This is a genomic window from Pseudomonas sp. RV120224-01b, from assembly GCF_003208145.1.
GTDB classification, from domain to species: domain Bacteria; phylum Pseudomonadota; class Gammaproteobacteria; order Pseudomonadales; family Pseudomonadaceae; genus Aquipseudomonas; species Aquipseudomonas monteilii.
Window position 1 is genome coordinate 113383 of record NZ_QKMQ01000014.1, and the last position, 40480, is coordinate 153862.

Annotated in this window: 40 protein-coding genes and 1 pseudogene (1 of these 41 cut by a window edge); 26 read left to right on the forward strand and 15 right to left on the reverse strand. The window is 63.0% G+C overall.

What is annotated here, in order from left to right; all coding sequences use genetic code 11:
- Positions 1–927: the 5' portion of a D-amino acid dehydrogenase gene (dadA, locus tag N436_RS20480; protein WP_016712682.1), read on the reverse strand. Its footprint begins 378 nt before the window's first position; only the first 927 of its 1305 coding nucleotides appear in the window; its start codon is at positions 925–927; the stop codon falls past the left edge of the window.
- Positions 928–1083: 156 nt separating this feature from the next.
- Here dadA and dadR point away from each other — a divergent pair, with 156 nt between their 5' ends.
- On the forward strand, positions 1084–1572 hold the full coding sequence (gene dadR / locus N436_RS20485) for a transcriptional regulator DadR (protein ID WP_003258963.1): 489 nt from the start codon (positions 1084–1086) through the stop codon (positions 1570–1572).
- A 2-nt stretch (positions 1573–1574) separates the two neighbouring features.
- Here the strand turns inward: dadR and N436_RS20490 are convergent, their stop codons facing one another.
- On the reverse strand, positions 1575–1928 hold the full coding sequence (locus N436_RS20490) for a YkgJ family cysteine cluster protein (RefSeq protein WP_003253518.1): 354 nt from the start codon (positions 1926–1928) through the stop codon (positions 1575–1577).
- A 141-nt stretch (positions 1929–2069) separates the two neighbouring features.
- Between N436_RS20490 and N436_RS20495 the strand changes: the two genes are divergently transcribed.
- On the forward strand, positions 2070–3056 hold the full coding sequence (locus tag N436_RS20495) for an RHS repeat-associated core domain-containing protein (RefSeq protein WP_110741822.1): 987 nt from the start codon (positions 2070–2072) through the stop codon (positions 3054–3056).
- 75 nt (positions 3057–3131) lie between these two features.
- On the forward strand, positions 3132–4424 hold the full coding sequence (locus N436_RS20500; RefSeq protein ID WP_110741823.1) for an FAD-binding oxidoreductase: 1293 nt from the start codon (positions 3132–3134) through the stop codon (positions 4422–4424).
- Between the two features lie 4 nt (positions 4425–4428).
- Here the strand turns inward: N436_RS20500 and N436_RS20505 are convergent, their stop codons facing one another.
- Positions 4429–4659, reverse strand: coding sequence for a DUF1127 domain-containing protein (locus N436_RS20505; protein ID WP_105947168.1), 231 nt, complete (start codon positions 4657–4659; stop codon positions 4429–4431).
- 178 nt (positions 4660–4837) lie between these two features.
- Between N436_RS20505 and N436_RS20510 the strand changes: the two genes are divergently transcribed.
- On the forward strand, positions 4838–6268 hold the full coding sequence (locus tag N436_RS20510; protein WP_161775521.1) for a PLP-dependent aminotransferase family protein: 1431 nt from the start codon (positions 4838–4840) through the stop codon (positions 6266–6268).
- 61 nt (positions 6269–6329) lie between these two features.
- Positions 6330–7886 carry a phospholipase D family protein gene (locus tag N436_RS20515; protein ID WP_105947167.1) on the forward strand — a complete coding sequence of 519 codons (1557 nt, stop codon included), beginning with the start codon at positions 6330–6332 and terminating at the stop codon, positions 7884–7886.
- Between the two features lie 119 nt (positions 7887–8005).
- On the opposite strand, the gene N436_RS20520 is transcribed toward N436_RS20515, so the two are convergent.
- Together N436_RS20520 and N436_RS20525 are read right to left on the reverse strand one after the other, a co-directional pair.
- Positions 8006–9145, reverse strand: coding sequence for an MFS transporter (locus N436_RS20520; protein ID WP_110741824.1), 1140 nt, complete (start codon positions 9143–9145; stop codon positions 8006–8008).
- Between the two features lie 201 nt (positions 9146–9346).
- The gene (locus N436_RS20525; protein WP_105947165.1) at positions 9347–10840 is read right to left on the reverse strand and encodes an aldehyde dehydrogenase; all 1494 of its coding nucleotides are present in this window, start codon (positions 10838–10840) and stop codon (positions 9347–9349) included.
- Between the two features lie 196 nt (positions 10841–11036).
- Between N436_RS20525 and N436_RS20530 the strand changes: the two genes are divergently transcribed.
- Together N436_RS20530 and N436_RS20535 are read left to right on the forward strand one after the other, a co-directional pair.
- Positions 11037–11396, forward strand: coding sequence for a cupin domain-containing protein (locus N436_RS20530; RefSeq protein WP_012274818.1), 360 nt, complete (start codon positions 11037–11039; stop codon positions 11394–11396).
- An 83-nt stretch (positions 11397–11479) separates the two neighbouring features.
- Positions 11480–11683, forward strand: a complete 204-nt coding sequence (locus N436_RS20535) for a hypothetical protein (protein WP_105947163.1) — start codon at positions 11480–11482, stop codon at positions 11681–11683.
- Positions 11684–11749: 66 nt separating this feature from the next.
- On the opposite strand, the gene rpmG is transcribed toward N436_RS20535, so the two are convergent.
- Entirely contained in the window at positions 11750–11905 is a 156-nt protein-coding gene (gene rpmG, locus N436_RS20540; protein WP_003253507.1) for a 50S ribosomal protein L33, read from the reverse strand.
- Positions 11906–11916: 11 nt separating this feature from the next.
- Positions 11917–12153 carry a 50S ribosomal protein L28 gene (gene rpmB, locus N436_RS20545; protein WP_003253504.1) on the reverse strand — a complete coding sequence of 79 codons (237 nt, stop codon included), beginning with the start codon at positions 12151–12153 and terminating at the stop codon, positions 11917–11919.
- Positions 12154–12514: 361 nt separating this feature from the next.
- Here rpmB and N436_RS20550 point away from each other — a divergent pair, with 361 nt between their 5' ends.
- Complete coding sequence (locus N436_RS20550; RefSeq protein ID WP_110741825.1) at positions 12515–14122, forward strand: ABC transporter substrate-binding protein; 1608 nt, start codon at positions 12515–12517, stop codon at positions 14120–14122.
- 123 nt (positions 14123–14245) lie between these two features.
- Here the strand turns inward: N436_RS20550 and radC are convergent, their stop codons facing one another.
- Entirely contained in the window at positions 14246–14926 is a 681-nt protein-coding gene (gene radC / locus N436_RS20560; protein WP_110741826.1) for a DNA repair protein RadC, read from the reverse strand.
- Positions 14927–15054: 128 nt separating this feature from the next.
- On the opposite strand from radC, the gene coaBC reads away from it, so the two are divergent.
- The 4 genes and pseudogenes from coaBC (at position 15055) to argB (ending at position 19175) form a co-directional block, all read left to right on the forward strand.
- Positions 15055–16266 carry a bifunctional phosphopantothenoylcysteine decarboxylase/phosphopantothenate--cysteine ligase CoaBC gene (gene coaBC / locus N436_RS20565; RefSeq protein WP_016712699.1) on the forward strand — a complete coding sequence of 404 codons (1212 nt, stop codon included), beginning with the start codon at positions 15055–15057 and terminating at the stop codon, positions 16264–16266.
- A 5-nt stretch (positions 16267–16271) separates the two neighbouring features.
- The gene (gene dut / locus N436_RS20570) at positions 16272–16727 is read left to right on the forward strand and encodes a dUTP diphosphatase (RefSeq protein WP_060499666.1); all 456 of its coding nucleotides are present in this window, start codon (positions 16272–16274) and stop codon (positions 16725–16727) included.
- Positions 16728–16871: 144 nt separating this feature from the next.
- Positions 16872–18239, forward strand: a pseudogene (locus N436_RS20575) (phosphomannomutase/phosphoglucomutase); the annotation flags it as partial.
- Between the two features lie 30 nt (positions 18240–18269).
- Positions 18270–19175 carry an acetylglutamate kinase gene (gene argB / locus N436_RS20580; RefSeq protein ID WP_060499668.1) on the forward strand — a complete coding sequence of 302 codons (906 nt, stop codon included), beginning with the start codon at positions 18270–18272 and terminating at the stop codon, positions 19173–19175.
- A gap of 69 nt (positions 19176–19244) precedes the next feature.
- Here the strand turns inward: argB and pyrE are convergent, their stop codons facing one another.
- Positions 19245–19886, reverse strand: a complete 642-nt coding sequence (pyrE, locus tag N436_RS20585; RefSeq protein ID WP_016712702.1) for an orotate phosphoribosyltransferase — start codon at positions 19884–19886, stop codon at positions 19245–19247.
- 80 nt (positions 19887–19966) lie between these two features.
- Between pyrE and N436_RS20590 the strand changes: the two genes are divergently transcribed.
- The gene (locus N436_RS20590; protein WP_003253401.1) at positions 19967–20746 is read left to right on the forward strand and encodes an exodeoxyribonuclease III; all 780 of its coding nucleotides are present in this window, start codon (positions 19967–19969) and stop codon (positions 20744–20746) included.
- Between the two features lie 61 nt (positions 20747–20807).
- Here the strand turns inward: N436_RS20590 and rph are convergent, their stop codons facing one another.
- Positions 20808–21530, reverse strand: coding sequence for a ribonuclease PH (rph, locus tag N436_RS20595; protein ID WP_051096411.1), 723 nt, complete (start codon positions 21528–21530; stop codon positions 20808–20810).
- Between the two features lie 228 nt (positions 21531–21758).
- Here rph and N436_RS20600 point away from each other — a divergent pair, with 228 nt between their 5' ends.
- Together N436_RS20600 and gmk are read left to right on the forward strand one after the other, a co-directional pair.
- The gene (locus N436_RS20600; protein WP_028699257.1) at positions 21759–22622 is read left to right on the forward strand and encodes a YicC/YloC family endoribonuclease; all 864 of its coding nucleotides are present in this window, start codon (positions 21759–21761) and stop codon (positions 22620–22622) included.
- A gap of 13 nt (positions 22623–22635) precedes the next feature.
- Positions 22636–23256 carry a guanylate kinase gene (gene gmk, locus N436_RS20605; protein ID WP_110741827.1) on the forward strand — a complete coding sequence of 207 codons (621 nt, stop codon included), beginning with the start codon at positions 22636–22638 and terminating at the stop codon, positions 23254–23256.
- 125 nt (positions 23257–23381) lie between these two features.
- Here gmk and N436_RS20610 read toward each other — a convergent pair whose 3' ends face one another.
- The 3 genes from N436_RS20610 to N436_RS20620 all read right to left on the reverse strand — a co-directional run bounded on the left by N436_RS20610 (position 23382) and on the right by N436_RS20620 (position 27197).
- Complete coding sequence (locus N436_RS20610) at positions 23382–24923, reverse strand: APC family permease (protein ID WP_110741828.1); 1542 nt, start codon at positions 24921–24923, stop codon at positions 23382–23384.
- 119 nt (positions 24924–25042) lie between these two features.
- Positions 25043–25810 (reverse strand): gamma-glutamyl-gamma-aminobutyrate hydrolase family protein, encoded by a 768-nt coding sequence (locus N436_RS20615; protein WP_110741829.1) that lies wholly within the window; start codon positions 25808–25810, stop codon positions 25043–25045.
- 4 nt (positions 25811–25814) lie between these two features.
- A complete protein-coding gene (locus N436_RS20620; protein ID WP_003253387.1) occupies positions 25815–27197 on the reverse strand; it encodes a glutamine synthetase family protein in 1383 nt (460 codons plus the stop codon).
- 204 nt (positions 27198–27401) lie between these two features.
- Between N436_RS20620 and N436_RS20625 the strand changes: the two genes are divergently transcribed.
- The 5 genes from N436_RS20625 to N436_RS20645 all read left to right on the forward strand — a co-directional run bounded on the left by N436_RS20625 (position 27402) and on the right by N436_RS20645 (position 32152).
- The gene (locus N436_RS20625; RefSeq protein WP_105947258.1) at positions 27402–28274 is read left to right on the forward strand and encodes a LysR family transcriptional regulator; all 873 of its coding nucleotides are present in this window, start codon (positions 27402–27404) and stop codon (positions 28272–28274) included.
- Positions 28275–28524: 250 nt separating this feature from the next.
- Entirely contained in the window at positions 28525–28788 is a 264-nt protein-coding gene (rpoZ, locus tag N436_RS20630) for a DNA-directed RNA polymerase subunit omega (protein WP_003253383.1), read from the forward strand.
- 59 nt (positions 28789–28847) lie between these two features.
- Positions 28848–30956 carry a bifunctional GTP diphosphokinase/guanosine-3',5'-bis pyrophosphate 3'-pyrophosphohydrolase gene (spoT, locus tag N436_RS20635; RefSeq protein WP_016712710.1) on the forward strand — a complete coding sequence of 703 codons (2109 nt, stop codon included), beginning with the start codon at positions 28848–28850 and terminating at the stop codon, positions 30954–30956.
- Between the two features lie 23 nt (positions 30957–30979).
- Positions 30980–31360 (forward strand): RidA family protein, encoded by a 381-nt coding sequence (locus N436_RS20640; RefSeq protein WP_003253379.1) that lies wholly within the window; start codon positions 30980–30982, stop codon positions 31358–31360.
- Positions 31361–31420: 60 nt separating this feature from the next.
- Positions 31421–32152: a hypothetical protein gene (locus N436_RS20645; RefSeq protein ID WP_105947156.1), complete on the forward strand. Its 732-nt coding sequence runs from the start codon at positions 31421–31423 to the stop codon at positions 32150–32152.
- Between the two features lie 146 nt (positions 32153–32298).
- On the opposite strand, the gene N436_RS20650 is transcribed toward N436_RS20645, so the two are convergent.
- Positions 32299–33162 (reverse strand): SDR family oxidoreductase, encoded by an 864-nt coding sequence (locus N436_RS20650; protein WP_105947155.1) that lies wholly within the window; start codon positions 33160–33162, stop codon positions 32299–32301.
- 189 nt (positions 33163–33351) lie between these two features.
- Here N436_RS20650 and exbB point away from each other — a divergent pair, with 189 nt between their 5' ends.
- From exbB to N436_RS20680, 6 genes are all read left to right on the forward strand, one after another.
- Positions 33352–34350 (forward strand): tonB-system energizer ExbB, encoded by a 999-nt coding sequence (gene exbB, locus N436_RS20655; RefSeq protein ID WP_105947154.1) that lies wholly within the window; start codon positions 33352–33354, stop codon positions 34348–34350.
- A 3-nt stretch (positions 34351–34353) separates the two neighbouring features.
- Positions 34354–34782 carry a TonB system transport protein ExbD gene (gene exbD / locus N436_RS20660; protein WP_003253367.1) on the forward strand — a complete coding sequence of 143 codons (429 nt, stop codon included), beginning with the start codon at positions 34354–34356 and terminating at the stop codon, positions 34780–34782.
- Entirely contained in the window at positions 34779–35510 is a 732-nt protein-coding gene (locus N436_RS20665; RefSeq protein WP_105947153.1) for an energy transducer TonB, read from the forward strand. The genes exbD and N436_RS20665 overlap by 4 nt, the downstream gene beginning before the upstream one ends.
- 94 nt (positions 35511–35604) lie before the next feature.
- A complete protein-coding gene (locus N436_RS20670; RefSeq protein WP_016712714.1) occupies positions 35605–36531 on the forward strand; it encodes a hydrogen peroxide-inducible genes activator in 927 nt (308 codons plus the stop codon).
- Positions 36532–36534: 3 nt separating this feature from the next.
- Entirely contained in the window at positions 36535–38613 is a 2079-nt protein-coding gene (gene recG, locus N436_RS20675; RefSeq protein ID WP_110741830.1) for an ATP-dependent DNA helicase RecG, read from the forward strand.
- A gap of 78 nt (positions 38614–38691) precedes the next feature.
- On the forward strand, positions 38692–40095 hold the full coding sequence (locus N436_RS20680; RefSeq protein ID WP_105947152.1) for an aminoacyl-tRNA deacylase and HDOD domain-containing protein: 1404 nt from the start codon (positions 38692–38694) through the stop codon (positions 40093–40095).
- An 82-nt stretch (positions 40096–40177) separates the two neighbouring features.
- On the opposite strand, the gene N436_RS20685 is transcribed toward N436_RS20680, so the two are convergent.
- The coding region (locus N436_RS20685; RefSeq protein ID WP_146232681.1) for an IS3 family transposase at positions 40178–40480 on the reverse strand (303 nt) is incomplete at its 5' end.

Below are 40480 nucleotides of genomic sequence, written 5' to 3' on the forward strand. Positions count from 1 at the left end.
GATGCGGTTGTCGAAACGGGTGATCGCAACCTTGTAGGTTTCGTCGAGAATGGTCGAGGTCGGGGCCATGTCACCGTTGGTGATCGGCACGGTCAGCGAGTAGCCTTTCAGCGGATAAACCGGGGCTTTGATGCCCAGCGGCTTGAGCATCTGCGGCGAGTAGCTGCCCAGCGCCAGCACGTAGCGGTCGGCGGTTTCCAGCTTGCCGTCGATCCACACACCGTTGATGCGGTCGCCAGCGAAGTCCAGGCGCTGGATGTCCTGGCCGAAGCGGAACTCCACGCCCAGCTTCAGCGCCATGTCGGCGAGCTTGGTGGTGAACAGCTGGCAGTCACCCGTCTGGTCGTTAGGCAGGCGCAGGGCGCCGGCCAGGATGTCTTTCACACCCGCCAGGGCAGGTTCCACGCGGGCAATGCCGTCGCGGTCGAGCAATTCGTAAGGTACGCCAGACTGTTCGAGCACGGCAATGTCCTTGGCCGCAGCATCTACCTGGGCCTGGGTACGGAACAGCTGGGTAGTGCCCAGGCTGCGGTTTTCGTAATTGATGCCGGTTTCAGCGCGCAGCTCGTCGAGGCAGTCACGGCTGTACTCGGACAGACGCACCATGCGCTCTTTGTTCACCGCGTAACGGCTGGCGGTGCAGTTGCGCAGCATCTGTGCCATCCACAGGTACTGGTCGACATCGCCGGTGAGCTTGATGGCCAGGGGGGCGTGGCGCTCCAGCAGCCACTTGATGGCCTTCAGCGGCACGCCAGGTGCGGCCCAGGGCGAGGCATAGCCGGGCGAGATCTGACCGGCGTTGGCAAAACTGGTTTCCATGGCCACCGCCGGCTGGCGGTCGACCACCGTCACTTCGAAACCTTGCCGGGCCAGGTAGTAGGCACTGGCGGTTCCGATTACGCCGCTACCAAGTACCAGAACTCGCATCGTTATATCCCTCACACGCGGCACGCCGCAGACTTTTATTGAAATGGCATGAATGGGCGCAGTATAGGAATTTGAGACCAGTGCAATTCACTATATAAAAGCCTATTATTGGCGAGAATTCTCGGCAAAATCGCCTTTCACGGAGGGGCATCCCCTATGAGAACCCAGCACCAGAGCAAGCGTGAACTGGACAAGATCGACCGTAACATCCTGCGCATCCTGCAGAATGACGGGCGTATTTCCTTCACCGAACTGGGCGAGAAAGTTGGGCTTTCCACCACCCCTTGCACCGAGCGGGTTCGCCGCCTGGAGCGCGAGGGCATCATCATGGGCTACAACGCCCGCCTGAACCCGCAGCACCTAAAGGGCAGCCTGCTGGTATTCGTGGAGATCAGCCTGGACTACAAGTCGGGCGACACCTTCGAGGAGTTCCGCCGCGCGGTGTTAAAGCTGCCCCATGTATTGGAGTGCCACCTGGTGTCGGGTGACTTCGACTACCTGGTGAAAGCGCGTATTTCGGAGATGGCGTCGTACCGCAAGCTGCTTGGCGACATCCTGCTGAAACTGCCGCATGTGCGCGAATCGAAGAGCTACATCGTGATGGAAGAGGTGAAGGAGAGCCTCTGCCTGCCGATTCCGGACTGAGGCTAGACCAGCACCTGGCGGGTGGTGGCAATGAACTGGTGGACCAGTTGCTCGGCGGCAGGGTCGATCATCGGTTCAGGGCCACGGCCACGCGGGCAGGCCATGCGCGGCGTGGTGCCGAACAGGCGGCAGATCATGGGCCGTTCTTCATACACCGTGCAGCCGTTGGGGCCGAGGTGCACACAATCCAGGCGCTCCAGGGCGGCGTCCTGTTCAGCCTGGGACTTGCGCGGGAGGCGTGCCATTTCTTCTGCCGAAGTGGTGACCGGGCCGCAGCAGTCATGGCAGCCGGGTTCGCACTCGAATGAGGGGATGAGTTCGCGCAGGAAGTGGATCTTGTGGCGGTTGCAGGACATGGCGAAGATGGCTGTTTTATCCGGATAGCGCTTGTGCTCGGTAAAGGTAGCGGACCTGGTAGTTCTGACAGTTGTGGGTAAACCTACTTGCTACACACACTGACGAGACAGCGACCCAGTCCAGCTAATCGAGCCTAGCGAATGAAGAACCACATTCTACTCTTTTACAGCCGAAAGAAGCTTGCTGTGCTGAAAGGCACCCAGGATACGCTTCGCATCGTTCAGGCACTGGACCTCCCTCTCGCCGAAAGGAAAACCGCGGGTGTTGCCTTGGTCGCTCTAGATCAAAGACAAACGCCCGTAATGATCGGATCGAGTAAAACTCACCACTCTTTTGCATTTACTCCTTTTGGCCATATGCCCACTGCAATCTCAGTGAGCATTGGATTCGTCGGGGAGCGGTTGGATCTTGCCAGTGGTTGCTACCTACTCGGGGCGGGTCATCGCAGCTACAGTCCTGAATTGATGCGTTTCCATAGCCCCGACTCACAAAGCCCGTTCCTCAGAGGCGGGATCAATACTCATGCTTACTGCTCGAACGATCCGGTCAACTACTCGGACCCGTCGGGGCGAGTCAGGTTGAGTGACCTCCGGGAAGCTTCGCAAAGACGTATTCGTTCATTTTTCCTAGGCAACCGTAACCAGCCTCCGGCACAGCCTACGCTGCCTCCCTATTCACCAGCCGCCCCCGGAGCAGTAGTCACAGGTGAAAGCCCAACCCCACCAACGTACTTTGGTTGGGGCGAGCCACCGCCGCCGTTCAATCCAAATGAGCCGCTGATATCCAACGGCAATCAGACAAAGCCGTATCGCGTAACTCCAATGAATGGGGAGCAAGTTCTGGAAATGCACAATGGCAAAACAAGGGTGGTCAACTCACTTGTTGAGCTTACGCGGGCAAACGCTCAAGCCGAGAACAGAGCACTCCCGGCGGCTGCGTCTTTGAAGGCAACCACCACTCAGTTACGGATGAGTAAAAACAAGCTGCCCACACAAACCGACAACGGGATTCTTGCTGCGGTAGCTACAGCTCACCAGCTTTACGACATCCGTGGCGCCGGTACTATGGATGCGCCCGACCCAGCGCAATCTCTACCGTTGACGGTTGGGATAACAAGACAAACCTGAATAGCCGCTTGGTTGCCCCCCTCTTGGTCCCGAGCTTATCCTCCATGCTTTGTCGATAACCTCAGGACCAGCCCAATGATCCACAGCGCGCAGCATGCCGCCTCCTACTACGCCGCCAGCAGCGCGCCTCACCCTGACCACTCCTTCCTGCAAGGCGACCACAGCGCCGATGTCTGCATCGTCGGCGGCGGCTATTCGGGCCTGAACACTGCCATCGAGCTGGTCGAGCGTGGCTTCTCGGTCATCCTGCTAGAGGCGCGCAAACTGGGCTGGGGTGCCAGTGGGCGCAATGGCGGGCAGTTGATCCGCGGGGTTGGTCATGGCCTGGAACAGTTCCTGCCGGTAATTGGCGAGGACGGCGTGCGCAGCATGAAGCTGATGGGCCTGGAAGCCGTGCAAATCGTGCGCGAGCGGGTGGAAAAGCATGCCATCGCCTGTGACCTGACCTGGGGCTACTGCGACCTGGCCAACAAACCCGCCGAATTGCTGGGTTTTGCCGAGGACGCCGAAGAACTGCGCAGCCTGGGCTACGCGCATGAACTGCGGCTGGTCGGCAAGGACGATATCCACAGCGTGGTCGGTGCCGACTGCTATGTGGGCGGGCTGGTCGACATGGGCTCCGGACACCTGCACCCGCTGAACCTGGCCCTGGGCGAAGCGGCCGTGGCCAGCCGCCTGGGCGTGAAGCTGTTCGAACAGTCCGAGGTTACCCACATCGACTACGGCCCCGAAGTGCAGGTGCATACCGCCCAGGGCCGGGTGCGCGCCAAGACCTTGGTGCTGTGCTGCAATGCCTATCACAACGACCTCAACCGCGAATTGGGCGGCAAGGTACTGCCTGCGGGCAGCTACATCATCGCTACCGAGCCGCTGGGCGAAGAACGCGCACGCACGCTGCTGCCACAGAACATGGCGGTGTGTGACCAGCGCGTGGCCCTGGACTACTACCGCCTGTCCGCCGACAACCGCTTGTTGTTTGGCGGTGCCTGTCACTATTCAGGCCGGGACCCGAAGGACATCGCCGCCTACATGCGACCCAAGATGCTCAAGGTGTTCCCGCAACTGGCTGACGTGCGCATCGACTACCAGTGGGGTGGCATGATCGGCATCGGCGCCAACCGCCTGCCACAAGTTGGCCGCCTGGCCAGCCAGCCGAACGTGTATTACGCCCAGGCCTATTCAGGCCATGGGCTCAACGCCACCCACCTGGCCGCACGCCTGCTGGGCGAGGCCATCAGCGGCCAGGAGAGCGGGCGTTTCGACCTGTTTGCCAAGGTGCCACACATCACCTTCCCTGGCGGCAAGCACCTGCGCTCGCCGCTGCTGGCGTTGGGGATGCTGTGGCACCGGCTTAAAGAACTGGTCTAGGGCCTCAATCTTTCCAGAAGGGCTTACGCCCTTCTGTCCGCGCCTGCTCCCAGCTCAGCCCGACATCGCGCAGCTCTTCATCCGTCAACTGCAGCAGCGCCCTGCGGGTGTGCCAGCGATGCAGCATCAGCCCCCAACGCCCCAAACCCTCCGGCGCGTTGAATACCTTGGCCTGCTGCCCGACTTCCAGCTCCTTGGCCAACAGTTGCAAGCGCACATCGCTCATGCCACCCATCGCTGCATTCTCCCGTTCAGTTGATACCGTGGAGAAAGCATGCACGTCGGCAGCACCGGCAATACAGATCCAATACAGCCTTATTATTCCCATACAGAATTGGCTGAAGATCGACTGAATGCTGTATTTTCAACCCAACTGTACCGGTCGCTATGCCAATGCAGCGCAGGAGTATGCCGTGACCCTCTACCTGAACCTCGCCGAACTGCTCGGCGCCCGCATCGAACAGGGCCTGTACCGCCCCGGCCAGCGCCTGCCATCGGTGCGCGCCCTGAGCGTGGAGCATGGCGTCAGCCTGAGCACCGTGCAGCAGGCCTACCGCATGCTCGAAGACAGCGGCATGGTCTCGCCACGGCCCAAGTCCGGCTACTTCGTCAGTGACCACCGCCTGCTGCCAGCCCTGCCAGCCGTCAGCCGCCCGGCCCAACGCCCGGTGGATATCTCGCAGTGGGAACAGGTGCTGGAACTGGTGCGCAGCACCCCACGCAAGGATGTGGTCCAGCTCGGCCGCGGCATGCCCGACATCGACAGCCCCACCCTCAAGCCGCTGCTGCGCAGCCTGGCGCAGTTGAGCCGACGGCAGGACATGCCAGGCCTGTACTACGACAACATCCACGGCAACCTGGCCCTGCGTGAGCAGGTTGCCCGGCTGGTGCTCGATTCCGGTTGCCGCCTGGGCCCGGCCGACCTGGTGATCACCACCGGCTGCCACGAGGCGCTGTCGTGCAGCATCCGCGCCGTGTGCGAGCCTGGCGACATCGTTGCCGTCGACTCCCCCAGCTTCCACGGCGCCATGCAAACCCTGAAGGGCCTGGGCATGAAAGCGCTGGAAATCCCCACCGACCCGGTCACCGGCATCAGCCTGGAGGCGCTGGAGCTGGCTCTGGAGCAGTGGCCGATCAAGCTCATCCAGATCACCCCCAGCTGCAACAACCCGCTTGGCTACATCATGCCCGAGGCACGCAAGAAGGCCTTGCTGAGCCTGGCCCAACGCTACGACGTGGCAATTCTGGAGGATGATGTATACGGCGACCTGGCCTACACCTACCCGCGCCCGCGCACCCTCAAGTCGTTCGACGACGATGGCCGCGTGCTGCTGTGCAGTTCGTTCTCCAAAACCCTCGCCCCTGGCCTGCGAGTCGGTTGGGTGGCCCCTGGGCGCTATCTGGAGCGCGTGCTGCACATGAAATACATCAGCACCGGCAGCACCGCCTGCCAGCCCCAACTGGCCATCGCCGACTTCATCGCCGCCGGGCACTATCAACCCCACGTCCGGCGTATGCGCAGCCAGTACCAACGAGGCCGCGACCTGATGAGCGACTGGGTGACCCGCTACTTCCCGGCAGGCACCCGGGTCAGCCGGCCCCAGGGCGGCTTCATGCTCTGGGTAGAATTGCCCGAACATTTCGATACGCTGCGCCTGAACCGGGCTTTACTGGAGCAGGGCGTGCAGGTTGCCGTCGGCAGTATCTTCTCGGCCTCGGGCAAGTTCCGCCACTGCCTGCGCATGAACTTCGCCGCGCGGCCAACGCCGCAGATCGAAGCTGCCGTGCGCAAGGTAGGTGAAACCGCCCTTCGTCTACTGGATGAAGAAAGCGCTGACGCGTAACTTTGCGCCGCCCGCCACGGTCCAACCCCCTAAAGCCCTTGCTGCACAGGACGATCCACCCTTGAGACTCCAGCGAGCCTTGCCTCTGCTGCTGGTACTGTCGCTTGGCCTTACCGGCTGCGCCAGCGTCAGTGTGCCCCGCGAAACCAGCCAGGCGTTACCCGCCAACGACTCGGCCTTCGGCCGCTCGGTGCTGCGCCAGGCCGCGCCCTACGGGGGGCGCTCGGGCTTTCGCCTGCTGCCCAACAGCAACGAGGCATTCCGCGCCCGTGCCGAACTGATCCGCAACGCCCAGGCAAGCATCGACCTGCAGTACTACATCGTCCACGACGGCCTCAGCACCCGCGCACTGGTGCATGAACTGCTACGCGCCGCCGACCGTGGCGTGCGTGTGCGCATCCTGCTGGACGACACCACCAGCGATGGCCTGGACACCATCATGGGCACCCTGGATGCCCACCCGAACATCCAGATTCGCGTGTTCAACCCGCTGCACCTGGGCCGCAGTACGGGCGTGACGCGCGCCGTGGGCCGGCTGTTCAACCTGTCGCGCCAGCACCGGCGCATGCACAACAAACTGTTCCTGGTGGACAACAGCATGGCCATCGTGGGCGGCCGCAACCTGGGTGACGAGTATTTCGATGCCGAGCCCAACCTCAACTTCACCGACATAGACCTGCTGGGTGTAGGCCCGGTGGCTGAACAGCTTGGGCACAGTTTCGACCAGTACTGGAACAGCGCCCTGAGCCGGCCGATTACCGACTTCCTCTGGCGTGCTCCGGATGCCAATGACCTGCACGCCAGCCGCCATCGCCTGGAGGTGTCGCTGGCCGAAGCCAGAACCCGGCGCAAGGCCTTGTACGACCGCCTGATGGCCTACCAGTCGCAGCCGCGCCTGGATGTATGGCGCAACGAGCTGATCTGGGCCCACGCCCAGGCGTTGTGGGATGCACCGAGCAAGGTGCTGGCCGATGACGAACCCGACCCACAGCTGTTGCTGAGCCAGCAACTGGCGCCGGACCTGGCCAACGTGCACCGCGAGTTGATCCTGATGTCGGCCTACTTCGTGCCGGGCGAACCGGGCCTGCTCTACCTCACCGGCCGCGCCGACGCCGGTGCTTCGGTGAGGCTGCTGACCAACTCGCTGGAAGCCACCGACGTGCCGGCGGTGCATGGTGGCTATGCGCCCTATCGGCGGGCCTTGCTTGAGCATGGCGTGCAGCTGTTCGAGCTGCGCCGCCAGCCGGGAGCGCCGGTGCACACACGCCTCAGCCTGCACGGCAGCAGCTCGGATTCGAGCCTGCACACCAAGGCGATCGTGTTCGACCGGCGCAAGACCTTCATCGGCTCGTTCAACTTCGACCCGCGTTCAGTGCTGTGGAACACCGAGGTAGGCGTGCTGGTGGACAGCCCGGAGCTGGCCGAATACACCCGCGAACTGGCCCAGCAAGGTATGGCACCTGCGTTGAGTTACCAGGTGAAACTGGTGGGTGACAAATTGGTTTGGGCGACCGAGGACAATGGCCAGCGGCATATGCTGACTTCTGAGCCGGGCGGGATGTGGCGGCGTTTCAATGCCTGGATCAGCAAGGCCGTTGGCCTGGAGAAGATGTTGTAGCTAATGGCCTCATCGCCGGCAAGCCAGCTCCCACAGGATCTCCATGAGCCTTGAGCGCTGCGCAGTCCCTGTGGGAGCTGGCTTGCCGGCGATGGGCCGCACAGCGGCCCCAAAATCCATCAGGCAGAAACCGACTCAAAAGCCCCACGCCGCTGGGTCAATACCACCAGCCCGGCAGCCCCGGCCGCCATCAACAGCAGCAATGCATGCCCGCTGATCCACTGGCTGCCGGCCCCCGCCAGCAACGGCCCGAGCAGGCAGCCGATACCCCAGAGCTGCGCCACATGGGCATTGGCCCTTACCAGCTCATCATCGCGGTAGCGCTCACCGATCAGCACCAGCGACAGGGTGAACAAGCCACCAGCACTGGCCCCGAACAGCACCCACAACGGCCACACAACCGGGGTATGCAGCAGCAGTGGAATCGCCAGGCTGGACACCAGCAGCGTCACCGCACACCCCGTGAACAATGCACGTCGCGACATATGGTCGGCCAGCGCGCCGATAGGCAGCTGCAGCACTGCATCACCAACCACCACGGTACTGACCATGAACAGGGCGATTTCAGTGGTAAAGCCTTGCTGCAGGCAATACACCGGCAGCAAGGTAAGGATCATCGCCTCGAACGAGGCGAACAGGGCGATGGCCCAGGCAATCACAGGCAAGCGCCGGCAGAATGCGAACAAGTCGCGGAAGGTAACGCTGCAGGCCTCCGTGCTCGGCGCTCCGCCACGCCCCAACAGCACCAGCGGTGCCGCCAGCAGCAGGCCGGTCGCGGCCCAGAAGCCGAAGTCGTCATCCGAGCCGAGGAAACCCAACACCAACGGCCCGGCCAACTGGCTCAGGGCATAGCTGCTGCCGTACAAGGCCACCAGCCGGCCACGCCACTGCTCGACTACCAACTGGTTGATCCAGCTTTCGCCGAGGATGAACACCACGGTGAGGGACATACCGATCATCAGCCGCAGCAACAGCCACAGCGGGTAGCTGGGCAGCAGCGCGACCAACCCGATCGACAGCGCCCCGCCCCACAGGCACAAACGCATGGCCGAAGGCACGCCGACCCAGCCGGCCAAGCGGCTGGCGATACTGGCGCCGGCCAGAACACCCAGCGCTGGCATTGCGGCCATCACGCCGATGGCGAAGCTGCCGTAGCCCCAGGCTTCCAGGCGCAGGGATACCAGCGGCATGCTCACACCGAGCGCCAGCCCGACGCTCAGCACCGATGCCAGTACGGCGAAGTAGGTACCCCAACGCATTACAGCCTCCCGGGCAAAATTCTTGAACAACAGAAACGACGAAGCCGGGGCAGCGTGAGCCGACCCGGCTATTGTTGGGGCTGCTGTGCAGCCCATCGCCGGCAAGCCAGCTCCCACAGGTACAGCACAGGCCTCAAGGGCTGCGAGTAACTTGTGGGAGCCTGGCTTGCCGGCGATCGGGCCGCATAGCGGCCCCGGCGATTACAGCTTGATCCAGGTCGCCTTCAGCTCGGTGTATTTCTCCAGTGCATGCAGCGACTTGTCACGGCCGTTGCCCGACTGCTTGAAACCACCGAACGGCGCGGTCATGTCGCCGCCGTCGTACTGGTTGACCCAGACGCTACCTGCGCGCACGGCACGGGCGGTCTTGTGGGCTTTGGAAATGTCCGAGGTCCAGATGCCCGCCGCCAGGCCATATGGCGTGTCGTTGGCAATGGCGATGGCTTCTTCGGCGGTGTCGAAGGCGATTACCGACAGCACCGGGCCGAAGATTTCTTCCTGGGCAATCTTCATGGCATTGGTCACGCCGTCGAAGATGGTCGGCTCCACGTAGGTGCCGCCCGTCTCTTCCAGGGTGCGCTTGCCGCCAGCCAGCAGCTTGGCGCCGTCCTGGTGGCCGGCTTCGATGTACGACAGCACGGTGTTCATCTGCTGGGTATCGACCAGAGCACCAACGGTGGTCGCCGGGTCCAGCGGGTTGCCTGGTTTCCAGCCTTTCAGGGCCTCGACCACCATCGGCAGGAACTTGTCCTTGATCGAACGCTCGACCAGCAGGCGCGAACCTGCGGTGCACACTTCGCCCTGGTTGAAGGCGATAGCGCTGGCAGCCGCTTCGGCAGCTGCTTGCAGGTCTGGCGCATCGGCGAAGACGATGTTCGGGCTCTTGCCGCCGGCTTCCAGCCAGATGCGCTTCATGTTCGATTCGCCCGCGTACACCATCAGCTGCTTGGCGATCTTGGTCGAACCAGTGAACACCAGGGTGTCGACGTCCATGTGTAGGGCCAGGGCCTTGCCCACGGTGTGGCCGTAGCCTGGCAGCACGTTCAGCACACCTGCCGGGATACCGGCTTCGATCGCCAGCTGGGCGATACGGATGGCGGTCAGCGGCGATTTTTCGGACGGCTTGAGCACCACCGAGTTACCGGTAGCCAGCGCCGGGCCGAGTTTCCAGCAGGCCATCAGCAGCGGGAAGTTCCACGGTACGATGGCACCGACCACACCCACTGGCTCACGGGTAACCAGGCCAAGCTGGTCGTGCGGGGTCGGGGCGACTTCGTCGTAGACCTTGTCGATGGCTTCGGCGGTCCAGTGAATGGCTTGCGCCGCACCCGGGATGTCGATGCTGGAGGAGTCGCCGATCGGCTTGCCCATGTCCAGGGTTTCCAGCAGCGCCAGCTCTTCAACGTTCTTGCGCAGCAGGTCGGCGAAGCGGATCAGCTTGGCCTTGCGCTTGGCCGGGGCCAGCTGCGACCACACGCCAGCGTTGAACGTGGCGCGGGCGTTTTCCACAGCGCGGTTGGCATCGGCCAGGTCGCAGCTGGCAACCTTGGCCAGGAAGCGTCCGTCGACCGGGCTCAGGCACTCGAAGGTTTCACCGGATGCGGCATCGGTGTATTCGCCGTTGATGAAGGCGCGGCCTTCGATCTTCAGTTGCTGGGCACGTTGTTCCCAGTCCGCACGGGTCAGGGTGGTCATACGAAACTCCTCCTCTTGTTTAGGTGCAACGCCGCACTGAGGACTCACAGGCGTTGTCAGAATTCTGGCCGGGCGACGCGCGCACACGGGCAAGCGATACCCTAAACCAGCCGGTGTAAACTATCAATATATTTGACACGCAAGGCTCAAAAGCCTACTGATGTTCATTTTATTAAACAAAAACAGGAGCCGCACCATGAGAATAGACAGCATCATCGACTTCGCGCAGGTCATCACCGAGGCCGAACGCTACCGCCCGGCGGCGGAAAAAATCCTCAAGGGCGAGCCGGACCAGGCTGTCTACAACCACTATTCCAGCCCGTGCGGGCAGTTTGCCGCAGGCGTGTGGGAAGGTGAGGTGGGCCAGTGGACGGTGAACTACACCGAACACGAATACTGCGAAATCGTCCAGGGCGTTTCGGTGCTGCGCGACCAGGACGGCGGGGCGAAAACCCTGCGTGCCGGCGATCGGTTCGTGATTCCGGCCGGTTTCAAAGGTACCTGGGAGGTGCTGGAACCGTGCCGCAAGATCTATGTGATGTTCGAACAGAAGTAACTATGTAGTGCAGGCAGCCTGCTGGCGTGCGTGAGGATGGTCCTGCCCATGTCGGGCCATCCAACTTCAACAGGAAGATCACCATGACCAATGAAGACGTTCTGAAAACCCTCGCCCACCTGGTCGGCACCCCCTACGCGCCGGCAATCAAAGACACCATCTGCTCCCTCACCGGCCGCACCCGGGTAGTCGGCCCCGACGAGATGTGCACCCGCGAGTACGACGTCGAGCGCATCCAGATCAAGGCCGGCACCGACCTGCTGATCCAGGGTTTCGACTTCAACTGAGCGTAATGCAGGCATAAAAAAACCCGCGTCCTTTCGGATGCGGGTTTTTTTCAGGTCGCCGATCAATTACTTGATCTTGGCTTCCTTGTACACCACGTGCTTGCGAACAACCGGATCATATTTCTTGATCTCGATTTTGTCCGGGGTGGTGCGCTTGTTCTTGTCGGTGGTGTAGAAGTGGCCGGTACCGGCACTCGAAACCAGACGGATCAATTCACGCATGATGTTCTCCCTTAAACCTTGGCGCCAGCTTTACGGATGTCAACCAGAACGGCGTCGATGCCGCGCTTGTCGATGATACGCATGCCTTTGGCGGAAACGCGCAGACGCACGAAACGCTTCTCGGATTCAACCCAGAAACGGTGGTGCTGCAGGTTCGGCAGGAAACGACGACGGGTTTTGTTGTTTGCGTGGGAAATGTTGTTCCCGGTTACTGGACCCTTACCAGTAACTTGACAGACTCTCGACATGACTCAGCCCTCTAAAACCACATGCCCAACCCGGCATGGGTTGGCCGCTTAATCTCTCAGTCTTTGGCGCCTGGGCGCCGTGATTCTGGAGGTCTTATCGACCGGATCCGCTGATGCGACAGGCCGAGCCCCTAGAAAAGAGCGCTGCTTTATACCAGAAAGACTTGGCTGCAACAACAGTAGATGCACATTACCGCAAGCCAGAACGCGCCGGGCCAGCATAGCGGCAGGCCCCGCCAGCCGTCGACCGCTCGTCGCCAGATTTGTAAAAAAGGGTGTGGTCATTTGCCGGCGGGCGCACTAGGGTAAGCCTTTTCCAGACTGCACTGGCAGATGGGCCACTGACAGCCAAGGAGCCACCATGCGTGTAGCCGCCCTTTCCTTATTGTTCAACTCTCTGTTCGCCGCCGGCGCCCTGTTCGCTGCCGGCGCTACCCAGGCCGCCCCGCTGAGCGTTTGCAGCGAGGCCAGCCCCGAAGGCTTCGACGTGGTGCAGTACAACTCGCTGACCACCACCAACGCCACGGCTGACGTGCTGATGAACCGCCTGGTGGAGTTCGACGCGGCACAAGGCAAGGTGGTGCCGAGCCTGGCGGCCAGCTGGACGGTATCGGCCGACGGCCTGGTGTATGACTTCACCCTGCGCGATGACGTGAAGTTCCACAGCACGGCCTACTTCAAGCCAAGCCGCGAACTGAATACCGACGACGTGCTGTTCAGCTTCCAGCGCATGCTCTACCCGGCCCATGCCTGGCACAAGACTGCACCGGGCGGCTACCCGCATGCCCAATCGCTGCAGCTGGGCAGCCTGATCAAGGCGATCGAGGCACCGACGCCGAACACCGTGCGCTTCACCCTCAGCCACCCGGACGCCACCTTCCTGGCCACCCTGAGCATGGGCTTCGCCTCGATCTATTCCGCCGAATATGCCGACAAGCTGCTGAAGGCCGGCACGCCGGAGAAGCTCAACAGCCAGCCGATCGGCACCGGGCCTTTCGTGTTCCAGCGCTTCCAGAAGGACGCCGTGGTGCGCTACCGCGCCAACCCGGACTACTTCGCCGGCAAGCCGGCGGTCGACCCGTTGATCTTCGCCATCACCACCGACGCCAACGTGCGCCTGCAGAAGCTCAAGCGCGGCGAGTGCCAGGTCGCCCTGTCACCCAAGCCACTGGACATTGCCGAAGCGGGCAAGGACGGCAACCTCAAGGTGGCCAGCACTCCGGCGTTCATGACCGCCTTCGTCGCCATCAACAGCCAGCACCCGCCGCTGGACAAACCGGAAGTGCGCCAGGCCATCAACCTGGCTTTCGACAAGCAGGCCTATCTCAAGGCCGTGTTCGAAGATTCCGCGGTGGCCGCCAACGGCCCCTACCCGCCCAACACCTGGAGCTACGCCAAGGACCTGCCCGGCTACCCGCTGGACCTGAAGAAAGCCAAGGCGCTGCTGACCAAGGCTGGCTTGGGTGAAGGCTTCAGCACCACGATCTGGACCCGCCCGTCGGGCAGCCTGCTCAACCCCAACCCCAGCCTCGGCGCGCAGATGCTGCAGGCTGACCTGGCCAAAATCGGCATCAAGGCTGAAATCCGCGTGATCGAGTGGGGCGAGCTGATTCGCCGTGCCAAGGCCGGTGAGCATGACCTGCTGTTCATGGGCTGGGCGGGTGACAACGGCGACCCGGACAACTTCCTCAGCCCGCAGTTTTCCTGTGCGGCGGTCGAGTCGGGGACCAACTTCGCGCGTTTCTGCGACAACCGCCTGGACCAGTTGATCAGCGCCGGACGCACCACCAACGATCAGAGCGTACGCAGCCGGCTGTACCAGCAGGCGCAAGCGCTGATCCAGCAGCAGGCGTTGTGGGTGCCACTGGCGCATCCGACGGCGGCTACCCTGCTGCGCCAAGGGGTTAAGGGGTACCAGGTGAACCCGTTCGGCCGGCTGGATTTCAGCAAGGTGTCGGTGACCAAATAAGCCTGCACTGGCCTCTTCGCGGGCTCGCCCGCTCCCACAGGAACTGCACAACGCTTAAGGTGGGTGCGATACCTGTGGGAGCGGGCAAGCCCGCGAAGAGGCCAGCACAGACAGCACAATGGCCTAAGCCACAATCCATCCCTGCTCAACCATCGACAACGGCTCCCCGTCACCGATGATGATGTGATCCAGCACCCGCACATCGATCAGCCCCAGCCCCCGCTTCAGCGACAGGGTCAAATGCACGTCATCCTGGCTCGGCTCACTGCTCCCCGAAGGGTGGTTGTGACACAGGATCAACGCCGCCGCGTTATGCAGCAAAGCTCGCCGCACCACCTCCCGCGGGTAAACACTCGCCCGGTCTATCGTGCCCCTGAACAGGATCTCGAACGCCAACGGCCGGTGCTTGGTGTCCAGAAACAGGCACCCGAACACCTCACTGGCCTCATGCCGGAGCATGGCCTTGAGGTAACGCCGCACCGCCGCTGGCCCGTCCAGAGCCTCTGCGCGCTTGATGTTTTCATCCAGATAACGCCGGCCGATCTCCAGCAGCGACTGTAACTGCGCATACTTCACGGCCCCGATGCCCGGCTCGCGTAGCACCGCGTCGCGATCGGCCTCCAGAAACTGCCTCAGCCCGCCAAAACGCACCAGCAGCCCCCGCGCAAGGTCCAGTACGTTGCGCCCGGCCACCCCCGAGCCCAGCAGCACGGCAAGCAATTCGGCATCCGTGAGTGCCGCCGCCCCACGCTGCAACAACTTCTCCCTCGGCCGCTCTTCAGCCGGCCACTCCCTGATATTCATCCCCGCCCCCTGCCCTTGCTGCGGCCCATTTCGACCCTGTGTTAATCTATTTCGCCTCGTACATGCGACGTTCTGCCGCAGGCATTTTCGAACGTCGCCGCCCGCTCTCACTGGAAAAAGGCAAGCCTATGCAGCGGCTGTATCGCAAGCGCATCGTTCTCGGCGTAGGTGGCGGCATTGCCGCCTACAAAAGCGCCGAGCTGATTCGCCGACTCCTGGAGCACGGCGCGCAGGTGCGCGTCGTCATGACCCGCGGTGGTGCCGAGTTCATCACCCCGCTGACCCTGCAGGCGCTGTCGGGCCACCCGGTGCACATGGACCTGCTCGACCCGGCCGCCGAAGCAGCCATGGGCCATATCGAACTGGCCAAGTGGGCCGACCTGGTGCTGATCGCCCCGGCCACCGCCGACCTCATGGCGCGTATGGCCCAAGGCATGGCCGACGACCTGCTGACCACCCTGGTGCTGGCCACCGATGCCACCGTCGCCGTGGCCCCGGCCATGAACCAGGCCATGTGGCGCGACCCGGCCACCCAGGCCAACCTTGAACTGCTCAAGAGCCGTGGCATCCAGGTGTTCGGCCCGGCCTCCGGTAGCCAGGCCTGTGGTGACGTGGGCCTGGGCCGCATGCTCGAAGCCACCGACCTGGCCTGGTGCGCCGCAGAAAGCTTCAAGCGCCAGGCACTCACCGGCAAACACGTATTGATCACCGCCGGGCCGACCCAGGAAAACATCGACCCGGTGCGCTACATCACCAATCATAGCTCCGGCAAGATGGGCTTCGCCCTGGCCGAAGCGGCTGCCGAAGCCGGGGCTCGGGTGACCCTCGTCACTGGCCCGGTGCACCTGCCAACCCCCGACCGGGTCAGCCGTATCGACGTGGTCAGCGCGCGGGACATGCTTGCGGCCTGTGAAGCGGCCATGCCGTGCGACCTGTTCATCGCCTCCGCAGCGGTCGCGGACTACCGCCCGGAAGTGGTTGCCACACAAAAACTGAAGAAAGATCCTACGACCGGCGACGGCATGCTGCTGCAGATGGTGCGCAATCCCGATATCCTTGCCACCATTGCTGGCCGCAGCGACCGCCCGTTCAGCGTCGGCTTCGCTGCCGAAACCGAACACCTGCTCGATTACGCCACGCGCAAGCTCAAGGACAAGAACCTCGACCTGATCGTCGCCAATGATGTGGCCAACCCCAGCATCGGCTTCAACAGCGAAGAAAACGCCTTGACCGTGATCGACCGCCAGCAGCACCAGACCCTTTTCGCACAGACCAGCAAGGGCAAAATCGCCCGGCAACTGGTCGCCTTCATCGCCGAACGGCTCAACCAGGTTCAATAAGTTACATGCACGCTCTTCAAGCCAAGATCCTCGACCCACGCCTGGGTACCGAATTCCCCCTGCCGACCTACGCCACCCCTGGCTCCGCCGGCCTGGACCTGCGCGCCCTGCTCAAGGAGGACACTGTCCTTGAGCCAGGCCAGACCCTGCTGATTCCTACCGGCCTGTCGATCTACATCGGCGACCCGGGCCTGGCGGCGGTAATCCTGCCGCGCTCGGGCCTGGGCCATAAGCACGGCATCGTGCTGGGCAACCTGGTCGGCCTGATCGACTCGGATTACCAGGGCGAGCTGATGGTGTCGTGCTGGAACCGCGGCAACACGCCGTTCACCATCGCCGTTGGCGAGCGTATCGCCCAGCTGGTGCTGGTGCCGGTGGTACAGGCCCATTTCGACATCGTCGAAGCCTTCGATGAAAGCCAGCGTGGTGCTGGCGGCTTCGGTCACTCCGGCAGCCACTGAGCCGGCAAATGACCGTTCAGGCCAAGGATGGCGAACTCTCTGGCGAAACCACCGTCCAAGCGTTCAGTTTGCGCCTGCCCAGAAAGCCTTTGACTAATGGAGCTTCCAGAGATGAACGACATGGCCCACCTGGTCCCCGCCGCATTGCCCGACAGCATTTTCCGCGCGTATGACATCCGCGGCGTGGTCGGCAAAACCCTTCACGCCGAAACCGCCTACTGGATCGGCCGCGCCATCGGTGCGCAAAGCCTGGCCCAGGGCGAACCGCAGGTTTCGGTCGGCCGTGATGGCCGACTGTCCGGCCCGATGCTGGTCGAACAGCTGATCAAGGGCCTGGTCGATGCCGGCTGCCATGTCAGCGACGTCGGCCTGGTGCCCACCCCGGCCCTGTACTACGCGGCCAACGTGCTGGCAGGCAAGTCGGGCGTGATGCTGACGGGCAGCCACAACCCGTCGGACTACAACGGCTTCAAGATCGTCATCGCTGGCGACACGCTGGCCAACGAACAGATCCAGGCCCTGCTCACCCGTCTGAAAACCAACGACCTGACCTTGGCCGAAGGCCGCGTGGAAAAGGTCGAGATCCTTGACCGCTACTTCCAGCAGATCGTCGATGACGTGAAGCTGGCGAAAAAGCTCAAGGTGGTGGTGGACTGCGGCAACGGTGCCGCTGGCGTGATTGCACCGCAACTGATCGAAGCCCTGGGTTGTGAAGTGATCCCGCTGTTCTGCGAAGTAGACGGCAACTTCCCCAACCACCACCCGGACCCGGGCAAGCCGGAAAACCTTGAAGACCTGATCGCCAAGGTCAAGGAAACCGGCGCCGACATCGGCCTGGCCTTCGACGGCGATGGCGACCGCGTCGGCGTAGTGACCAATACCGGCAGCATCGTCTACCCCGACCGCCTGCTGATGCTGTTCGCCCAGGACGTGCTGGCACGCAACCCGGGCGCCGAAATCATCTTCGACGTCAAATGCACCCGCCGCCTGACCCCGCTGATCGAGCAACACGGCGGCCGCGCACTGATGTGGAAGACCGGTCATTCGTTGATCAAGAAGAAGATGAAACAGACAGGCTCGCTGCTGGCCGGCGAGATGAGCGGTCACATCTTCATCAAGGAACGCTGGTACGGTTTCGACGACGGCATCTACAGTGCCGCACGCCTGCTGGAGATCCTCAGCCAGGCCGGGCAAAGCGCCGAAAACCTGTTTGCCGCCTTCCCGAACGATATTTCCACGCCGGAAATCAATATTGATGTGACCGACGAGGGTAAATTCAGCATCATTGATGCACTGCAACGCGACGCCGACTGGGGCGAAGCCAACCTGACCACCATCGACGGTGTGCGGGTGGACTACGCCCACGGCTGGGGCCTGGTTCGCGCCTCCAACACCACCCCGGTGCTGGTGCTGCGCTTCGAGGCCGACAGCGACGCCGAATTGCAACGTATCAAGGATGTTTTCCGTACCCAGTTGCTGCGGGTTGCCCCTGAGCTGCAACTGCCGTTCTGACCGACTATCTGTTCCTTACAGGAGCCCTGCATGACCCTCGATCGCGATGCCGCTTCCCATGTAGCCGAGGTTTTGTCCGAAGCACTGCCTTACATCCGCCGCTTTGTCGGCAAGACCCTGGTGATCAAGTACGGCGGCAACGCGATGGAGAGCGAGGAGCTCAAAACCGGCTTCGCCCGTGACATCGTGCTGATGAAGGCTGTAGGCATCAACCCGGTGGTGGTCCACGGTGGTGGCCCGCAGATCGGCGACCTGCTCAAGCGCCTGTCGATCGAAAGCCACTTCATCGACGGCATGCGCGTTACCGACTCGGCGACCATGGACGTGGTGGAGATGGTGCTGGGTGGCCAGGTCAACAAGGACATCGTCAACCTGATCAACCGCCACGGCGGCAGCGCCATCGGCCTGACCGGCAAGGACGCGGAACTGATCCGCGCCCGCAAGCTGACCGTCAGCCGCCAGACGCCCGAGATGACCACTCCGGAAATCATCGACATCGGCCACGTGGGCGAAGTGGTGAGCGTGAACACCGACCTGCTGAACATGCTGGTGAAGGGTGACTTCATCCCGGTCATCGCGCCGATCGGCGTGGGTGCCAACGGTGAGTCGTACAACATCAACGCCGACCTGGTAGCAGGCAAGGTAGCCGAGGCGCTGAAGGCCGAGAAGCTGATGCTGCTGACCAACATCGCCGGTCTGATGGACAAGCAAGGTCAGGTTCTGACCGGCCTGACCACCGAACAGGTCAACGAACTGATCGCTGACGGCACCATCTACGGCGGCATGCTGCCGAAGATCAAGTGCGCACTGGATGCGGTGCAGGGCGGCGTGAACAGCTCGCACATCATCGACGGCCGTGTGCCGAATGCTGTGCTGCTGGAAATCTTCACCGACAGCGGCGTGGGTACCCTGATTACCAACCGCAAGCAGCGCTGATCGGCCGAAACAGGCGACAAAAAAGGCGACCTTCACAAGAAGGTCGCCTTTTTCATTTCCAGGCCAGGATCAGATCCCGTATTGCGCCCGGTAAGCCTCGACAGCCGGCAGATGCTGCTTCAGCTGCGGGTCATCGGCCAGGAACTCCAGCACCTGGGTCAGCGAAACGATGCTGACCACCGGGATACCGAAGTCGCGTTCCACTTCCTGGATCGCCGACAGCTCGCCATTGCCACGCTCTTCGCGGTTCAGCGCGATCAGCACGCCAGCGGCCTTGGCCTGCTGGGCGTTGATGATCTGCATGACTTCGCGGATGGCAGTACCGGCGGTGATCACGTCGTCGATGATCAGCACATCACCGGCCAGCGGTGCGCCAACCAGGCTGCCGCCTTCGCCGTGGTCCTTGGCTTCCTTGCGGTTGAAGCACCATGGCACGTCGAGCTTATGCTGGTCCGCCAGGGCCACGGCAGTGGTCGCCGCCAACGGAATACCCTTGTAGGCCGGGCCGAACAGCACGTCGAACGGGATCTTGCTGTCGACGATGGCTGCGGCATAGCACCGCCCCAGTTCGGCCAATGCAGAACCGGTGTTGAACAGGCCGGCATTGAAGAAATACGGGCTGGTACGCCCCGATTTCAGGGTGAATTCACCGAAACGCAGTACCCCGCGATCGATGGCAAAACGGATAAAGTCGCGCTGATACGGCTGCATGAATAGTCCCGGACACCACGGATTTAGCTAAATGGGTTGAGCTCGGGTATCATACACGCACGAGATTTTTGGGGCCATTTATGCGGATCATCAGTGTGAACGTAAATGGCATTCAGGCTGCGGCCGAGCGTGGTTTGCTCAGCTGGCTGCAAGCCCAGAATGCCGACGTCATCTGCCTTCAGGATACCCGCGCCTCGGCCTTTGAACTCGACGACCCAGCTTTCCAGCTCGATGGCTATTTCCTTTATGCCTGCGACGCGGAGGTGCCTGCCCAAGGTGGTGTGGCCCTTTATTCGCGCATGCAGCCCAAGGCAGTCATCACCGGCCTGGGCTTCGAGACAGCCGACCGCTACGGGCGTTACCTGCAAGCAGATTTCGACAAAGTCAGTATTGCCAGCCTGCTGCTGCCTTCGGGCATGAACGGCGACGAAGACTTGAACCAGAAGTTCAAGTTGATGGACGACTTCGCCAAGTACCTGGACAAGCAGCGTCGCAAGCGTCGCGAGTACATCTATTGCGGCTCGTTCTACGTGGCGCAGCAGAAGCTCGACATCAAGAACTGGCGTGACAGCCAGCAATCGCCGGGCTTCCTGGCGCCGGAGCGCGCCTGGATGGATGCGATCACTGGCGAGATGGGTTACGTCGATGCCCTGCGCGAAGTCAGCCGTGAAGGCGACCAGTACAGCTGGTGGCCGGACAACGAGCAGGCCGAGATGCTCAACCTGGGCTACCGGTTCGACTACCAGATCCTCACGCCAGGCCTGCGCCGTTTCGTGCGCAACGCCCGCCTGCCGCGTCAGCCGCGCTTCTCCCAGCATGCGCCGCTGATCGTGGACTATGACTGGACGTTGACCATCTAAGCGCTGCTCAGATACGAAAAAGCCGACATCACTGTCGGCTTTTTCGTATCTACGGAATCAGTCAGTCGGCCAGTGCGGCCTGCTGCAGCTCGAAGATTTCGGTCATGCCCTTCTGCGCCAGCGCCAGCATGGCGTTGAAGTCTTCAGGCTGGAACGGCGCACCTTCGGCAGTGCCCTGCACCTCGATAAAGCCACCGGCGCTGGTCATCACCACGTTCAGGTCGGTTTCGGCAGCGGAGTCTTCCAGGTAGTCCAGGTCGAGCACGGCTTCGCCCTGGTACATGCCCACCGACACGGCAGCGATCATGTGCTTGAGCGGGTTGCCGGCCTTCAGGCCACCGCGCTTCTTGATCACCGCCAGCGCGTCGCACAGGGCGACCATGGCACCGGTGATGGACGCGGTACGGGTACCGCCATCGGCCTGGATCACGTCGCAGTCGACGTACAGGGTGATGTCGCCCAGCTTGCTCATGTCCAGTGCGGCGCGCAGCGAGCGGCCGATCAGGCGCTGGATTTCCAGGGTGCGACCACCCTGTTTGCCACGGCTGGCTTCGCGCTGGTTACGCTCACCGGTAGAACGCGGCAGCATGCCGTATTCGGCGGTCAGCCAGCCTTGGCCCTGGCCTTTCAGGAAGCGCGGCACACCGTTTTCAACGCTGACCGTGCAGATGACCTTGGTGTCACCGAACTCGACCAGTACCGACCCTTCGGCGTGCTTGGTGTAGTTGCGGGTGATGCGGATCGAGCGGAGCTGATCGGCGGCGCGACCACTTGGACGTTTCATCTGGGATACCTGTACTGGGACTTTGAATCTGCCGAGCATTATAGAGCCCGCAGCCCGGGGAAGACATGCCTATTGTCGTACCCGCCACAGCCCGTCGCCTTTTCCTACTGGCGCGGCCGCCCGTCGGTAACATAGGTGGATTGGGCGCCACGGCCCCACTGCGCTACAATCCTGCGCCTTGCAGCCGAGAGGCTCCCACCGTTCATTCAACTAAGCGAGGTACTCCCCATGGTGCACAGCATGACCGCTTTTGCTCGTGTCGAGCGCGCCGGCAGCCAAGGCACCCTGATCTGGGAGCTGCGTTCGGTCAACCACCGTTACCTGGAGCCGCACCTGCGCCTGCCAGAGGCCCTGCGCGACCTCGAAGGCGCCGTGCGTGAAGGCCTGCGCCAGGGCTTGTCGCGGGGCAAGGTGGAATGCACCTTGCGCCTCAACGAAGACAGCAACGGCAAGCCGCTGAAGGTAGACCGCGAGCGCGCCGCGCAACTGGTTGCCGCCGCCGAGGAAGTGGCCGGCCTGATCAAGCAGCCTGCCCCCCTGAACCCGCTGGAAGTGCTGTCGTGGCCAGGTGTGCTGGTGGCCGACACCAGCGACCCGCAGGCACTGAACGCCGAAGCCATGGCGCTGTTCGACGAAGCCCTGGCCGAACTCAAGGCCGGCCGCCTGCGCGAAGGCCAGGAACTGGCCCGGCTGATCAACGAGCGCCTGGACAACATGTCCAGCGAAGTCACCACCTTGCGCGCCCTGGTGCCGCAGATGCTGGCGGCGCAGCGGCAGAAGATCCTCGACCGTTTCGGCGACATGCAAGCCGAGCTCGACCCACAGCGCCTGGAACAAGAGATGGTGCTGCTGGCGCAGAAGAGCGACGTGGCTGAGGAGCTCGACCGCCTCAGCACCCACGTCACTGAAGTGCGCCGGGTACTCAAGGGTGGCGGCGCCGCAGGGCGTCGCCTGGACTTCCTGATGCAGGAACTCAACCGCGAAGCCAACACCCTCGGCTCCAAGGCCTTCGACCCACGCAGCACGCAAGCGGCGGTCAACCTGAAGGTATTGATCGAACAGATGCGTGAACAAGTACAGAACATCGAGTAAGGCCACCCCGACCATGAACCACAGCAGCGGCACCCTCTACATCGTTTCGGCCCCTTCGGGCGCCGGCAAGACCAGCCTGGTAACGGCCCTGACCAAGGACGACCGGCAGATCCGCGTTTCGGTCTCGCACACCACCCGCGCCATGCGCCCGGGCGAGGAACACGGGGTGAACTACCACTTCGTGGTCCACGAAGAATTCAAGGCGCTGATCGCGCAGGGCGACTTCCTGGAGCATGCCGAAGTGTTCGGCAACTTCTACGGCACCTCGCGCAGCGCGCTGCAGCAGACGCTGGATCAGGGCTACGACCTGATCCTGGAAATCGACTGGCAAGGCGCCCAGCAGGTGCGCAAGCTGATGCCACAGGCATTGTCGGTGTTCATCCTGCCGCCAAGCCAGGAGGCGCTACGCCACCGTCTGGACGGCCGTGGGCAGGACAGCGAAGAAATCATTGCCGGGCGCATGAAAGAAGCGGTCAGCGAGATGGTGCACTACGACGAGTATGACTACGTGATCATCAATGATGACTTCGACGTGGCGCTGGAGGATTTGAAGGCGGTGTTCCGCTCGAATCGGTTGGTACTGAAGAAGCAGCAAGAGCGCAACAGCGAGCTGCTGAAAGAACTGCTTTCCTGATACACCGCACGGGGCTGCTTTGCAGCCCTATCGCGACACAAGGCCGCTCCCACATTTGCTGGCGTACGCCGTGCCTTTGTGGGAGCGGCCTTGTGTCGCGATAGGGGCGCGAAGCGCCCCCAGCTTTATTCCTGCAAAGGCAGGGTAGCCTGCTGACGCAGGGTAGCCCCCAGGAAGTAAGCCGGCGCGCGCATGCGCGACAGCATCATCAGCCCGATGCCCAGCACCGAGATGATCGCGGCAATCACGAACACCAGCCCCAGCCCGCCCACATGCGAACCACTGCCGAAGTCCGGCGAGGCGCTGTCGATGGCAGTCCGTACGAAGATCACCGACAGGATCACCCCACCCACCAGCGGGCACAGGCCGCGCATGATGAAGTGGCGCAGGCTGTCGAACAGGCTGCCACGGAAATACCAGACGCAGGCAAATGCGGTCAGCGAATAATAGAAGCAGATCATCATGCCCAGCGCGGTGATGGTATCTGCCAGCACGTTCTCGCTCAGGCTACGCATGGTCACGTAGAACAGACCTGCTGCCAGGCCCGCACAAATAGTGGCATAACGCGGGGTCTGCGAACGCGGGCAGACTGTGGCGAACTTCTGCGGTACCGCGCCGTAGTAACCCATCGCCAAGAGGGTGCGCGCCGGCGCCACGAAGGTCGACTGCAGCGATGCCGCCGTGCTGGCCAGCACCGCGATGGACATCAGGATCGCCAGCGGCCCCATGACCGGGCCGGCCAGGTGGGCAAAGACGTTCTCCTGGATGCGCGGGTTGTTCAGGCCCAGGCCCGTTTCGCTGATTCCGGCAAACTGCAGGGTGGCGATGGCGGTGAACAGGTACAGGCCAAGGATCAGCATCACCGTCCAGGTGGCGGCCTTGCCCGGCACCTCTTCGCTACCCACCGACTCTTCGCTGACGGTCAGGCACGTGTCCCAGCCCCAGAAGATGAAGATCGACAGCGACAGCCCGGCGGCAAAGGCCGAGAACGACTCGACACCGAACGGGTTGAACCAGGCGAAATCGAACGCCAGCGGTGGCGGCGCCGTGGTACCGCCGAAGGCGGCGACGGCAAAGCCGATCAGCACCACCAACTGCAAGGCCACCAGGCCGTACTGCACGGTCATGGTGGTGGCGATGCCGCGACAGCAGATCCACACCGCCAGGGCGATGAACACGCAACAGGTAATGATGTTGATCAACAGGTTATCGGCCAACGCCGCCAGCTCATGCTTGCCGGTGATCTGGCCCAGGAACAGGTAGAAGAAGTCGACTGCCACCCCTGCCAGGTTCGACAGCACGATGGTGGTGGCAACCACCAACCCCCAGCCGCCAATCCAGCCGATCATCGGGCCGAAGGCACGTGCCGACCAGGTGAACGATGTACCGCTGTCCGGTTCTGCCGAGTTCAGCTCGCGGTAACCCAGGGCCACCAGCAACATCGGCAGGAAGCCGACGATGAACACGGCTGGCAGGTGGGCACCGACCTCGCGCACGGTCGGGCCAAGGGCGCCGGTCAGGGTGTAGACCGGGGCGATGGTGGAAATGCCCAGCACCACGCTGGCCAGCAAGCCCAAACGGCCCTTGGCCAGGCCTTTGCTGCGCTGAGTGTTGCCCGCGTCGGCTGCCACGTCGGGTGGGCGGCCGGCTTCTGTGTAATTGCTCATGAGTATTTGCCGTAAATTTTGGAATTGTTTTCACAGGCCTTGCGTACAAGGCCCGCTTTCACTCATTGAAAGCTTGCTGTCGGGGACAAGTCATCCGAGACCTTCGGCTGACGTCAGAATCATTCCTGCCGTGCGCCCTCCCGTGCTGCATAGGCAATGCAGGCCTCGCGAAACGCCTGAAACAGGCGCAGCGAGACCGGGTTTTCGTTGAAGCGCCACTCCGGGTGCCACTGCACACCGAGCACAAAGCCCGGCGCATCGGGCATGGACACTGCTTCGATCAGGCCATCCGGGGCCCGTGCCTCGACGCGCAAGCCTGGGGCAAGGCGGTCGATGCCCTGGCTGTGCAGCGAGTTGACCTCGAACTGCGCCGCCAGGCCCAGGCGCTCGAACAACCCGCCAGGCTCGATGCCGACCGGGTGACGAGGGCCGTATTGCACCTCCAGGGGTGCGTCCTCAGGTTCGCGATGATCAAGGTAGCCAGGCAGCTCCTGCACGCGTTGGTGCAGGCTGCCGCCAAGGGCCACGTTCAGTTCCTGATAGCCACGGCAAATGCAGAACACCGGCACACCGGCGGCAATCGCCGCCTGCAGCAGTGGCAAGGTCAGCCGATCACGCGCCAGGTCGTGCCGGGTACCCGCCACGCTGGGGGCGCCATTGTAATGATGCGGTTCGATATTTGAAGGCGAGCCTGTAAAAACAATGCCGTGCAGACGGGCCAGCAGCGCCTGTGTGTCGCTGCCCCCGTCGCGGGCCGGCAAGATCAGCGGCAAGCCGGCAAAGCCGGCCGCCTCGACATACTTATCGCCTACCGTGTGCGACGAGTTCTTCCCCACCTGCTGGCGGCAGGCGCTGACACCGATCAAGGGGACCGCAGTTGCGCTCATGGGCTTACACCGTGTGCAGGTACCAGTTGTACTCAAGGTCGGAAATCGACACTTCGAACTCGGCCAGTTCGCTTTCCTTGCAGGCCACGAAGATGTCGATGTAGTCCGGGCTGATGTATTGGTTGAGGACTTCGCTGTCGTCCAGCGCGCGCAGGGCATCGCGCAGGTTGTTCGGCAGGCTTTGCTCCAGCTGTTCGTAGGAGTTGCCTTCGATCGGCGCCTCCGGCTCGACCTTGTTGGTCAGGCCGTGATGCACGCCGGCCAGGATGGCCGCCAGCATCAGGTACGGGTTGGCGTCGGCGCCGGCCACACGGTGCTCCAGGCGCACGTTGTCGCTGCTGTCGGTGGGCACGCGTACGGCCACGGTGCGGTTATCCAGGCCCCAGCTTGGCGCATTGGGCACGTAGAACTGCGCGCCGAAACGGCGATAGGAGTTGATGTTCGGGCACAGGAACGCCATCGACGCCGGCATGGTTTCCAGCACACCACCGATGGCGTGGCGCAGCGTGTCGCTTTGCAACGGGTCATCGCTGGCAAAGATGTTCTTGCCGGTTTTCTTGTCCAGCAACGAAATGTGTACGTGCAGGCCGTTGCCTGCCTGGCCCGGGTAGGGCTTGGCCATGAACGTGGTGTCCATTTCATGGTCGTAGGCCACGTTCTTGATCAGGCGCTTGAGCAGGATCGCGTAGTCACAGGCCTTGAGCGGGTCGGCCACGTGGTGCAGGTTGACTTCGAACTGCGCCGGGGCGCTTTCCTTGACGATGGCGTCGGCGGGCAGGCCTTGCTCCTTGGCGGCTTCGAGCATGTCCTGCAGGCAGTCGGCGTATTCATCGAGGTCGTCGATCAGGTACACCTGGGTCGACTGCGGGCGTTTGCCGGAAATGGGCGAACGCGGCGGCTGCGGGCGACCGTTGAGGTTGTCCTGGTCGATCAGGTAGAACTCCAGCTCGAACGCCGCGCAGATATCCAGGCCCAGGTCGTCGAACTTGCTCACCACCTGGCGCAGCACTTCGCGCGGGTCGGCGAAGAACGGCTGGCCATCCAGCTCGTGCATGGTCATCAGCAACTGGGCAGTGGGGCGCTTCTGCCACGGCTCGTCCGACAACGTGCCCGGGATCGGGAAGCAGATGCGGTCGGCATCGCCGATGTCCAGGCCAAGGCCGGTGCTCTCGACGGTGGAGCCATTGATGTCCAGGGCGAACAGCGATGCGGGCAGGTTGATGCCCTTCTCGTACACCTTGTGCAGGCTGGCCCGCTCGATGCGCTTGCCACGTACCACGCCATTCATGTCGGAGATCAGCAGGTCGACATACTGCGTGTCCGGATGGGCCTGGAGGAAGTCATTCATCTCGCTGGAAGAACTGGCGCACGGGGTTACCGACGTCATGGTGTACATCCTTTGATGTGCTGCGGCGATGTGGGATACGGCTGGCGCCTCACGGGCGACGATGGTTGCAGCTGTTGTTCTTTTCACTTTCCCATCGTGGGGACTGGTTACCCGACCGGGCGCATTGATTCCGGGGGGCCGTTTCACTATAAAATGGCCCTGATGCAACAGACATTGGCAATTCGGCAAGCAGAGCGTGCACCAATGCAATATCAGATTACCCACGCCGACCTCTCCCTGGTCCTGGCACTGGAGCGGGGCCGCTCGCTGGCCAAGGCCGCCGAGCTGCTGAAAGTCGATGTTTCGACAGTATTCCGCTCGATCCGCCGGCTGGAGTCGGCGCTAGGCACCGCCTTGTTCGTCAAGAGCCGCAAGGGCTACCTGCCGACCGACACCGCTCAGGCGCTGGCCGAGCAGGCCGAACGTGCCGAACAGGCGCTGGAGGCGGCGCGCATTGCCATGACCAGTGGCGAGCAGGTGGTAAGCGGCACGGTGCGGCTGACCTGTACCGAGGCGGTGATGCACAGCCTGTTGCTGCCGGCGCTGGCCGAGTTCATGCCCAACTACCCGGCGCTATCGCTGGAGATGGGCACCTCCAACACGTTTGCCAACCTCAGCCGACGCGATGCCGACATCGCCCTGCGCCTGACCAACACGCCACCGGAGCACCTGGTGGGCCGCAACCTGGGTTCTACCTCCTATGTCGTCTGCGGCCAGCCACAGTGGCGCGAGCGCCTGGCCGAGTCGCCCGCCAACGTGCCGTGGATCGCCCCCGATGACTCGATGGTGGACCACCCTACAGTGGTCTGGCGCAACCAGCAGCACCCTGGGGTAAGCCCGCGCTACCAGTGCAGCAGCATGTCGACCATCGCCCAGCTGGTCACCGCCGGCCTGGGCGTGGCGGCGTTGCCGGACTATATGGTGCATGCCTTGCCCGGCGTGGATGCGTTGAGTGGGCCGCTGGCCGGCTGCGACACCCAACTGTGGCTATTGACCCGGCCGGACTGCCGGGCATTGCGCTCGGTGCAGACGCTGTTCGAAGAGCTGACGCCGCGGTTGCGTGGCGCGATGCTCTGAGGTTATCGTCAGGATCAAGCAGTGAGGGTGTCTGTTCCGGCCCTTTCGCGGGCTTGCCCGCTCCCACAGGTATAGCGGCGGCGGTGAGAAATGTGCAGGACTTGTGGGAGCGGGCGTGCCCGCGAAGAATTCCACACCGATCCACCCGACAAAACAGCGCTTCCCTATTGGCTGGTGATTTTTTAAACTATCGAGTCCGCCTGCCCATTACTGGGCTGCACGCCCACCGCATTTGCTACTGAGGAAGACCATGGCCCGCGTAACTGTTGAAGACTGCCTGGAACACGTGGATAACCGCTTTGAGCTGGTCATGCTCTCGACCAAGCGCGCTCGCCAGCTGGCGACCGGCGGCAAAGAGCCACGCGTTGCGTGGGAAAACGACAAGCCAACCGTTGTTGCCCTGCGTGAAATCGCCGAAGGCATCGTCACCAACGAGTTCATCGCCGCTGAAGAGATCGTCACCGAGGATCCGGTGTTCGCCGCGTTCGAGGACGAGAACAACGAGGCTGTCTGATTGATGCCAGGTCGACGTCGCACGGCGCAAGGCCCTCTTCCTCCGCAGGAGGTGAACCCATGCCGGGTATAGAAGCCTTGGCCGAACGGCTGTCGACCTATCTTGGCCCCGAACAGGTCAACCTGGTCCGCCGCGCCTATTTCTACGCCGAACAGGCCCACGACGGGCAGCGCCGCCGCAGCGGCGAGCCCTACGTGACCCACCCGCTGGCCGTGGCCAGCATCCTCGCCGACATGCACATGGACCATCAGAGCCTGATGGCGGCCATGCTGCACGATGTGATCGAAGACACCGGCATCGCCAAGGAAGCCCTCAGCCAGCAATTTGGCGAGACCGTGGCCGAACTGGTCGATGGGGTCAGCAAACTGACCCAGATGAACTTCGAAACCAAGGCCGAGGCTCAGGCCGAAAACTTCCAGAAGATGGCCATGGCCATGGCTCGCGATATCCGCGTGATCCTGGTCAAGCTGGCCGACCGCCTGCACAACATGCGCACCCTGGAAGTGCTGTCTGGCGAAAAGCGCCGGCGCATCGCCAAGGAAACCCTCGAAATCTATGCCCCCATCGCCAACCGCCTGGGCATGCACACCGTGCGCGTGGAGTTCGAGGACCTGGGCTTCAAGGCCATGCACCCGATGCGCTCGTCGCTGATTCACCGGGCGGTGAAAAGCGCACGCGGCAACCGTAAAGAGATCGTCGCCAAGATCGAGCACTCGCTGGCCAACTGCCTGGCCGCCGACGGCATCGAGGGCGAGGTCAGCGGCCGGCAGAAACACCTCTATGGCATCTACAAGAAGATGCGTGGCAAGCGCCGCGCCTTCAACGAGATCATGGACGTGTACGCCTTCCGCATCATCGTCGACAAGGTCGACACCTGCTACCGCGTGCTCGGCGCCGTGCACAACCTGTACAAGCCGCTGCCCGGTCGCTTCAAGGACTACATCGCGATCCCCAAGGCCAACGGCTACCAGTCGTTGCACACCACGCTGTTCGGCATGCACGGCGTGCCCATCGAAATCCAGATCCGCACCCGCGAGATGGAAGAGATGGCCAACAACGGCATTGCCGCGCACTGGCTGTACAAGTCCAACGACGACGAGCAGCCCAAGGGCAGCCACGCCCGTGCCCGCCAGTGGGTCAAGGGCATCCTCGAACTGCAGCAACGTGCCGGCAACTCGCTGGAATTCATCGAGAGCGTGAAGATCGACCTGTTCCCGGACGAGGTCTACGTGTTCACGCCCAAAGGCCGCATCATGGAGCTGCCCAAAGGCTCCACGGCCGTCGACTTCGCCTACGCGGTGCACACCGACGTGGGCAACAGCTGCATCGCCTGCCGCATCAACCGCCGCCTGGCGCCGCTGTCCGAGCCGCTGCAAAGCGGCTCGACGGTGGAAATCGTCAGCGCACCGGGCGCACGGCCGAACCCGGCCTGGCTCAACTTTGTGGTCACCGGCAAGGCGCGCACGCACATCCGCCACGCCCTCAAGCAGCAGCGCCGGTCCGAGTCCATCAGCCTGGGCGAACGCCTGCTGAACAAGGTGCTCACCGGTTTCGACAGCAGCCTGGAGAAAATCCCCCAGGAACGCATCCAGTCGATTCTCGCCGAGTACCGCCTGGAACTCATCGAAGACCTGCTCGAAGACATCGGCCTGGGCAACCGCATGGCCTACGTGGTTGCACGTCGCCTGCTGTCGGCCGAAGGCGAGCAGTTGCCAGCGCCGGAAGGCCCGCTGGCGATCCGTGGTACCGAAGGCCTGGTGCTGAGCTACGCCAAGTGCTGTACGCCGATCCCGGGTGACCCGATCGTCGGCCACCTGTCGGCTGGCAAAGGCATGGTCGTGCACCTTGAGAACTGCCGCAACATCAGTGAAATCCGCCACAACCCGGAGAAGTGCGTGCAACTCTCCTGGGCCAAGGACATCACGGGCGAGTTCAATGTCGAACTGCGTGTCGAACTGGAGCACCAGCGCGGCCTGATCGCCCTGCTGGCCAGCAGCGTCAACGCCGCCGACGGCAACATCGAGAAGATCAGCATGGACGAACGCGACGGCCGTATCAGCGTGGTCCAACTGGTGGTCAGCGTGCACGACCGCGTGCACCTGGCGCGTGTGATCAAGAAGCTGCGTACCCTGACCGGTGTGGTCCGCATCACCCGCATGCGTACGTAGTCCGCCAACCGCAAGGAGTCATCATGAGCAAGACCGTCATCAACAGCGACAAGGCCCCTGCCGCCATCGGCACCTACTCGCAGGCGATCAAGGCCGGCAACACCGTGTACATGTCGGGCCAGATCCCGCTGGACCCGAAGACCATGGAGCTGGTGGAAGGCTTCGAAGCCCAGACCGTGCAAGTGTTCGAAAACCTCAAGGCCGTGGCTGAAGCCGCTGGCGGTTCGTTCAAGGACATCGTCAAGCTGAACATCTTCCTCACCGACCTGAGCCACTTCGCCAAGGTCAACGAGGTGATGGGCCGCTACTTCGAGCAGCCATACCCGGCCCGCGCCGCCATCGGCGTTGCCGCGCTGCCGAAAGGCTCCCAGGTCGAAATGGACGCCATCCTGGTCATCGAATGATGCCCCCGGTGACGGGCACCCTGCCCGTCACCCCTCCCTCTTCTGCAAGGTTATTCCCTCATGCGTCAAGCACTGCCCCTCGCACTGGCAGCCCTGCTTCTGGGCGGCTGCGCCAGCCACAAACCCGAAGACTTCAACGGCACCTGGATCAACCAGGACGCCATCACTGCGGCCGTCAAGGGCAGCAGCCTGCGCCAGGCGCTGAACGAGCACGGCCCGGTGTTCGAGTGGAAACTCGACGTTGCCAGCCAGCAGGCCAGCTACAGCAATGGTTTCGAGGCCGCTGACGGCCAGTTGAGCGCCAACGACAAGCAGTGGCAGGCCAGCTTCGAAGGTGGCCAGACCGAGCAGTTGTCGCTTGATGGCGATGAACTGCTGACCGTTGATCAAAGCGGAGCCAAGCAGACCTTCGTACGCGCCAAGGCACCGGCTACCGCCAATGCCCCGCTGGGTAGCAGCTTCGAGAAGGCGCTGTACCAGGCCTACCTGGGCGGCGACTGGAAGATCACCGAAGGCCAGGGCAAAGGTGCCAGCGTGCGCTTCAGCGACACCGGCAACGTCACCGGCCTGCCAGGGCCAGACCGTTTCGCCCTGTGCCTGGCGGGCGATTGCGCGACCATGGGCGGCAGCAATGACAGCCTGTGGCTGGAGCGTAACCAGCGTGGCGCACCGTTCATCATCAAGCGTGATGGCGGCAAGCTGGAGATTTTCCAGGCGGTGAACCGTGCGCAGCCGGATGACATGCCGGAGCTGGCGGCGGGCAAGCGCCAGTGGGTGCTGGAGCAGAACTAAATCCGAACGCGGTCCCTGTGGGAGCGGCCTTGTGTCGCGAAAGGGCTGCGAAGCAGCCCCAACAATCTTGGCGGCAATGCTGAAATCCTGGGGCCGCTGTGCGGCCCTTTCGCGACACAAGGCCGCTCCCACAGTGCCGCGTGAAATCAGGGTTGGTTTTTACCCTCAAGGATTGCGGCATACCCTTCCTTGTAACTCGGATATTCCGGCACCCAGCCCAACGCCCGCGCCCGGGCATTGCTGCAGCGCTTGCTGCCAGTACGCCGCACCCGCTGCTCATCGGACCACTCGGTAACCCCCATGTATGCTCGCAGCCAGGCCACCACATCGGCCAGCGGAGCCGGGTCGTCATCGACGCCAATGTAACAGTCGTCCAGCGCCTTGCCGTCGGCATCGGCCTGCAGCAGGTGCGCCAACAGGCAGGCAGCATCCTCGGCATGAATACGGTTGCCATACAGCGGCGGCTCCTCGGCGACGCGGTAACCCTGGCGCACCTGGCTCAGCAGCCACTCGCGGCCTGGGCCATAGATGCCGGTCAGGCGCACCACGCTTGCCGGAATGCCGCTGGCCAGCGCCAGCTGCTCGGCCTCCAGCATCACCCGCCCTGAATAACCTTCAGGCTCGGTGGCCGCACCTTCTTCGATCCATTCACCGTCTTTTTGGGCATACACGCTGCTGCTCGATACAAACAGCAGGCGACGCGGGCGCTGGCCTCGCTCGGCCAGCCACGCCAGCACATGGCGCAAGCCGTCGACGTAGGCCGACTGGTAACCCGCCTCGTCGTGCTGGCTGGCCGCCACGCAGTACACCAGGTAGTCCAGCGAACCCTGCGGCCAGGCTTGCGGAATCGACGGTTCGGCAAGGTCGGCGGCAACCGGTGCAATACCCGCAGGCAGTTGCCCGACAGAACGGCGCAGGCCGCTTACCTGCCAGCCTTTGGCCAGCATCTGTTTGGCAAAACGCCCGCCTACATCACCACATCCCACCACCATCACGGATAGGTCTGACATCACAAAACTCCCTAGACCAATTGATCAGCCCGGCCACGCTACACGATGGGCGGCTAGACCATAGGCGAAAAAAGCAACAAGATTACTTTTGTTAACAAGAATTACTTGCAATAATGGCGACCAATTTGTTCTCGGCCTATCTCGAGGCCTTGGAGAACGTCCACTTTTTCTTCATCAGGTCCGGCCAGCATGACACGTACTCAACCTTCCGCTTCGCCAACCCCGTCGCGCGCCTGGCGCGCCATCGCCGCGCTGACACTCAGCCTGGTGCTGGCCCCGGTGGCCATGGCCGATGAGCCAACCGCCAATGCCGCTACACCAGCCGCTGCTTCCGCTCCGGCTGCTCCGGCTACTCAAGCTGCCCCGGCGGCACCGGCAGTGGAAGGCCAGGCTCCCGCTGGCGAAGCACAAGCTGCCGCCCCGGCAGATTCGCAGGTAGTGGTTGATCCCGCTACCGATGCACTGGTTGAAGACACGTCCCTGGGCATGGCCCACGACCTGTCCCCGTGGGGCATGTACAAAAACGCCGACATCGTGGTGAAGATCGTCATGATCGGCCTGGCTATCGCCTCCATCATCACCTGGACCATCTGGATTGCCAAAGGCTTCGAACTGATGGGCGCCAAACGTCGCCTGCGTGGTGAGATCGCCCAGCTGAAGAAGTCCACCACCCTGAAAGAAGCCAGCGAAGTCTCCAACAAGGAAGGCACCCTGGCCCACACGTTGGTTCACGACGCCCTCGAAGAGATGCGCCTGTCGGCCAACGCCCGCGAAAAAGAAGGCATCAAGGAGCGCGTCAGCTTCCGTCTGGAGCGCCTGGTGCATGCCAGCGGCCGTACCATGAGTAGCGGCACCGGCGTCCTGGCCACCATCGGCTCCACTGCGCCGTTCGTAGGTCTGTTCGGTACTGTATGGGGCATCATGAACAGCTTCATCGGCATCGCCAAGACCCAGACCACCAACCTGGCCGTGGTTGCTCCCGGTATCGCCGAAGCCCTGCTGGCCACCGCCCTGGGCCTGGTCGCTGCAATCCCGGCTGTGGTCATCTACAACGTCTTCGCCCGCTCCATCGCTGGCTACAAGGCCCAGGTGTCCGACGCCTCCGCTCAGGTACTGCTGCTGGTCAGCCGTGACCTGGACCACCAGGGCAGCGATCGCGCCGCCCCGCACATGGTGAAAGTGGGGTAAGCCATGGGCCTGCATCTCAACGAAGGTGGCGACGACCTCGCCGAAAACCACGAAATCAACGTTACGCCGTTCATCGACGTGATGCTGGTGCTGCTGATCATCTTCATGGTCGCAGCCCCCTTGGCCACGGTCGACATCAAGGTCGACCTGCCGGCCTCGACCGCCAAACCGGCGCCGAGGCCCGAGAAACCGGTGTTCGTCAGCGTCAAGGCCGACCAGAAGCTGTACGTCGGCGACGATCAGGTTGCTGCACCCGACCAGCTTGGCCCGATGCTCGATGCCAAGACCAAGGGTGACAAGGAAACCACCATCTTCTTCCAGGCTGACAAAGGCGTGGATTACGGTGACCTGATGGAAGTGATGAACAACATGCGCGCGGCCGGCTACCTCAAGGTCGGTCTGGTAGGTCTCGAGACGGCAGCCAAGAAATGACGAAACCGCGCTCAAACATGGCGCGCTACGGTGGCAGCCTGCTGATCGTGCTGGGCGTGCACGTGGTCGCTGTGCTGCTGACGCTCAACTGGTCGGTGCCTCAGGCCATCGAACTGCCCCCGGCAGCGATGATGGTCGAGCTGGCACCGTTGCCGGAGCCTGCGCCACCACCGCCACCGAAAGCGGCTCCACAGCCACCGGCACCGGTTGAAGAATTGCCGCTGCCGAAGCTGGTGGAAGCGCCCAAACCCAAGATCGCCGTGCACAAGCCGCCCAAGCCGAAGGCCAAGCCCCAGCCGCCCAAGCCTGAGAAAAAGCCTGAGCCGCCGACGGAAGCACCGCCAACCGAGCAAACGGTAGACGCACCGCCCAGCAACACGCCACCGCAGAAATCCGCGGCACCGGCGCCGAGCATTGCGTCCAACAGCAACGCCCTGCCAACCTGGCAGAGTGACCTGCTGCGGCACCTGGCCAAGTACAAGCGTTACCCGGAAGACGCGCGTCGTCGCGGCCTGCAGGGTATCAACCGCTTGCGCTTCGTGGTGGATGCCGAAGGCAAGGTCGTGTCGTACGCCATGGCTGGTGGTTCGGGCAGTGCCGCACTGGACCGGGCGACCCTGGAAATGATCCGTCGGGCCGGCACGGTACCCAAGCCGCCACCCGAGTTGCTGAACAATGGCACGATTGAAGTCGTGGCACCGTTCGTCTACTCGCTGGACCGCCGCTGAGACTTTTGTTTCTGTCACAAATCGGCAAGTCTGATAACGTGCGTCTATCGATTGCAGCCGCTATGCTGGGCCCGCAACTTCATGGACGCACGTTATGACCCTCACAGAATTACGCTACATCGTCACACTCGCCCAGGAACAGCACTTCGGCCATGCCGCCGAACGCTGCCACGTGAGCCAGCCGACCCTGTCGGTCGGTGTGAAGAAGCTCGAGGATGAGCTTGGCGTTCTGATCTTCGAACGCAGCAAGAGCGCGGTGCGCCTGACCCCGGTCGGCGAAAGCATCGTCGCCCAGGCGCAGAAGGTACTGGAGCAGGCCCAAGGCATTCGCGAACTGGCTCAGGCCGGCAAGAACCAGCTGACCGCCCCGCTCAAAGTCGGCGCCATCTACACCGTCGGCCCCTACCTGTTCCCGCACCTGATTCCGCAACTGCACCGCGTAGCGCCGCAGATGCCGCTGTACATCGAAGAAAACTTCACCCACGTACTGCGCGAAAAGCTGCGCAATGGCGAACTGGACGCGGTGATCATCGCCCTGCCATTCAACGAAGCCGACGTGCTGACCCTGCCGCTGTACGATGAGCCGTTCTGCGCCCTGATGCCGGCCGACCACCCGTGGACGGCGAAAAAGACCATCGACACCGCCATGCTCAATGACAAGAGCCTGTTGCTGCTGGGTGAGGGCCACTGCTTCCGCGACCAGGTACTGGAAGCCTGCCCGACCCTGAACAAGGGCGGCGAAGGCTCCAAGCACACCACGGTCGAGTCCAGCTCGCTGGAAACCATCCGCCATATGGTGGCATCGGGCCTTGGCGTTTCGATCCTGCCGCTGTCGGCGGTGCACAGCCACCACTACGCCCCTGGCATCATCGAGGTCCGCCCGCTGACGGCGCCGGCGCCGTTCCGCACCGTGGCCATCGCCTGGCGTGCCAGCTTCCCGCGGCCGAAGGCCATCGAGATCCTCGCCGACTCGATCCGCCTGTGCTCGGTCGCCAAAGCCCCTGCGGAACAACCGGCCTGAGTCATGAGTGAGCTGTCGAAGGTCCCGGTCACGGTACTCAAGGGCGTTGGCGAGGCCATGGCGGAAAAACTCGCCAAGGTCGGCCTGGAGAACCTGCAGGATGTGCTGTTCCACCTGCCCCTGCGCTACCAGGACCGCACCCGCGTGGTGCCGATTGGCCAATTGCGCCCCGGCCAGGATGCCGTGATCGAGGGCGTGGTCAGCGGCGCCGACGTGACCATGGGCAAGCGACGTAGCCTGGTGGTGCGACTGGGAGATGGCAGTGGCGTGCTGAGCCTGCGCTTCTACCACTTCAGCAACGCACAGAAAGAAGGCCTGAAGCGCGGCACCCACTTGCGCTGCTACGGCGAAGCCCGCCCCGGCGCTTCGGGCCTGGAAATCTACCACCCGGAGTACCGCGCACTGAATGGCGACGAACCGCCGCCCCCGGTCGAGCAGACTCTGACACCGATCTACCCGTCCACCGAAGGCCTCACCCAGCAACGCCTGCGCCTGTTGTGCCAGCAGAGTCTGGGCCTGCTTGGCCCGCGCAGCCTGCCTGATTGGCTGCCTGACGAGCTGGCCCGGGACTACCAACTGGCGCCGCTGGACGATGCCATCCGCTACCTGCACAACCCGCCGGCCGATGCCGACCTCGACGAGCTCGCCGAAGGCCAGCACTGGGCCCAGCACCGCCTGGCCTTCGAAGAACTGCTGACCCACCAGCTGTCGCAGCAACGCCTGCGTGAAAGCCTGCGTAGCCTGCGCGCACCGGTACTGCCCAAGGCCAAACGCCTGCAAGCGCAGTACCTGGCCAACCTGGGCTTCCAGCCGACCGGCGCGCAGCAGCGGGTGGCCAACGAAATTGCCTACGACCTCAGCCAGCACGAGCCGATGATGCGCCTGGTGCAGGGCGATGTGGGGGCAGGCAAGACCGTGGTCGCCGCGCTGGCCGCGCTGCAGGCGTTGGAAGCCGGCTATCAGGTGGCCTTGATGGCACCCACCGAGATCCTCGCCGAACAGCACTACATCACCTTCAAGCGCTGGCTCGAACCACTGGGCATCGAAGTGGCCTGGCTGGCCGGCAAGCTCAAGGGCAAGGCCCGGGCAGCTTCCCTGGAGCAGATCGCCAACGGCGCACCGATGGTGGTCGGCACCCACGCGCTGTTTCAGGAAGAGGTGAAGTTCAAGCACCTGGCCCTGGCGATCATCGACGAACAGCACCGATTTGGCGTGCAGCAACGCCTGGCCCTGCGCAAGAAGGGCGTGGCCGGCGAGCTGTGCCCGCACCAGTTGATCATGACCGCCACGCCTATTCCGCGCACCCTGGCCATGAGCGCCTACGCCGATCTGGACACCTCGGTACTGGACGAACTGCCGCCCGGGCGTACGCCGGTAAACACGGTGCTGGTGGCCGACAGCCGTCGCTTCGAGGTCGTCGAGCGGGTGCGCGCCGCCTGCGCCGAGGGCCGCCAGGCTTACTGGGTATGCACGCTGATCGAAGAGTCCGAAGAACTCACCTGCCAGGCGACCGAAAGCACCTATGAAGAACTTGGCAGCGCCTTGGGTGAACTGCGTGTGGGCCTGATCCACGGTCGCATGAAGCCTGCGGAGAAAGCCGAGATCATGGCGCAGTTCAAGGCCGGTGAATTGCAGTTGCTGGTTGCGACCACGGTCATCGAGGTAGGCGTGGACGTGCCCAACGCCAGCCTGATGATCATCGAGAACCCCGAGCGCCTTGGCCTGGCCCAGTTGCACCAGCTGCGCGGCCGGGTTGGCCGGGGCAGTGCCGTGAGCCATTGCGTGCTGCTGTACCACCCGCCACTGTCGCAGATCGGCCGCGAGCGCCTGGGGATCATGCGCGAGACCAACGACGGCTTCATCATCGCCGAAAAGGACCTGGAGCTGCGCGGCCCGGGCGAGATGCTGGGGACCCGCCAGACCGGCCTGCTACAGTTCAAGGTCGCCGACCTGATGCGTGACGCCGACCTGTTGCCAGCGGTGCGCGACGCCGCCCAGGCCCTGATCGCGCGCTGGCCGGAACACGTCAGCCCGTTGCTCGACCGCTGGCTGCGTCATGGCCAGCAATATGGCCAAGTGTGACGCCAGTCCCAGAATGGATCCAGATTTGCTCGCAGGCTGGTTATACTTCGCGTTTAAAAGAATCAGTGGATACGGACCATGACTGAAGTTGCCCTGGACACCGCAACCCCACACGCACCCTCTGTCATCAGGCTGCTGCTCGACAAGGTCGGCGTCGCCTACCGCGAGGTGGCCGAGCACCCGCACCTTCCTGCGGCTTCGCGGGTGCAGGCAGTGCTTCTCGACGACGAGGTCGGCGCCCTCATGGTGCTGTTCCCGCAGAGCCAACTGCTGGACCTCAACCGCCTGGCCGAACTGACCGGGCGCAAGCTCACCGCCGTGTCGGTGCCGCGCTTGAAGCAGATGCTCGACAAACACCAGCTCAAGGCCCTGCCAGGCATTCCGGCGCTGACCAGCTCACCGTGCCAGTACGAGAAGAGCCTGCTCGACGCCGAAACCGTCTATATCCAGTCGGGCGAAACCGGCCTGCTGCTGGAAATCGAACGCGCGCACTTCAAGCGCATGCTGGCCAAAGCCAGCGCCAGCAGCTTCGGCCAGGAAGTCGAGGCCATCAGCCCCAACCTCGACCGCCCCGATGACGACACCCGGGAAATCACCAATGCCGTGCAGGCCTTCACGGCCCGACGCATCCAGAAGCGCCTGGAAGAAACCATCGAGATCCCACCGCTGGCCGATACCGCGCAAAAGATCATCAAGCTGCGGGTAGACCCCAACGCCAGCATCGATGACATCACCGGTGTGGTCGAAACCGACCCGGCGCTGGCGGCCCAGGTGGTGAGCTGGGCGGCATCGCCGTACTACGCCTCACCCGGCAAGATCCGCTCGGTGGAAGATGCCATCGTGCGCGTGCTGGGCTTCGACCTGGTGATCAACCTGGCCCTGGGCCTGGCGCTGGGCAAGACCTTGAGTCTGCCTAAAGACCACCCGCAGCAGGCCACACCGTACTGGCAGCAGTCGATCTACACCGCTGCAATCATCGAAGGCCTGACCCGTGCCATGCCGAGGGCAGAACGCCCCGAGGCCGGGCTTACCTACCTGGCCGGGCTGCTGCACAACTTCGGCTACCTGCTGCTGGCACATGTGTTCCCACCACACTTCTCGCTGATTTGCCGCCACCTGGAGGTGAACCCGCACCTTAACCACACCTACGTGGAACAGCACCTGCTGGGCATCAGCCGCGAACAGATCGGCGCCTGGCTGATGAAGCTATGGGACATGCCGGAAGAGCTGTCGACCGCGCTGCGTTTCCAGCACGACCCGGCCTACGACGGCGAGTACTCGGCATTCCCCAACCTGGTGTGCCTGGCCACCCGTTTGCTGCGCTCGCGAGGCATTGGTTCGGGGCCGATGGAGGAGATCCCGGACGCGTTGCTGGAGCGCCTGGGGATTACCCGGGACAAGGCGGAGGATGTGGTGAACAAGGTGCTCGAGGCCGAGAACCTGTTGCGCGAGTTGGCTTCGCAGTTCCACGCACCGCATTGATTTTTCTGGGGCTGCTTTGCAGCCCTTTCGCGACACAAGGCCGCTCCCACAGGGTGGACTGCCCCCCAAAAGTTGGACAGTTTTAGCCAGTGGTCTGAGTCCTGTAGCTCACAGGGCTCAGGCCATTGAGTTTCAGCCTGATGCGGTCATGGTTGTAGTAGTGAATGTACTCATCCAGTCCCGCTTTTAGTTCCTCGACACTCTCAAAGCGATTCAGGTAGAAAAACTCCGACTTGAGCGTGCCGAAGAAGCTTTCCATCGCCGCATTATCCAGGCAATTGCCTTTGCGGGACATGCTCTGCTTCACACCTCGTGCGGCAAGTTTGTGACGGTATTGAGCCTGCTGATAATGCCACCCTTGATCTGAGTGGATGACTAGCTTGGG

What these genes read in the sequence shown, in the direction of transcription:
- dadR (WP_003258963.1), top strand. Translation starts at nt 1,084, where the DNA reads ATGAGAACCCAGCACCAGAGCAAGCGTGAACTGGACAAGATCGACCGT.
- N436_RS20490 (WP_003253518.1), bottom strand. Translation starts at nt 1,928, where the DNA reads ATGTCCTGCAACCGCCACAAGATCCACTTCCTGCGCGAACTCATCCCC.
- N436_RS20495 (WP_110741822.1), top strand. Translation starts at nt 2,070, where the DNA reads ATGAAGAACCACATTCTACTCTTTTACAGCCGAAAGAAGCTTGCTGTG.
- N436_RS20500 (WP_110741823.1), top strand. Translation starts at nt 3,132, where the DNA reads ATGATCCACAGCGCGCAGCATGCCGCCTCCTACTACGCCGCCAGCAGC.
- N436_RS20505 (WP_105947168.1), bottom strand. Translation starts at nt 4,659, where the DNA reads ATGGGTGGCATGAGCGATGTGCGCTTGCAACTGTTGGCCAAGGAGCTG.
- N436_RS20520 (WP_110741824.1), bottom strand. Translation starts at nt 9,145, where the DNA reads ATGCGTTGGGGTACCTACTTCGCCGTACTGGCATCGGTGCTGAGCGTC.
- N436_RS20525 (WP_105947165.1), bottom strand. Translation starts at nt 10,840, where the DNA reads ATGACCACCCTGACCCGTGCGGACTGGGAACAACGTGCCCAGCAACTG.
- N436_RS20530 (WP_012274818.1), top strand. Translation starts at nt 11,037, where the DNA reads ATGAGAATAGACAGCATCATCGACTTCGCGCAGGTCATCACCGAGGCC.
- N436_RS20535 (WP_105947163.1), top strand. Translation starts at nt 11,480, where the DNA reads ATGACCAATGAAGACGTTCTGAAAACCCTCGCCCACCTGGTCGGCACC.
- rpmG (WP_003253507.1), bottom strand. Translation starts at nt 11,905, where the DNA reads ATGCGTGAATTGATCCGTCTGGTTTCGAGTGCCGGTACCGGCCACTTC.
- rpmB (WP_003253504.1), bottom strand. Translation starts at nt 12,153, where the DNA reads ATGTCGAGAGTCTGTCAAGTTACTGGTAAGGGTCCAGTAACCGGGAAC.
- N436_RS20550 (WP_110741825.1), top strand. Translation starts at nt 12,515, where the DNA reads ATGCGTGTAGCCGCCCTTTCCTTATTGTTCAACTCTCTGTTCGCCGCC.
- radC (WP_110741826.1), bottom strand. Translation starts at nt 14,926, where the DNA reads ATGAATATCAGGGAGTGGCCGGCTGAAGAGCGGCCGAGGGAGAAGTTG.
- coaBC (WP_016712699.1), top strand. Translation starts at nt 15,055, where the DNA reads ATGCAGCGGCTGTATCGCAAGCGCATCGTTCTCGGCGTAGGTGGCGGC.
- dut (WP_060499666.1), top strand. Translation starts at nt 16,272, where the DNA reads ATGCACGCTCTTCAAGCCAAGATCCTCGACCCACGCCTGGGTACCGAA.
- argB (WP_060499668.1), top strand. Translation starts at nt 18,270, where the DNA reads ATGACCCTCGATCGCGATGCCGCTTCCCATGTAGCCGAGGTTTTGTCC.
- pyrE (WP_016712702.1), bottom strand. Translation starts at nt 19,886, where the DNA reads ATGCAGCCGTATCAGCGCGACTTTATCCGTTTTGCCATCGATCGCGGG.
- N436_RS20590 (WP_003253401.1), top strand. Translation starts at nt 19,967, where the DNA reads ATGCGGATCATCAGTGTGAACGTAAATGGCATTCAGGCTGCGGCCGAG.
- rph (WP_051096411.1), bottom strand. Translation starts at nt 21,530, where the DNA reads ATGAAACGTCCAAGTGGTCGCGCCGCCGATCAGCTCCGCTCGATCCGC.
- N436_RS20600 (WP_028699257.1), top strand. Translation starts at nt 21,759, where the DNA reads ATGGTGCACAGCATGACCGCTTTTGCTCGTGTCGAGCGCGCCGGCAGC.
- gmk (WP_110741827.1), top strand. Translation starts at nt 22,636, where the DNA reads ATGAACCACAGCAGCGGCACCCTCTACATCGTTTCGGCCCCTTCGGGC.
- N436_RS20610 (WP_110741828.1), bottom strand. Translation starts at nt 24,923, where the DNA reads ATGAGCAATTACACAGAAGCCGGCCGCCCACCCGACGTGGCAGCCGAC.
- N436_RS20615 (WP_110741829.1), bottom strand. Translation starts at nt 25,810, where the DNA reads ATGAGCGCAACTGCGGTCCCCTTGATCGGTGTCAGCGCCTGCCGCCAG.
- N436_RS20620 (WP_003253387.1), bottom strand. Translation starts at nt 27,197, where the DNA reads ATGACGTCGGTAACCCCGTGCGCCAGTTCTTCCAGCGAGATGAATGAC.
- N436_RS20625 (WP_105947258.1), top strand. Translation starts at nt 27,402, where the DNA reads ATGCAATATCAGATTACCCACGCCGACCTCTCCCTGGTCCTGGCACTG.
- rpoZ (WP_003253383.1), top strand. Translation starts at nt 28,525, where the DNA reads ATGGCCCGCGTAACTGTTGAAGACTGCCTGGAACACGTGGATAACCGC.
- spoT (WP_016712710.1), top strand. Translation starts at nt 28,848, where the DNA reads ATGCCGGGTATAGAAGCCTTGGCCGAACGGCTGTCGACCTATCTTGGC.
- N436_RS20640 (WP_003253379.1), top strand. Translation starts at nt 30,980, where the DNA reads ATGAGCAAGACCGTCATCAACAGCGACAAGGCCCCTGCCGCCATCGGC.
- N436_RS20645 (WP_105947156.1), top strand. Translation starts at nt 31,421, where the DNA reads ATGCGTCAAGCACTGCCCCTCGCACTGGCAGCCCTGCTTCTGGGCGGC.
- N436_RS20650 (WP_105947155.1), bottom strand. Translation starts at nt 33,162, where the DNA reads ATGTCAGACCTATCCGTGATGGTGGTGGGATGTGGTGATGTAGGCGGG.
- exbB (WP_105947154.1), top strand. Translation starts at nt 33,352, where the DNA reads ATGACACGTACTCAACCTTCCGCTTCGCCAACCCCGTCGCGCGCCTGG.
- exbD (WP_003253367.1), top strand. Translation starts at nt 34,354, where the DNA reads ATGGGCCTGCATCTCAACGAAGGTGGCGACGACCTCGCCGAAAACCAC.
- N436_RS20665 (WP_105947153.1), top strand. Translation starts at nt 34,779, where the DNA reads ATGACGAAACCGCGCTCAAACATGGCGCGCTACGGTGGCAGCCTGCTG.
- N436_RS20670 (WP_016712714.1), top strand. Translation starts at nt 35,605, where the DNA reads ATGACCCTCACAGAATTACGCTACATCGTCACACTCGCCCAGGAACAG.
- recG (WP_110741830.1), top strand. Translation starts at nt 36,535, where the DNA reads ATGAGTGAGCTGTCGAAGGTCCCGGTCACGGTACTCAAGGGCGTTGGC.
- N436_RS20680 (WP_105947152.1), top strand. Translation starts at nt 38,692, where the DNA reads ATGACTGAAGTTGCCCTGGACACCGCAACCCCACACGCACCCTCTGTC.